Here is a 57,090-nt window from a genome sequence, read left to right as displayed (position 1 = left end):
GGGGCGCGGGACAGCAGCACCGCCGCTAGGAAACCAGCTTGATCGCCACCAGCGTCAGCGTGGTGGCCAGCGCGCCGCGCACCAGCCGCTCGGGCAGCGCGCGGGACAGTTGCGCGCCCAGCCAGATGCCGGGGATCGAGCCCACCAGCAGCGCCAGCAGCAGGTTCCAGTCGACGGTGCCGAGCCACACGTGGCCCAGCCCGGCCAGCGCGGTCAACGGCACCGCGTAGGCGATATCGGTGCCGGCCACCTCGGCCGGCTTCATGCGCGGATACAGCAGCAGGATCAGCGTCGCGCCGACCGCGCCGGCGCCGATCGACGACACCGTGACCAGCACGCCGATCACCACGCCGACGATCACCGTGGCCACCGCCTGGGCGCGGCCTTCCAGTTGAAAACGGGGATTGCGGGCCAGCCATTCGAGCAGCTGGCGGCGGAACAGCAGCGACAGCACGGTCAGGATCACCGAGATGCCGATCGACAGACGGATGGCGTGCAGCCAGCCGGCGTCGAGTTCGCCGGCGCTCTTGAGGACGAGGATGGCGGCAAGCGCGGCCGGCAGGCTGCCGATGCACAGGCGCCTGACCACCTGCCACTGGATATGGCCGTGGGCGCGGTGCGCCAGCGTGCCGAAGCCCTTGGTGATCGCCGCGAAGGCCAGGTCGGTACCGACCGCGGTGGCAGGCGAGAAGCCAAACAGCAACGTCAGCAGCGGCGTCATCAGCGAGCCCCCGCCCACGCCGGTCAGACCGACGAGGATGCCTACCAACAGACCGGAAACGGTAAAGGCCAGGGACATGGGGGCGCACCGAAGTGGGTCCCCGCCGGGCCGCGCCGGCGATGTAACGCCGGGCGCACGGGGACTAGCCGTTCATTAACAAAGTTCGCAAATCGTAATAAACTCGCCTCATATCTCAAACTAATAAGAAGTTGTTTGTTTATACGGACGACGATATATGAACCTGCACCAATTTCGCTTCGTGCGCGAGGCCGTCCGTCAGAACTTCAACCTGACCGAAGCCGCTAAAGCGCTCTACACGTCACAACCCGGGGTCTCCAAGGCGATCATCGAGCTTGAGGAAGAGCTGGGTGTCGATATCTTCACTCGCCACGGCAAGCGGATTCGCAGCCTGACCGAGCCGGGCCGCCGCATCCTGACCTCGGTCGAGAAGATCCTGCAGGAGGTCGAGAGCCTGAAGCGAGTCGGCAAGGACTACGCCGCCCAGGACCAGGGCAACTTCACGATCGCCACCACGCACACGCAGGCGCGCTATGCGCTGCCCCGCGTCATCGGCGAGTTCACCAAGCGATACCCGAAGGTGCGCCTCTCCATTCAGCAGGGCAACCCGGCGCAGATCGCGGACATGGTGCTGCACGACCATGCCGACCTGGGCATCGCCACGGAGGGCATCTCCGGCGACAAGAATCTGGTGTCGCTGCCCGGATACCAGTGGCAGCACACCATCGTGACGCCGCCGGACCACCCGCTGCTGGACAAGCCGCACCTGTCGCTGGAGGACCTGGTCAGTTATCCGATCGTCACCTACGACCCGAACTTCGCCGGCCGGACCAAGATCGACAAGGCATTCGAGCTGCGGCAATTGCAGCCGGACATCGTGCTGGAGGCGATCGACGCAGACGTGATCAAGACCTATGTGGAGATCGGCTTGGGCATCGGCATCGTCGCCGGCGTGGCCTTCGACCCCGAGCGCGACCGCAATCTGCGCGGCATCCCGGCCGGCCACCTGTTCGGCACCAATGTGACGCATCTGGCCGTCAAGCAGGGCGCCTACCTGCGCAGCTTCGTCTATACCTTCATCGAACTGTTCTCGCCGACGCTGAACCGCAAGCTGGTCGAGCAGGCGATGTCGGGCGACCACGAGGCCTACGAACTGTGAGCGCACACCAACCTGAACAGCGGCCCAGCCAGGACGGCTCGCCTGAGACCACCCTCGGCGCCACGGCCGAGCCCACCATCGAGTGGACCGAGGAAGGCGTGACGCACCGCGCCCGCTGGCGCTCCGAAGCCGGCATGCCGCCGCCGCGGCGGGTGGTGATCGCCGACGACCGCACCGACGCCGATACCGCCTACCGGCTCGCCTGCGAGGGCACCGCCCTGCTGTGGCGCGGCGACTTCCAGAACGCGCGCCAGCTGCTGCAGGCGATGGCGCGCCGGGTCGAACGCAAGCCCCGCCGGGCCCAGCGCCAGGCCAAGGCCAAGCCCGCGCCGGCCACGCCGGCCGAGGCCTTCCATCTGCATCGGCAGGCGCAGGCGCAGCGCGCCCGCACCTTGGGCATGCTGCTGCTGCCGTTCGGGGCCGATCACACCGTACCGCTGCGCCGCGCGCCCGATGTGCGCGAGGCCTGCACCGAGGCCTACGGGCCGGGCGACCAGCCCTATGTCGCCTCGATGCGCGAACTGCTGGGCCTGATCGGCGCGCACGAATGGCGCAAGAAGGGCGTGCCGGTGCCGGCGCTGGGCGACCGCATCCATCCCTGGTATGGCGTGTTCTCGCCGGTGCGCGGCGAGTATGTCGACCTGGTCGGCCAGGCGCCGCTGCCCAAGGCGCTGACCCGGGAATCGCTGGCCTTCGATATCGGCACCGGCACCGGCGTGCTGGCCGCGATGCTGGCGCGGCGGGGCGTGGCGCGCGTCGTCGCCACCGACCAGGACCCGCGCGCACTCGGCTGCGCCGCCAACAATATCGCCCGGCTCGGGCTGACCGGACAGGTGGAGATCGTTCAGGCAGACCTGTTTCCGTCGGGCCGCGCCCCGCTGGTGGTCTGCAATCCGCCGTGGGTACCGGCACGCGCCAACGCGCCGATCGAACATGCGATCTACGATCCCGACAGCCGCATGCTGCGCGGCTTCCTCGCGGGCCTGGCCGCGCATCTCACCGATGACGGCGAAGGCTGGCTGATCCTGTCGGACCTCGCCGAGCATCTCGGCCTGCGCAGCCGCGAGGCGCTGCTCGGCATGATCGAGGCCGCCGGGCTGCAGGTGCTGGGCCGCATCGACATCAAGCCGCGCCATCCCCGCGCCGCCGACGCCGAGGATCCGCTGCACGCCGCCCGAGCCGCGGAGATGACTTCGCTGTGGCGGCTCGCGCCGAAGGCCGCCGGCCAGCCAGGCTGATGCCCGACCCGACGGGATGGAAGTCCGATCGAAGCCGGATGTAAGCCCTATAGGACTGGATCGAAGCCGGATCGAAGCCATATGGAAGCCACATCGAAGCTGGATGAGCCAGACAGAAGCCAACAAGCCGAAGGAGGAGACCCCATGCCACGATCCACCCTGCCCCGCCTGCGACGCTCGCTGCGCCCGGTCACGCTGGCGCTAGCCGCCGTCGGCGCCGCCGGTGCCCTGCTCAGCGGCACCGCGCGCGCCGACATCCGCGTCGGCATCGACGTCTCGACCACGGGTCCTGCCGCGTCGATCGGCATTCCGTCGAAGAACACCATCCTGATGTGGCCGGCGACGCTGGGCGGCCAGAAGGCCGAGTACATCCTGCTCGACGACGGCTCGGACCCGTCGGCCGCGGTGCGCAACGTCCGCAAGCTGATCTCCGAGGAAAAGGTCGACGTGATCGTCGGACCGAACATCACGCCGACCGCGCTGGCGGCGCTCGACGCGGTGTCGGAGGGCGAGACCCCGATGGTCGCGCTGGCCGCCTCGGCCGCGATCGTCGAGCCGCAGACCGACCCCAAACGGCGCTGGGCCTTCAAGATGCCGCAGAACGACTCGCAGATGGCGACCGTGCTGACCGAGCACATGAGCAACCACGGCGTGCGCACGGTCGGCTTCATCGGCTTCAACGACGCCTACGGCGAGAGCTGGTGGCGCGAGTTCTCCAAGCTCGCCGAGGTCCGCAAGATCCGCGTGGTCGCCAGCGAACGCTTCTCGCGCAACGACACCTCGGTCACCGGCCAGGTGCTCAAGCTGATGGCCGCCAACCCCGACGCGATCCTGATCGCCGGCGCCGGCACGCCGTCGGTGCTGCCGCAGAAGACGCTGGGCGAGCGCGGCTACAAGGGCAAGGTCTATCAGACCCATGGCATCGCCACCGGCGAGTTCCTGCGCATGGGCGGCAAGGATGTCGAGGGCACGCTGTTCCCGACCGGCCCCGTCGTGGTCGCGCGCCAGCTGCCCGACACCCATCCGGTCAAGAAGGTCGCGCTCGACTTCGTGACCCGCTACGAGGCCAAGTACGGCGCGGACTCGATCACGCAGTTCGCCGGCGATGCCTGGGGCGCGTGGCAACTGCTCGATGACGCCGCGCGGCGCGCGCTGAAGACGGGCGCGCAGCCCGGCACGCGCGAGTTCCGCCAGGCCATGCGCACCGCGCTGGAAACCACCGCCAATCTGACCGTGCCAAACGGCGTGCTGAACCTGAGCCCGCGCGACCACCAGGGCTTCGATCAGCGCTCGCGCGTGATGGGCGTGATCCGCAACGGCAAGTTCAGTTACGCCGGACAATAAGGCCGGCATTGCCGGGCGCGGCCTTTCTTGGCCGGCGCCCGGTGCCGCGCAACAACAAGATCAGCAAGGAGTTGTCGTCATGACTACGATCGCCTTTATCGGCCTGGGCGCGATGGGCTCGCAGATGGTGCGCCATCTGCTCGCGGCCGGACACACCGTACGCGCCTCGGTGCGCCGGCCGGAAGCCGCCGACGCAGCGCGCGAACTGGGCGCCGAGCCGTTCTTCAGCCCCGCCGAGGCGGCTCGCGGCGCCGAGGTCGTATTCACCAACGTGACCTCGTCGGAGGATGTCCGCATGGTGCTGCTCGGCGAAGGCGGCGCGATCGAAGGCGCCGCGCCGGGCACGATCTGCATCGACCACAGCACGATCTCGCCGGTGGTCACGCGCGAGATCGCCCAGGCGCTCGCCGAGCGCGGCATCGAGGCGCTCGACTGCCCGGTGTCGGGCGGCACGGTCGCCGCCGAGGCCGGCACGCTGACCATCATGGTCGGCGGCAAGGCGGAAGTGCTCGAGCGCGTTCGGCCGCTGCTCGCGTGCTACGGCAAGACCATCACGCATATCGGCGACAACGGCGCGGGCCAGGTCGCCAAGCTGTGCAACCAGATCGCGCAGGTGGTCAATATCGAGGGGATCGCCGAGGCAATGCGCTTCGCCCAGTCGCAGCAGGTCGACATGCAGCGCGTGCTGCAGGCGATGTCGACCGGCATGGCCGGCAGCCGCATGCTGGACATGATGGGACCGAAGATGGTCTCCCGCGATTTCGCCGCCGGCATCCAGGCGCGCCTGCACGACAAGGACTTTGGCCTCGCCGCCGACGTCGCCCGCGAGGCAGGCCTCGCCCTGCCCGCGATGCAGGCCACCGCGGCGCAGCTGCAGACGCTGATGCGCAACGGCTGGGGCAAGGACGACACCTCGTCGCTGCTGCGGGTCCTGGAGGATCAGGGCTGATCCGGGGGTCGCCGGCTCGGTTGTCCGGCAAGGCGATTTGCGGCATAATCCGCTGCTCAGCGCAGTGCCATCCGCCGGCTCCCGGCGACCCTCCGGCACGATCGCGCACCCGCCCGGGTGGTGAAACAGGTAGACGCAGGGGACTCAAAATCCCCCGCCGCAAGGCGTGTCGGTTCGAGTCCGACCCCGGGCACCACCACAATATCTCCCGAAAATTCAGACATCTGGAAGATGTCGTAGTCCATTCGCCGCCGTGGGATTTTCTCCCGGGCACTGAAAGGCCCTGATCCGCAAAGCCGGCTGGCCTACGACAGCCAAGCCTGGACCGACGCCAAATGCCCTTTCACCTTGAGGAGTTTCGATCCAATGACCCGCGCCATGAAGCAGTCAGCCGGTTTGTGGAGGCAGGTCTAAGCGATGAGGAGGTGTTCGGGATTAGCAGCGACAAGTCTCTACAAATGCTCAAGCGCTACATCCGCCCCGCGCGGAAGACCTTGTACAGCAGCTGGCGCACATTGCTGCACTGGAAAGCCTCAGTAATGCGGCGTAGCGAACCTAACGCTCCCGCGGTAGGTATCTGTGAGAATTAGAGTTACCAAAGCCCTGTGATTCTGCGAGCGGGCCTTTGTACATTCTCATACTGAGAGTTCTTAAGCCATTGCTAATCGACGATCAACGAGCGGAAAGCGTTCAGCACATTGACGTCTGTCTCCTGAGCATCACACTGCCAAGCATCAGATAGGAAATTGAGCGTCTCCAAGCATTCCGCTGGTTTTAACGGTCTGCCGCCCACGCATGCAAAAGGACCATCCGTTTCCGTCAGAACCCGCTCGCGCGGCATCTTTCCAATCAGTCTTCGTCCTTTTTCGCCGGCTAACATCGCAGGTCCTACAGAGAACCAGCATCCCATTTCCGCAGCGCGGGCAAGTTCGCGCTGTGTACCAGAAAACCAGTGCAAAATTGGCTTCCCGCAGCCTGGATACCGTTCCAACACATCAAGGACTGCCGTGGCGGCTGATCTACTGTGGATGGTCAGGATCCGCCCTCCGAGCCGCTGGCAGGACGAGAGGATATGCTCGAACACTTCCATCTGATCCCTCCAGAACTCTTTGCAATCCGGCCTACCGTCGAGACCGATCTCCCCAACGTATTTCGCGCTGGGGAGTAGGCGATCAAACAATGGGAGTTCTGATTTGCGGGACTTTGCAAGCTGCGGGTGGAGCCCCAATGCAGTCTGTATACGTGGAGCGGCAGCCGACAGGCTTGACGTCACCCGCCACGCCTTGGGCGTGGTCGTAACCGATAACACATACGCTTTTAGCGCAGCTATCCTTGCTACTTCCCTAGCCGGATCCGGGTAGAGATCCAGATGGCAATGCATGTCAACGAGAGGCACGCTCATCAGATCAAGCGTTCACTTGCGAGATAGGCCCTCACCTCACCCATCCCCCGTCTTACCACGTCAACAAGCGCTTCCTTAACAGCGGGGTCATCAGGAAGAGGGCCGCTCTTGGCTATCCACGACGCGATGTCCAAGCCCGGCAGGCGGCGAGAAGCAATCATCGTTGCCATCAAATCGTCCAAGTCGGTATCGAAGTCGAATATCTTGGAGAGATCCTTCGCCGGATTACGGTAGTCCGTATCGTCCTTTAGATTTCTGATATTCGCAGCATGAAACGATGACCGCCTGATTATGCAAGGCACACACTTGCCACATTGCTCGTGAGTGCGTTTCCACTTCCCGCACGATACGGTTCGAGAGGCGAAGCTAGCCAAAAGCCCCCGCTGCCGACAGTCTCGGATCATCTCCCCTTTCGTCATAAATGCAAATGGATTCTCAATAAATACTGGAATTCCAACACCATCCAGAACCTGCTGCATAAGTCCAAGATAATGCGGATGCGTAGTGCGTGTGCTCAGTGCCCCTATCCGTCGGCTTGTGAGGGGCGGATTCATTGCAATCAGGCCATTCTCAGGAATGAAGAGCGGTACACGTCGCCCAGCCCTGCGCGCAATCGTTGCGGCTCCCAGCGTACCCATGGCCAAAAAGTTGAAGCTCCGCGTCCGCATCTGGACATCATTGGCCGTACCTAGGTCGCTCTTGGGGCTGGCGTGTAATGGCAGCCTAGGAATCGGATCGGGAAGGTACCGGAGGATCTCCCTCTGCCTGCTCGCATCGTTCGGGTACGCGTGACTCACCAGAACGAGCTTATGCCCCTGCGCGAGCAGGTTGAGGACACCAACCGCGCTATCAAGGCCGCCAGAAAAAAGACATGCCGCTTCTGCATCCTCCAGCCGTATCTTGTAGTGTACGCGCGGCCTGGACGCCGGAGGAGGCATGCCGCCATGAAGGACCGATAGCCTCCACGAGTCACCGCTCAGAAAACGCAGAGCCTTCTCAAGAGTAGAGATTACTGGCTGCCATCTGTCGGGCTCTTGTACAGCGACCTTGAGATCAATATCTCTAACCCATCCATCACCAGCGTTCTCCCGACTAACGAAGGTGTCCGCGGCAGTCACTGCCATGGAGATCGAAAGAAAATCAAAGGCAGTCGGGTCTAGCGGCGTCGTAACGCGGGACAGTACTGGCAGTATGGGCCCTCCAATTGCTGCCTGGCCCGGTTGAGGCTTCGCACCGTATAGATGGACGCAAATTCGTTGTCGCCTTGCCTGCCTGAGCTCTGTCACGTCCGAATGAACGAATACCTCGGTCATGGCTGATAGTCCTCCCATTCGCGCCACACGTCTTTGATCGCAGCTATCTGAGCGGCTTGCATGTCTGCATTGGACATCGTCCTGATTTCACGCTCAATCAGCGGAGTCATGTGCTTCTCAGTGACGACTGTCACTAGCTCGGATAATGCGTGTTCAGCAGTCTCCGCTTGTTCAGGCGTCTGGGCTTTTGCAAATGCACGATTGGAGTCAAGCATGATCTGCTCGAATACGCAATTGGACACGTACGTGATCATGATGTCCATCAACACGTCATCGGTCAGACTGCCGAAGTCAAACTCATCTGCTCCATCTAAGCACTCTGACAAAGAGTCATTCAATGCGGTTCGAATCCGGTCAGCATCGCCATTCTCCGGAACAAGCCAGTCGACTAGAGCATCGATGACCTCCCGGGTGCTCTTGCCCACTAGCCGTTGCAGATCCACCGGAGCATTGGCGGGATCTCGACGGAGCTGATCTAACGCTTCGTAGAGTCCTCCCCCTGCCTGAACCATGGGGCCAAAGCGCCGGGCACCGACTGCTGACCCGCCAGTTGACGTAGACGCATAGCTTCGCAGGGCGCTACGCATATAAGACTGGTTCCCCGTTCTAACGAATTTACCTAAAGCCGTCCTAAAACCTTGAAATCTATTTGGAGGAGGCGTCGGTCCGGTCCCTCGTCCGTCCACATCAGCCCATGGCGGCACCAAAGGACTCGAGTTGTTCGGCCCTCTACTAGACGTCGATGTTCCCATCACTCGCCCCCCTGGAACCAGCCCTTGCCGCTAACGGCCGCCTTGAACCAAGGCCCCATTTTGACCTGCAGTGAAGCAAGGTAACTGGCGAGTACGACTGCCGCCTCAGCGTTGTTATCCGCAAGCATTTGCGCCCCAATAAACGCCTGCGGTCGGACATTCCAATCTTGGTGGTTTTTTAGCTCGGAGACCAATTCGCGCATAACCGAAGCGTGCTCGCCTTCCGGGATTGCTTTGATAGCTTCCTGTGCAACGCGTGACGCCGGTCGTACCGCGTTGCGAAGGCGTATGACCGCGTCAGCACCGGGCTTCGAAAGATTCGAGCTCGAACTCCGTATGGGCGTTATGTCTCGGCTCAAGTAGACAAGAGGCCGAAGGTCTGTCTGCAACGATGGCTTCAGCTCAAACCACGAAAGCAAGAAAGTTACGTGCTTCTTCCATTCCTCAGGGCAAAGCTGGCCAAACCGCTCTGGGTCGTCACATGCCAACTCCAGCTCCTTGATAAGATGTGGCTGGCCTACAGGAGCTTCATTGATCAATGCATACAGCTTATTGATCGAAGCAGTATCAACGCATCGTTCGAAGAGGGCGAATTTCGCAACCAACTCCTCGTTGATAGACATTCCTCGGCGGACAGCGATTATCGTGCGCAGACGAACTACATTCAACATTCGCTTAACGATTCGCGGGTTGCCTTCAACCAAGCTCGCATTTGCCAACAAAGTCGCCATCTTATCGGCAGTATCAAAGCTGGAGCTAAGCTTTTCATCCTTCGTTCCGATCGCTTTCGTTACCTCCTCGACCGTCAAGGGCGCGTCAATCCAGCTTCTCCGCAAATTGCTTTCCAAATGCTGACGCAAGCGAGCACGGGCGGCGGCGTCGGCCACAACGGACTCAGCAAGTAGCATGAAGAGATATGCCCGAATCTCCGCAACGCCAGATCGAGGAACACGAATAGGAACCTGGATCAACTTGTCCAGATAGTCTTTGACATGCCTATCGTCGGCCCCTCGAAAGTACTGAGAGACTGAGTCTCGAACCATCTGTTCATCAGCCGCCACAACAAAAGCTGACTGCTCCATGAACAGGAACAGTCTGAGCGCCTCGAGCGTATGAATCGTCTGAGTTGGCAAGCATCTGTCGAGATTGTCGACGAATACGATCATTGTCTTGTCGAGCTTCCGCAACAGCTCACCAAACTCCGCTCGGAAAGCGTCAATTTCTTCCGGTGGGCTCTTTTGCTCTGCGGGCTTGATGAGTCCTCCGACCTCATTGCCAACCTCTTTGAGCGCTTTAGCGTCCTCTTCGTTGGCTTTGCCCCCCACGAAGTTACCCACAGCGCTGACTGCCTTCGCTCCCGCTCCAAACATTGGAATGCCGTGAGCCGCAGCCAAGATTTCGGCCCCTAACCCGAGCGCCCTCACGACCCGGACGCGTTTCATTAGGCTCAACGCAGTTTCTTTCAGCCCCGCGTCCGCCTTGGCTTGCTCATACAACGTACGCGCGATGACATCCATTAGTGCAGCGCGCGCGTCGTCAAAGCCTTGGTATAACCAGGCATCAAATCGAATGATCAGCACACCATCTTCATCTCGAGCTCTTACATCGTCTTCAATCAGGTTTAACAAACTAGATTTTCCGGTCCCCCAAGTGCCAAAGATGCCTACTGAAACGGGCCTCATGGACCGGTTCATCAGGATTTCACCGGCCACCTCTGCAATCTCTTGATAATTAAGATAGTCGACACGCGTTTCAATGTCGGCCCACATGCGCACCTCCCGCCTGTAATGATAATTCACTGAAACTTTATCACGAGTAGATGCAATTAGGGCATATGGACACCAGCTGCCAATGCACGTCTGTTAGCTAGCCAGCCCAGACGTCAGTCAGGACCACGGTTTGATCTAAGTAATATCCGCGCGGCGGCAAGGAAGAATTCAGGAGACCGTCGCAAAGAAATGTAATGACCAACTTCCCGGGGCGAAGAAGAACATTACGACCTACAGGCAAGCCCGCTCTAAAACCCCTAGCACTACTTTGAAGGAGACACCCCTTCATCACCGAATCCAACAACAACGCTGTTATCGGACGCGAGCCGCACATCGATGGATTTTTTCCACAGCAGTTTTGATGTACGAAGGCAACCCTAGCTTGACAGCAAGCCATTCCAAAGCCCTTGTCTAAGCGGTGATTTCCCAGATCAATTTGGTTCGATTCGGTCTCAAAGCCCTTGCCACGTTGCTCAGGCGATCTCCCGATGGCTTCCGAGTAGCGCTTTATACGGATACGGATTTCTCCCGCAAGCCCATGTCCGCCATGCTGTGAGTCGGCCGCTCCGTCTATTTCCGCACCGTTCACGATGATGCAGTGCCTGCTAAGGCTCAACACAAGGGCCGCGTTTGACCGACTGGCCTCGATAGGACGCGGCGTGGCGTCAATCTCTCCACGCGACTTGAGCCCAACAGCCAAGGGTTGACCCCAATGGAACCCCCTGCGCCCACATTTGTATGATGACCTTATTACCTGATAAGGCATCACACCGACCAACGGCATGTTCGACAAGGTTTCCGCCCCAGCAATGAGCGATACGGTCGCTCAGCAACTGCTCAAGCAGATCGAGATCGGCAGTTTTGCGGCCACCGGCAAGCTGCCCACCGAGGCCGTGCTGGCGCAGCAGTTCGGCGTCAGCCGCACGGTGATTCGCGAGGCGATCTCCCGGCTGAAGAACGAAGGCGTGGTCGAGCCGCGCCAGGGCAGCGGCGTGTTCGTCAAGGAGCATGGCGCGATCCGGCCGCTGCGGATCGACTACGCCGAGGCGGTCGAGGCGAGCTCGATGCCGCATTTGCTGGCGGTGCGCCGGGCCATCGAGGCGGAGGTGGCGGCGGAGGCCGCGCGGCGCTGCACGGACCGGGATATCGCCGAGATCGACGCGGCGCTGGCCAACATCGACGAGGCGGTCGCCGCCGGGCGCGATGGCGTGGCTGAGGATGTCGCCTTCCACCGCAAGATCGCCGCGGTGACCGGCAACCCGTATTTCATCAAGACACTGAATTTCCTGAACCAGTACCTCGAGGCCGGCGTGGCCGTGACCCGCCGCAACGAGGCGACACGCGACGATTTCTCGCGCCAGGTGCGCGAAGAACATGCGGCCATCGTCGACGCGATCCGTGCGCGCGACCCCATGGCGGCGCGCAATGCCGCCCTCACCCACCTGTACAACGCCGAGCGCCGGCTGTCGCAAGCCGGCATCTGCTGAGCGGCCGCGGCGGCGGCACGCGCCAACCAGAAACAGATCATGTCACGACATATTGGAGTCATCGGCCTCGGTGCCATGGGCCTCGGCGTTGCGCGCTCGCTGCTGCGCGCCGGCTTTCGTGTCCACGCCTGCGACGTGCGCGACGATGTGCTGCGCGCGTTCGCCGGCGAAGGTGGCATCGCGTGCGCCACGCCGGCCGAATTGGGCGCGCAGTGCGACGTGGTGGTGACGCTGGTGGTCAATGCCGCGCAGACCGAAGCGGTACTGCTCGGCGAGCACGGCGCCGCTGCCCGCATGAAGCCCGGCAGCGTCGTGATCGCCAGTGCCACGGTGGCCCCGGACTTCGCCGCGCAACTCGGCGCGCGCCTGGAAGCGGCGGGACTGCTGATGCTCGACGCGCCGGTGTCGGGCGGCGCGGCACGCGCGGCGTCGGGCGAGATGACGATGATGACGTCGGGACCGGCGGCCGCCTATGCCGCCTGCGAGGATGTGCTGGAGGCCATGGCAGGCAAGGTCTATCGCCTTGGCGAGCAGTACGGTGCCGGCTCCAAGGTCAAGATCATCAATCAGTTGCTGGCCGGCGTGCATATCGCGGCCGCCGCCGAGGCGATGGCCCTCGGCCTGCGCGAGGGCGTCGATCCCGACGCGTTATACGACGTGATAACCCATAGCGCCGGCAACTCGTGGATGTTCGAGAACCGCGTGCCGCATATCCTCAATGGCGACTACACGCCACTGTCGGCGGTCGACATCTTCGTCAAGGACCTGGGCCTGGTGCTCGATACCGCGCGCCGCAGCAAGTTTCCCCTGCCGCTGTCGGCCACCGCTCACCAGATGTTCATGAGCGCGTCCAGCGCCGGCCATGGTGGCGAGGACGACTCCGCGGTGATCAAGACCTTCCCCGGCATCACGCTGCCGCCCTCACGCTGACGACAGCCACGCTGAACGTCGCTCGTCCTCCGTCGCCCGCTGCCGCTGCCCGCTCTCCCCGTTTGCCCATGTCCCAGTCCAACTCGCCCCGCCCGCTTCCGGGCCCGCTTCTTGGTTGTATCGCCGACGACTTCACCGGCGCCACCGATCTGGCCAACATGCTGGTCAAGAGCGGCATGCGCACGGTGCAGACCATCGGCGTGCCGCCGTCCGCCGCGCCGCTGCAGGCGGACGCCATCGTCGTGGCGCTCAAATCGCGCACCATCACCGCGGCCGATGCCATTGCGCAATCGCTGGGCGCGCTCGCCTGGCTGCGCGAACAGGGCTGCCGCCAGTTCTTCTTCAAGTACTGCTCGACCTTCGACTCGACCGACGCCGGCAACATCGGCCCGGTGGCGGAAGCACTGCTCGATGCCCTCGGCGACCAGCCTGGGTTCTCGATCGCCTGTCCGGCCTTTCCCGAGAACGGCCGCACCGTCTTTCGCGGCCACCTGTTCGTCGGCGATGCGCTGCTCAACGAGTCGGGCATGCAGAACCACCCGCTGACGCCGATGCGCGATGCCAACCTGGTGCGCGTGCTGCAACGGCAAACCCGCGGCAAGGTCGGTCTGATCCGCTACGACACGATTGCCGCCGGCCCGGCCGCGGTGCACGACGCGATCGGGCAGCTGCGCGCCGATGGCGTACGGCTGGCGATCGCCGACGCGCTGTCCGATCGCGACCTGCATGTCCTGGGCGAGGCCTGCGCTGACCTGCCGCTGGTGACGGGGGGCTCGGGCATTGCGCTGGGCCTGCCAGGCAACTTCCGCCGCGCGGGCCTGTTGGCCGAACGCACCGATGCCGCGCAATTGCCGCGCATCGCAGGCTACGCCGCCGTGCTGGCAGGCAGCGCATCGCAGGCCACCAATGCGCAGGTGGCGGCTTGGCGCGGGGAGACAACGAACTCCGATTCCAATACGAACTCGGCAGCAGACGCCCGCCCGAGTTTCCGCATCGACCCGCTCGCGGTGGCACGCGGCGAAGCGGTGGTGGAGCAGGCGCTGGCGTTTGCCCGTTCGCATCTGCCCGAGCCGGTACTGATCTATGCCACCGCGACGCCCGACGAAGTGTGTCACGTACAGCAGGCGCTCGGCGTGGCCGAGGCCGGCCAACTGGTGGAGGCAACGCTCGCCGCCATCGCGCGGGGTCTGCGCGAGATGGGTGTGCGCAAGTTCGTCGTCGCCGGCGGCGAGACGTCGGGCGCCGTCGTGCAGGCGCTCGAGGTCAAATCGCTGCAGATCGGCGCACAGATCGACCCCGGCGTGCCGGCCACCGCCACCATCGATACCGAGCCCTTGGGGCTGGCGCTCAAGTCGGGGAATTTCGGCGCGGTGGACTTCTTTGCCAAAGCGCTGCGTCAGCTGGAAGGAGGCGCGCTATGAGCGAGGAAACCCGCCTGCGCGAGGAAATCTGCACGATCGGCGCCAGCCTGTATGCGCGCGGGCATGCGGTAGGCAGCGCCGGCAATATCAGCGCCCGGCTCGATGACGGCTGGCTGATCACGCCAACCGATGCCTGCCTGGGCCGCCTGGACCCGGCGCGCATCGCCAAGGTCGATGCGAACGGCCGGCATGTGTCCGGCGACAGGCCATCGAAGACGCTGGCGCTGCATCGTGGCATCTACGCCAACGACCCGGGCGCGCGCGGCGTGGTCCATACCCACTCCACGCATCTGGTCGCGCTGACGCTGGCCGGCGTCTGGAGCGATGACGACGTGCTGCCGCCGATCACGCCCTACTACGTGATGAAGGTCGGCCATATTCCGCTGCTGCGCTATCGGCGCCCCGGCGATCCCGAGGTGGCCGCGCAGGTCGCCGCGCTGGCCTCGCGCGTGCGCGGCGTACTGCTGGACCGGCTCGGCCCCGTGATGTGGGGTCCGTCGGTATCGCAAGCGTCCTGGGCGCTCGAAGAACTCGAGGAAACCGCGCGCCTGTGGTTGATGACCGATCCGAAGCCGGCGCCGCTCGACGCCGCGGCCCTCGAAGAACTACGCCAGACCTTCGGCGCCCGCTGGTAGCGCGCGCCAGCCCGCGGTGTGCACGGGCTTTCGTCACGCACACCGGAGCCGGCGCGACAGCCGGCCCGACACCGTCCAAAGGAGACAATCCATGACAGCCTACGACGCGGCAGCGGCCGCCTACGTCGACGCACCCGGCAAAGCCGAACTCGACCTGACCTACCGCAAGGTGTTCTGGCGAATCGTGCCCTTCCTGATGCTGTGCTACGTGGTGGCCTATCTGGACCGCGTCAACGTCGGCTTCGCCAAGCTGCAGATGTCGCAGGATCTGGCGTTCAGCGAGACGGTGTTCGGCCTGGGCGCCGGCATCTTCTTCCTCGGCTACTTCCTGTTCGAGCTGCCGAGCAACATGCTGATGCACCGGCTCGGCGCCCGCATCTGGATTGCCCGCATCATGATCACCTGGGGCATCCTGTCGGCCATGTTCGCCTTCGTCACGACGCCGACGCAGTTCTACGTGCTGCGCTTCCTGCTGGGGCTGGCGGAGGCGGGCTTCTATCCCGGCGTGATCCTGTATCTGACGTACTGGTTTCCATCGCACCGCCGCGCCAAGATCATCGCGGTATTCATGTCGGCGATTCCGGTATCGGGCATCTTCGGCAATCCGTTGTCCGGCTGGATCATGGAGAGCTTCCACGGCGGCGCCGGCTTCCACGGCTGGCAGTGGATGTTCGTGCTGGAGGCCATCCCCGCGGTGCTGATCGGCATCGCGACGATCCTATATCTGGACAACAACATCCGCAGCGCCAAATGGCTGACCGAGCGCGAGAAGCAGCTGCTGGCCGACGAGATCGCCGCGCAGCCGCAGGAGCAGCAGAAGAACGCGCATTCGCTGCGCGCGGTATTTCGCGACCCGCGCATGTGGTGGATGTCGCTGATCTACTTCGCCTTCGTGTCCGGGCAGTACGGCCTGACCTTCTGGATGCCGACCTTCGTCAAATCGACGGGCATCAAGGGCACGCTGGAAATCGGGCTGCTCAGCGCGATCCCGTTCGTGGTGGCCATCGTGGCGATGAACCTGTTCGGCCACAGCGCGGACAAGCGCCGGGAGCGGCGCTGGCATCTGATCGTACCGGCGCTGATGGGCACCATCGGCTTCACCGTCGCCGCTTCCGCGGCGGGCAACACGACGCTGTCCATCGTGGCGCTGTCCGTGGCCGCCGCCGGCGTGCTGACCTGCGCCCCGCTGTTCTGGTCGCTGCCGACCGCGTTCCTGGCCGGCAGCGCCGCCGCGGCCGGCATCGCCATCATCAATTCGATCGGCAATCTGGCCGGCTTTGCCAGCCCCTATCTGATCGGCTATCTGCGCGACGCCACCAACAGCACGGCCAGCGGCATGTATGTGCTGGCCGGCATGCTGGTGCTTGGCGCCGTCGCCGTGTGGCTGACGCCGGCCAGGCTGGTCAACCGCTAGTATGGACGCGGCGCGCTTGCGCCGCCTTCTCCCAACCCATCACGACTTGCTGCCATGCCACGCTTTGCCGCCAATCTTTCGATGATGTACAACGAGCACGCGTTCCTGGACCGCTTCGCCGCGGCCGCGAACGATGGCTTCCGCGCCGTCGAATACCTGTTCCCGTACGACTTTCCGGCGGGCGAACTGAAGTCCCGGCTCGACGCGAATGGCCTGCAGCAGGCGCTGTTCAATGCGCCGCCCGGCGACTGGGCTGCCGGCGAACGCGGCATCGCTTCGCTGCCGGGACGGGAGGACGAATTCCGGCGCAGCATCGATACGGCCCTCGACTACGCGCGCGTGCTCGGCAACGACAAGCTGCACGTGATGGCGGGCCTTGCCGCGCCAGGCGTGCCGCGCGAGCAGCAGCGCGCCGTCTATCTGCGCAACCTCGAGTACGCGGCTCGCGCGGCGCAAGGCGACGGCATCACGGTGCTGATCGAGCCGATCAACACGCGCGACATTCCCGGCTTCTTCCTGAATCGCCAGGACGACGCGCAAGCGATCTGCCGCGAGATCGGCGCGTCCAACCTGAAGGTGCAGTTCGACTGCTACCACTGCCAGATCGTCGAAGGCGATGTGGCCACCAAGCTGCGGCGCGACATGGCCGGCATCGGGCATATCCAGATCGCCGGCGTGCCGGAGCGGCACGAGCCGGATATCGGCGAACTGAATTATCCCTATCTGTTCGAGACGATCGACGCGCTCGGCTATCGGGGCTGGATCGGCTGCGAATATCGCCCCAGGGCGGGTACCACCGACGGGCTTGGCTGGCTGCGCGCGTGGCTGCAGCGGTAGCCCCTTCGGCAATCGAGGGCAACCGAGGGCAACCGAGGCCACCGAGGCAATCCAGGGCAGTGGCGCATTCGTCCGGCGCTGCCCCATTCATCGCGATTTCAACAAGGCAACCGATCATGAAAGTGCTGATCACCGGCGGCGCCGGATTCCTGGGCCAGCGTCTGGCCAAACAGCTGCTGTCGCGCGGCGAACTGAACGGCCCCGACGGCAAGCCAGCCCCCATCACGGAACTGGTGCTGGTCGATGTCGTGCAAGGCAACGATTTCGCCGACAAGCGCGTCACCACGCTGGTCGGCGATATCGCCGATGCCGCCCTGCTCGAACGCGCGATCGACCGCGAGACCGCCGTGGTGTTCCATCTGGCCGCCATTGTCAGCGGCCAGGCCGAGGCCGATTTTGATCTCGGTATGCGCATCAATCTCGACGCCTCGCGCACGCTGCTGGAAGTGTGCCGGGCGAGGGGCCATCGGCCGCGCGTCGTGTTCACCAGCTCGGTGGCCGTCTACGGCGGCACGCTGCCCGAGGTGGTGCGCGACGATACCGCGCTCAATCCGCAATCGTCCTATGGCACGCAAAAGGCGATCGCAGAATTGATGCTGGCCGATTACAGCCGGCGCGGCTTTGTCGACGGCGTCGTGCTGCGGCTGCCAACCATCAGCGTGCGTCCCGGGCGGCCCAATGCCGCCGCCTCGTCGTTTGCCAGCGGCATCATTCGTGAACCGCTGAACGGCGAGGAGGCAATCTGCCCGGTGCCGGGCGACACGCGCCTGTGGCTGCTGTCGCCGCGCCGCGCCATCGAGGCGCTGATCGCCGGCAGCGAGCTGCCCGGCGAACGCCTGGGCAACCGGCGCATCGTCAATCTGCCGGGCGTTTCCGTGACCGTGGACGAAATGATCGACGCCCTGCGGGAGGTCGCCGGCGACGAGGCCGCCAACCGCATCCGCCGCGAGCCCGACAGCCGCGTGCAGCAGATCGTCGGCAGCTGGCCGGGCCGCTGGGACACGACGCGCGCCGAGCAACTGGGGCTGCGCGGCGACGCGAGCTTCGTCGATGTCGTGCGGGCCTATATCGAGGATGAGTTGCGCTAAGACGGGTTGCGACAAGGCGAGTTGCCCTACGCCGAAGTTGCGCTAGGGCGAACGCGCCGCGTTCCGCCGCTCCCGAAACGTGATCGACCAGCGCAATTCCCGCGTCGGCTCGACGCTGTGCTGCCACCGCCAACGGGCGTCGCCTTCCAGCCGATAGATCGACCTGGGTTGCACTTCGAGCGCCAGGATCTGACGCCGCAGCGACGGGCTGTAGGGATAGGGCCGAAAGCGCAGCCGCGCGGCGCCGCCTAGCGAGACGCCAAAAACGCGCTCGAAGTCCGGCACATCGCGGTGCCAGCCCAGCGGCGTACCTGCGGCGTACTCGGCCACCAGGGCATGCACGAGCCGCTCCGGCGGCACGCCGGCCCATTGCGCCACGCGCTCGCGCAGCGGCAGCAGCCGCTCATCCAGGGCTTGTGCCGGCCGCAATTGATTGCTGTCAAAGTCGTAACTGCCGCCGAAGCTCACCACGCGGCGCAGCGCCAGGTAGCCCTTGTACCTTGCGGCTTCGAGCGGGAGCGTCCGGATGATGCCGATGAGGGACGCCTCTTCATCGAGGGACAGGAATTCGGGCTGGTAGACGAGCCCCGGAATCGAGGCCGGCGCGGCGTCGCCCTCGAACAAGCTGAACTGTTCCATCGCGTTCCTTCTGGCTTTCACGGCGCCTTCCGCGGGGCCCGGTTTGCCGGGCGGCAGGAAAGCCGACTGGCAATCCACCGTGTGGCGGGAGGACCCGAAGGTGCCGCCTGCACCTGCCCAGTCTACGCCGACGACGCCGTCGCAAAGCACCCTGCAGCAAACGCGATTGGCCTGCTCACGTATCAACGAATCGCCAGCGCTTCGGGCGGCAAGGGCTGCCAGCCGCCACCGAGCGCCTTGAATGCGGCGACCGCCGCTCGCGCCGATTCCGTCTGTGCCTGTGCCCGGGCATCCGCCGCCTGCAGAAGCGATTCGTCGGCGTGCAGCACGTCGATCAGGCTCGCGGCCCCCTGCTGGTAGGCCGCGAACGACGATCTTCTGGCACGGGAGAGCGAGGCCTCCCCTTGCGTCAGTACGGCGGCTTGCTCCTGGCGATTGACCAGTGCCGAGAAGGCGTTTTCCACATCCTCGGTGGCCCGCAGCACGGACTGGCGATAGGCGGCCAAGGCCTCGGCATCCCGCCCCTTCGCGAGATCGATCTGCGCATCGATGCGGCCGAAATCGAACAGGCGCCACCGCAGCCCGAGCACACCGGACGCCTGGCTTGCGCCACCGGTCAGCAGATTGCCGCTGGAAATCGCCGTGGCACTTCCCAGAAGACCGCTCAATGAAAACTTGGGGAAATGCTCGGCCATCGCTTCGCCGATACGGGCGTTGGCCGCGGCGAGCCGGCGTTCGGCAACGATCAGGTCCGGCCGGCGCTGAAGCAGCTCGGCGGGCGTCCCCATCTCGGCGATCTGCGGCGTCGCGGGAATCGGTGCTGCGGCTTTGAGTTCGGCGCGATGGGTGCCAGGCGGGACACCCAACATCACGTCCAGCGCGTTCATCGCCGCATCGAGGCCCGTCTGCAGGACGGGAACGGTGGCCTGGACGCGCGCCAGCGCCCCTTCGGTCTGTCGCACTTGATACTCGGCGGCCAGTCCCTTCGCGTACAGCAACCCGACTTTCGCCAGCAGGTCCTGCTGCGTGCCGACTTGCCGCCGGGCGATGTCCAGACGCGACTGCAAGCCCCGGATGGCGATGTAGATGTCCGCCGTCTGCGCGGCCACCGCCAGCCGGGCCGCCACGGCACTGGCCTGCGTCGCTTGATAGTCGGCCAGCGCGGCTTCGCGGCCGCGTCGCAGCCCACCGAACACGTCCACCTCCCAGCTCGCTCCCACGCCCACTTCGTAGGCACTTCCCCACCTGTCGTATCCGGGCGTGGCATTGAGGACCTGTCCCAGCGGCGTTTCTATCGCCTGATGCGCACGGGCGGCCGAGCCGCTCACCACGCCTGACGGCAGCAAGGCCGCGTTGGCAGCCTTGAGTCCGGCGCGCGCCTGCGTGACGCGCGCCTGCGCCTGCGCGAGGTCCAGGTTCTGTTCCAGCGCCAACGACACGAAGCGCGGCAACAGTGGATCTCCAAACGACTGCCACCAGGTCGCGAGCTCGGCGGCAGGCATGCCCCGCTCCTGTTTGACGGCCGCCTGCCCGATGTAATGGCTGGCAATGGGCGGGTCGGGCCGGCGGTAGTCGGGACCCACCGCGCAGCCAGCCATCACGCCGGCGCACAGCAGCAGAACGAGGGGACGGCGGGAAGGCATGGGCGGAACCTCGGGTGGGCGGATGCGAGTGACTATAATACAAATCGGTCACTCGTTGTCAACCCTTACCGCACGGGGTAATCTGATGGAATGACCAAGACACGTTCTCCCGCGCCCCAGCTTCGGGGGCCGTCGGACCATGATGTCCGACACCAGATCGTCGAAGCGGCGACCGAATACTTCGGCCTTTACGGCTATGAGAAGACGACCGTCTCCGACCTGGCGAAGGCCATCGGCTTTTCCAAGGCCTACATCTACAAGTTCTTCGACTCCAAGCAGGCGATCGGCGAGGTCATCTGCTCCAACCGCCTGAGCGCGATCATGGCGGCCGTCGACGAAGCCGTTGCCGACGTCTCCTCCGCGTCGGAGCGGCTGCGCCGCATGTTCGGCGCTCTGGTCGAGGCCGGCAGCCACCTCTTTTTCAACGACCGCAAGCTCTACGACATCGCCGCGACCTCGGCCAGCGAGTCCTGGCCGTCGGTTCGCGCCTACGAGGACCACCTCAGGAACCTGGTGCTGCAGATCCTGCGCGATGGCCGCGAGTCCGGCGAGTTCGAGCGCAAGACTCCGCTGGACGAGGCGGCCAACGCGATCTTCCTGGTGATGCGGCCGTACATCAATCCGCTGCTGCTGCAGCACAACCTCGACAATGCCGCCGAAGCCACACGGCACCTGTCCAGCCTGATATTGCGCAGCCTAGCACCGTGAAATGTTCGTTGTGACCATTGACTGAATTGGTCACATCTATAAAATGGGGATTCTGCTCCGTCAGGAAGGATTCCCATGCTTCGGCACCTTGCCCCCTATGCCGTCTGCCTGTTGCCGCTCGCCATTGCGGCATGCGGCGACACCTCTGCCTCCGATCCGCGCACGGAGGCCCCGCTGGTCAGGGTGGGAACGGTGCAATCCGCATCCGCCCCGTCGCGGTCGTTCACGGGGATCGTGGCCGCCCGGGTGCAGAGCGACCTTGGCTTTCGCGTCTCCGGCAAGGTGCTGGAGCGCCTCGTCGATACCGGGCAGACCGTCAGGCGCGGCCAGCCGCTGATGCGCATGGACCCGCTGGACCTGGGATTGCAGGCGCGGGCGCAGCGCGAGGCGGTCGCCGCGGCGCGGGCGCGCGCCAGGCAAACGGCGGACGACGAAGCGCGCTACCGCGATCTGGTCGCCGAAGGCGCTGTGTCGGCGTCCGCATACGATCAGATCAAGGCCGCGGCCGATTCGGCCCGCGCGCAACTCAATGCCGCCGAGGCGCAGGCGGACGTCGCGCAGAATGCGTCGAGCTACGCCGTGCTGCTTGCCGATGCGGATGGCGTCGTGGTGGAGACGCTGGTCGAGCCAGGTCAGGTCGTCAGCGCCGGCCAGCCGGTGGTGCGCCTGGCGCGGGCAGGACAACGCGAAGCCGTCGTGCATCTGCCCGAGACGCTGCGGCCGGCCGTGGGGTCAGTCGCGCAGGCCAGGCTGTACGGAAACGGAGAGGCCGCCGTGCCGGCGAAGTTGCGGCAGATATCCAGTGCGGCCGATCGGGTCAGCCGTACCTTCGAGGCCCGCTACGTGCTCGAAGGCGCGCTGGCCCAGGCGCCGCTCGGTGCCACCGTCACCGTCGAGATTCCGGACGGCACGAATGCCACCCCGTCGTTGCTGGTACCGGTCGGCGCATTGTTCGATCCCGGCAAGGGGCCGGGCGTCTGGGTCATCGAAGGAAGCCCGGCGAAGGCGGTCTGGCGCTCCGTCAAGGTGCTCGCCTTGACCGACGACATGGCCCAGGTGTCGGGCAATCTCAAGCTCGGGGACCGGATCGTATCGCTGGGGGCCCATCTGCTGCGTGAGGGCGAGACCGTCAGGCCTGTCGGCGATGGCGAAGCGACGACCGCCGGAGAACGTCGATGACCGAGGGGCGTTTCAATCTTTCGGCGCTGGCAGTGCGCGAGCGCTCCATCACGCTGTTCCTGATCGTCCTGATCTCCGCCGCGGGCATTCTCGCGTTCTTCCAGCTCGGCCGCGCGGAAGACCCGCCGTTCACGGTCAAGCAGATGACGATCGTCACCGCATGGCCGGGCGCGACAGCGCAGGAAATGCAGGACCAGGTCGTCGAGCCGCTGGAGAAGCGCATGCAGGAGCTGCGGTGGTATGACCGCACCGAGACCTACACGCGCCCCGGACTGGCCTTCACCATGGTGTCGCTGCTCGACAGGACGCCGCCTTCGGAGGTCCAGGAGGAGTTCTATCAGGCCCGCAAGAAACTCGGCGACGAGGCGAAGAGGTTGCCCGCCGGTGTCATCGGACCCACGATCAACGACGAGTATGCGGACGTCACCTTTGCACTGCTGGCGCTCAAGGCCAAAGGCGAGCCGCAGCGGCTGCTGGCGCGCGAGGCGGAAGCGCTGCGTCAGCAACTGCTGCACGTGCCGGGGGTGAAGAAGGTCAACATCATCGGCGAGCAGCCCGAACGCATCTTCGTCTCCTTCTCCCACGACCGCCTCGCCACGCTGGGCGTCACGCCGCAGGGCATCTTCGCGGCGCTCAGCGCGCAGAACGTGCTGACCCCTGCCGGTTCCATCGAAACCCGGGGGCCGCAGGTCTTCATCCGCGTCGATGGCGCGTTCGACAAGCTGGAGACAATCCGCCAGACCCCGATCACCGCGCAGGGCCGAACGCTGAAGCTGTCGGATGTGGCGACCGTCGAGCGCGGCTACGAAGACCCCGCCACCTTCCTGGTCCGCAACAACGGCGAACCGGCATTGCTGCTGGGCATCGTCATGCGCGATGGCTGGAACGGGCTCGACCTGGGCAAGGCGCTCGAGGCGGAAACCACCAAAATCAACGCGGCGCTGCCGCTGGGAATGACCCTGACCAAGGTCACGGATCAGTCGGTCAATATCAGCTCGGCGGTCAACGAGTTCATGGCCAAGTTTTTCGCCGCCCTGCTCGTCGTGATGGTGGTCTGCTTCCTCAGCATGGGCTGGCGCGTCGGTCTCGTCGTCGCGGCCGCGGTGCCGCTGACGTTGGCGGCCGTGTTCGTCATCATGGTCGCCACCGGCAAGAACTTCGACCGCATCACGCTCGGCTCGCTGATCCTCGCACTTGGGCTGCTGGTCGACGACGCCATCATTGCCATCGAAATGATGGTGGTGAAGATGGAGGAAGGCTATAGCCGTCTCGCCGCCTCGGCCTACGCCTGGAGCCACACGGCGGCGCCGATGCTGTCCGGCACGCTGGTCACCGCCATCGGCTTCATGCCCAACGGCTTCGCGCGTTCCACGGCGGGCGAATACACCAGCAACATGTTCTGGATCGTCGGCATTGCGCTGATCGCATCGTGGGTCGTCGCGGTGGCATTCACGCCCTATCTGGGGGTCAGGATGCTGCCGGACATCCGGAAGATCGAAGGGGGGCACGATGCCATCTACAACACTCGCCACTACCAACGCCTGCGCGCGGTGCTGCGGCACGTCATCGCCCGCAAATGGCTGGTGGCCGGCACCGTCGTCGCGGCATTCGTGGTGGCGATCCTCGGCATGGGGCTGGTCAAGAAGCAGTTCTTTCCGACCTCCGACCGGCCAGAGGTGCTTGTCGAAGTGCAGATGCCGTATGGCACCGCGATCGAGCAAACCGGCGCCGCGACGGCGAAGGTCGAAGCCTGGCTGGCGAAGCAGAGCGAGGCGAAGGTCGTGACGTCCTACATCGGCCAGGGCGCTCCCCGCTTCTACCTGGCCATGGCGCCGGAAGTGCCCGATCCGTCATTCGCCAAGATCGTGGTGCTGACCGGCAACCAGCAGGAACGGGAAGCCCTCAAAGCCAGGCTGCGCCGGGCGGTCGCCGATGGGCTGGCCGCCGAGGCACGCGTGCGCGTGACCCAGCTCGTATTCGGTCCCTATTCGCCGTTTCCCGTGGCGTTCCGTGTCATGGGCCCGGACCCGGACAAGCTGCGCGCCATCGCCGCGCGCGTCGAGTCGGTCATGCATGCCAATCCGATGATGCGTACGGTCAATACGGATTGGGGTCCGCGTGTTCCCACCTTGCGCTTCACGCTGGACCAGGATCGTCTGCAGGCCATCGGGCTGACGTCGAGCTCGGTGGCCCTGCAGCTGCAGTTCCTGCTGAGCGGGGTGCCGCTTACCGAGGTCCGCGAGGACATTCGATCGGTACAGGTGGTGGGCCGCGCGGCCGGCGATATCCGCTTCGATCCGTCGAAGATCGCCGGCTTCACGCTGGAAGGAGCGGCCGGCCAGCGCATTCCGCTGTCGCAGGCAGGAACCGTTTCCGTCCGCATGGAGGACCCCATCCTGCGGCGCCGCGATCGCACGCCGACCATCACCGTGCGAGGCGACATCGCCGAAGACTTGCAACCTCCGGACGTATCGAGCGCCGTCATGAAGGAGCTGCAGCCGATCGTCGATGCGCTTCCCGCCGGCTATCGGATCGAACAGGCGGGCTCGATCGAGGAATCCGGCAAGGCGACGGTGGCGATGCTGCCGCTGTTCCCGATCATGATCGCGCTGACGCTGCTCGTCATCATCCTGCAGGTGCGCTCGATTGCAGCGATGGTGATGGTGTGCGCGACCAGTCCGCTCGGCCTGATCGGCGTCGTGCCGACCCTGCTGATTTTCCGGGAGCCGTTCGGCATCAATGCGCTGGTCGGCCTGATCGCGCTGTCCGGCATCCTGATGCGCAATACGCTGATCCTGATCGGCCAGATCCACCATAACGAGCAACAGGGACTCAGTCCGTACCACGCCGTCGTCGAGGCCACCGTGCAGCGTGCGCGGCCGGTGATATTGACGGCCCTGGCGGCGATCCTGGCGTTCATTCCGCTGACGCATTCGGTGTTCTGGGGAACGCTCGCCTACACGCTGATCGGCGGCACGTTCGCGGGGACGGTGCTGACCCTGGTGTTCCTGCCGGCCATGTACTCCATCTGGTTCAGGATCCGTCCCGCCACGGATCGCCCTCCCCTCGATCGCGACGCCGGCGACGCGAATCGGCCGACGCGGGAGCACTGGCAGGAGCGGGAGCCGGTCACAGGGGGCTAGCCGCGTCCGGCCGAAAGCCGGGTGTGGCAGACCTCAGGCCATCTCGCTCTCGAGCCGGCGCATCCGCGCCTGTATCGTCGCGGACAGCGCCATCAATGGCCCGGCCAGGTCGGCCTCGACGGTCTCCATATCCTGTTGCGTCGATACGCTGACGTTCAGGACATGGACTCCGTAGCCACTGATCTGCAGCGGCGTCGCCATGGCAACCACCTGCGGCTGCCATGACGCCACGCAGTAGCCCTTCTCGCGCACCGAAACGACGGCCGCCTCGATTTCGCGGCACAGGCGGCTCCAGCCGCGGCCCCGGTGTTTTTCTGCCATCGCCCGCAACATCGCCTGGAACGCGTCGGGGGCGAGCGTCGCGAGGTAGGCCCGTCCCAGCGAGGTCAATGCCATCGGGATGCGCTGCCCGCTGACCACCGTTCGCAGCGACTGCCGCCGGTTGTAGCGGAACGATTCGAGATAGACCATCTCGTCGCCGTCGGCGGCGGCCAGGCCGACATTGATCTTGTGCCGCACCGCGGCCTCCACCATCACCGGCGTCGCGACCTTGAGGATCTGCGAGCCGTCGCGCATGGCGTGGGCCATGCTGAGCACCGACACGCCGAGCCGATAGGCGCGCAAGCGCGGGACGTATTCGAGCATGCCGGTCTCGATCAGCGATTGCGTCAGGCGGCTGACGGTCGATCGGGACAGGCCGGTTCGCTCGGCGATCTCGCCGTTGCCCAGCATCGAGGAGCCGGCGCGGAACGCGCGCAGCACGGCGATTCCGCGTTCGAGCGAGCGATTGGGTGTTGCCTTGCCCTGGCCTGGCTTGATCCGTTCCATGCCGACAGTGTATTCGGCAGGAGCGTGCTCCATGGCGGATCGGCTCGTTCGCATGCAGGAGGGGACCGCGCCATCGATGGCTGCAAAGGGGCGGCCCCCCCCTTGCCTCATTCCCCCTTGCCCCCGCCGGCCAATATCGCCACCCCATCGACCGCCACGACGCCCTGACCCTGCGGCAGGACGAACACCGGGTTGATCTCGGCCTCCACCAGCCTGTCGCCGAGCGTGACTACCATCCGCGAGAAGGCGACGATGGCGTCCGCCAGCGCTTCCACGTCGGCGACCGGACGACCGCGGTAGCCTTGCAGCAGCGGCGCGGTCTTCAGCCGCTGGATCATCTCCAATGCGGCCTGCCGCGTCAGCCCCTGGCCGGGTGGCAACAGGCGCAGCGTCGTATCGCTGAACAGCTCCGCGGCAACGCCGCCCATGCCCAGCAGGATGGCGGTACCCAGCTCGTCGCGGTGCATGCCGAGGATAACCTCGACGCCGCCCCTGACCATTTCCTGCACCAGGTAACGCTCGGGCGCGATGCCCGTCGCGGACTGGACCGCCGCCGCCATCGTTGCCAGCCGTCCCGCCACCTCGTCAGCCGGAACATTGACCGCCACGCCGCCGATATCGCTCTTGTGCGCGATCTCGGCCGACAGCACCTTCAGCACGACATTGCCGCCGAAGTCCCGCGCGGCGGCGCTCGCCTCCTCGCCGTTGCCGACGATGACCTCCTTCGCCACCGGGATGCCAAAGCGCGCGAACAACGCCTTGGCCGCGGCCTCGTCCAGCGAACCCGTAGCGACCGTACCGAGGTCAGGCAACGGCAGCGCCGGCGTGCCCTCGTCGGCGTCCGTCGCGGCCCTGCCGGCCCGCCACATGGCGTCGAGCGCCACGGTGCATGCCTCCGGCGCGGTGAAGGCCGGCACGCCGCGGCGGTTGAGCAGCGATCCCACTTCCGGCGCATGCGGGCTGACGAAGGCGATCACCGGCTTGTCGCTGTCCGGAAGACAGTCGCGGATGGCATTGGCCATCAGGTCCGGCATTGCCAGACCGGACGAACCAACGATCACCGATACCGCGTCATAGCTCGGACTATCGAGCAGGATGCGGATCGCGGCGCGCAGCAGGTCCGGCTGCAAGCCCGCCAGCGTCACGTCGATCGGATTGCGGTCGAGCGCCGCATGGTCGCCCTTCTGCAGCGCGCGCAGCTTTGCCGCGGTGTCCTCGTCCGGTGCGGGCGTCTCGAAGCCGGCCAGCCCCAGGCTGTCCGAGACCAGGGTGCCGGCGCCACCGGTCGAAGTCAGGATGGCGATGCGCTTGCCGCGCAGCTTGCGCCCGGCCGCCAGCGCCGCCGGCATGTCGAGCAGGTCCGAGAAGTTCTGCGCGCGGATCACGCCAACCTGCTCGAACAGCGCGTCGTACATCCGGTCCGCGCCGGCCAGCGCGCCGGTGTGCGACACGGCGGCCCGTGCCCCGCTCTCCGAGCGGCCGATCTTGAACGCGACGACCGGCTTGCCGGCGCGCCTCGCCTTCAGCGCGGCACGGCGGAAGGTTTCCGGATTGCGCACGCTCTCCACGTACAGCGCGATCACGCGGGTGGCCTCGTCGTCGGCCAGGTAGTCGATGAAGTCGGCGAGGTCCAGGTCCACCTCGTTGCTGGTGGAGATCAGCTTGCTCAGCCCGATGCCGCGTGCCGCGGCGCGCGACAGCAAGGCACCGAGGATGCCGCCGCTTTGCGACACCACCCCGATGCTGCCCGCCGGAAACCGGTCCATCTCGAGCGCGCCGCTGGCTGACAGCGGAATATTGTCGGTCAGGTTGACCAGCCCGATGGTGTTCGGCCCGAGCAGGCGCATGCTGCCGGCCGCCTCGATCAGCTCGGCCTGGCGTCGTGCGCCTTCCGCGCCGGTCTCGGTATAGCCGCTCGCCAGCACGATCGCAGCGCCGGCACCGCGGGCGGCCAACTCCCGCACCGCCACGTGAGCACGCTCGGCGCCGAGCAGCACGATGCCGACGTCCGGCACCTCCGGCAGCGAGGCGATATCGGGATAGCAGCGCAGCCCGTCGATCGAATCGACCTTGGGGTTGACCGGGTAGATCGCCCCGCTGAAGCCATGCTTGCGCAGGTAGGACACGGGACGGCCGGCGGTCTTGGCGGGGTCCGCCGAAGCGCCGATCACGGCGACGCTGCGCGGCTTGACCAGTCGTTGAATGGCGTTCATGGTGTCAGGCCTGGCTGGTCTTGTTGAGGAAGGCCAGCACGGACTCGCGATGCGCGGTGCTGGTGTAGCAGATGCCTTGCGCCTGGCTGCCTTGCGCGAACACCTGGTCGGCCGGCAGCTCGAACGACTGGTTCATGATGCTCTTGCCCAGCGCGATGGCGGTGGCCGAGCCCTGGCTCAGTTCCGCGGCCCAGCGCAGTGCATCGTCGAGCAGCGCTTCGGGCGTGCTGAGGCGGTCGGCGATGCCGAGCGCCTTGGCTTCCTGCGCCGGCACCTTGCGGCCGGTGAACACGAGTTCCTTTGCCATCGACAGGCCGACGCGGCGCGGCAGGAAATACATGCCGCCGCCATCGGGGATCAGGCCGCGGTGAATGTACGACCAGGAGAACGATGCCGCTTCCGACGCGAGCACGAAGTCGCAGCACAGCGCGGTGTCGGCGCCGAGGCCGGCCGCGGCGCCGTTGACCGCCGCAATGGTGGGCTTGGGCATCGTATGCAGCAGCTTGACGGTATGGTGCACGCGCTGCTGGCGGCTCCACCCGTTGAACGCCACCTCGCCCTGCGGCGCTTCCATGCGGCGCTGCATGCCGGCCACGTCGCCGCCGGCGCAGAAGCCCTTGCCGTTGCCGGTCAGCACCAGCGCGCGGATCGCCTTGTCCGACGCCACACGTTCGAGCGCATCGATCAATTCGGTGCGCATGTCGTCGCTGATGGCGTTGCGCTTGTCGGGACGGTTGAAGGCGAGCAGCGCGATGCCCGCTTCGATCTTCAGTTCGATCAGGGAGTAGTGGTCCATGTCTTGATCCGGTGCGGTGTATGGAATGGGTTCTGTGGTCGGCGCCGCGCTCAGTCGACGGTGATGTTGGCTTCCTTGATGACCTTGCTCCACCGCTCGCTCTCGCCCTTCACGTAGCGGCCGAACTCTTCCGGCGTGCCGCCACCAACGGCCAGGCCTTCCTGCTCGGCGCGCTTGCGGAACGCTTCGGTCTGCACGGCCTTCTTCGCCGCCGCGTTCAGTCGCGCGATCACGGCCGGCGGCGTACCGGCCGGCGCAAACAGGCCATACCAGCTGTCGGCCACGTAATTGGGCACGCCGCCCTCGGCGATGGTCGGCACCTTGCTCAGCGCCGGCGCCTGGGAACGCTGCGCGGTCGTGACCGCCACCGCGCGCAACTTGCCGCTCTCCAGGTGCGGCGCGACGGCAGCCGCGGTGGCGAACATCGCGTCGACCTGCCCGCCCAGCAGGTCGGTAATGGCAGGGCCGGCGCCGCGATACGGCACATGGGTGATGTCGACCTTGGCGAGCTTCTTGAAGAGTTCGCCCGCCAGATGGGCCGAGGTGCCCGGGCCTTGCGACGCGTAGTTGAGCTTGCCCGGCCGCGCCTTGGCCGCTGCGATCAGGTCCTGCACGGTCTTGATGGGGCTGTCCGGCTTGACGACCAGGACATTGGGCGAGCGCCCCACCAGCATGACCGGCGAGAACGCCTTGTCGGTATCGAACGGCAGCTTCTTGTGCAGGCTCGGATTGACGGCGTGGGCCATGGTGGCCATCACCAGCGTGTAGCCGTCGGGAGCGCTCTTGGCGACCAGGTCGGTCCCGATGATCGTGCCGCCGCCCGGCTTGTTGTCGACCAGCACGGGTTGGCCGAGATCCTCGCCCATGGTGACGCCCATCGCGCGCGCGATCAGGTCCGTTCCGCCGCCCGGGGCAAACGGCACGACCAGGCGGATCGGCTTGTCGGGGAAGGCTGCCAGCGCGGGCAGCGGCGCGGCAACGGCCATCAGCAACGGCATGGCGGCGCTGGCGAGCCGGCGGGCGAATGGAGTGAAAATGGGGCCGAAAATCGGGGTTCGGATCGATGGCATCAAGCGTCTCCTGAAAATCCTTGAAGCGCCGCCGCCTGTTCACCTGCCGGCGAGGCGCGCCTTGTTTGTGGGAGACAGCTTAGGCCTTGTCCGCTCGGCATACAGCCCCCTATTTCCATTGCATGGAAATGCCGGAAAATGCCGCCGATGCTGGATCACACGGACGAAAAAAAGCCCGGCAGCGCGAAGCACGCTGCCGGGCACGATGCGCTGTGCGGCCGGTCCGGGGATGCCGCCCGCCGGCGGCCCTCAGAACTGATATTTGACGCCCGCGACGAACTGCCGGCCCAGGCCCGGGATCACCGCGAGATTGCCCCACGATGCGGGGTAGTACTCCTTGTCGAACACGTTGTGGACGTCGAAGAAGACGCGCGTCTTGCGGTCGATCTGCCAGTACGACACCAGCTTGACCGTGGCATAGGCGGGCAGCGAATACGTGTCGGTGGCATTCCCCGAGCGCGAGCCCACGTAGACGATGCCGGTGCCGACGCCATAGCGGCCGCCGAATCGCGGCATCGCATCTTCGCGGATCGCCAGCAGACTGGCGCTGACCTTCGGGATATTGGTCACGCGGGTACCGGGCGCGATGGCATTGTCTTCGGTGACCTTGGCGTTCGTCAGCGTGAAGCTGGCGCTGACACGCCAATGCTGGTCGAGCTGGCCGAAGGCGTCCGCCTCGAAGCCGCGGCTGGTGACCTCGCCGGCCGCGACGCTGAAGTTCGGATTGGTCGGGCTGCGGGTCAGCACATTGCTCTTGCGGATGTCGAAGACCGCCAGCGTCGCGCCCAGCTTCGCATCGGCCGATTGCCATTTGACGCCCGCCTCCAGCGCGCGTCCGCTCTGCGGATCGAAGGGATTGCCGGCCTCGTCCACGCCGCTGTTGGGCCGGAACGACTTGCCCCACGAGGCATAGAGCGAGGTCTGTGCATTGGGCAGCCACGTCACGCCCAGGCGCGGCGACACGGCATGTTGGTCCTGGCTGGTGGACCGGCCGGTGATCAGGTTGTCCAGGCGCTGGTGATAGCTGTCGAAGCGCACGCCCGCCAGCACCTTCCATTGCTCGCTCAGCGAAATCTCGTCCTGGACGAAGGCGCCCACGTTGCGCTGGTTCTCTCGCGTCGAGGTCGTCATCACCAGCGGCGGCTTGGGCTGGCCGTAGACCGGCTGGTAGATGTCGATCGCATAGGGGTTGGTCGCAAGCGTCGAGTACGCGATGTCCATGCCCATGTGCAGGCGCGACGCGTCGACGCCGAACAGCATGCGATGTCCCAGGCCGCCCGTGTCGAAGTTGCCTTCGACTTCGGCCTGCATCGAAGTGTCGCGCGACGGCAGCGTGCGCCAGCTGTGGCGGCGGGTCAGCGTGCGGCCGTCGGGCAGCACACTGCCGAGATCGGCGGCATAGCCTTCGAAGCCCGACTCCTTGTAGCTCGCCCCGATGCGGGTACGCCAGCCCGGCGCCAGCTCGCGCTCCAGCGTCAGCTGATGCGTATCGCTCGACAGATGCAGGTTCGGATCGTTGGGCTCGCCCAGATAGCGGTTGCGCGGCAGGTCGATCCTGCCGTTGACGTTGACCAGGCCGCGGTCCAGCGGCGTGCGCACGCGCATGAACTCGCCTTCGTACTGCAGCAGCGTCTTGTCGTCGAGCGCCCATGCCAGCGCCGGCGCGACGAGGTACTTGTTGTTGTCGATCAGCGAACTGCGGCTCGCGCCGTCCTCGCCCATGACGTTCAGGCGGTAGGCCAGCTTGTCGGTGATCGGACCGGTGCTGTCGACCGCGGCACGCCGAAAGCCGAGCGTGCCGACGCTGAGCTCGGCGCTCGTCGCCGGGGTGAACCTCGGCTTCTTGGTCACGATATTGATCGTGCCGCCCGGCTCGCTGCTGCCGTAGACGGCGGCCGCCGGGCCCTTGAGGAATTCGAAGCGCTCGACCGTGGCGGTGTCGCGCATCGGGTTATAGCCGCGAGAGCCGGGGAAGCCATTGACCAGGTATCCCATGTCCGTGCTGCTGAAGCCGCGGATTGCATAGTTGTCCCAGGTGCCGCCGAAATCGTTCAGGCGCGAAACGCCGCTGACGTAGTCGACCGTGTCGGCGAGGCGCGTGGCGCCGAGGTCGTCGATCAGTTCGGTGGTGACCACGCGAACGGATTGCGGTATTTCGCGCAACGGCGTGTCGGTGCGCGTCGCGCCGCGGCTTTCGGTAGGCACGTAGCCGCCGCCGGCATTCGCGCTGACGCGGACTTCGGGTAGATCGGCGGGGGCATCGTTGCTGGGCGTGTCGGCGTGGGCCATACCGAGCCCGAACCCGGACAGGACAGCCAGCGTGACCGGCCAGGCGAAGCGGCGGGTCGACAGGGTGATGGACATCGAAGGAGCGAAAAGTCGGCGGAAAACCGGCAATGATAACCGGAATCGCGAACGATTCGCATTTCGATTAGCCCTCGCCCAGGGTCGGGATGATGCCGGATCGCGGAACGGGTTCAGCGTAAGCGTCCTTGACATTTAAACCATCGTCCATCAAACCTTCCATCAGGGACCACAACGGAACGGCCTGACTCGGTCGGGCACCTTCCGGCAAATCGACAAACGGTCTCTACAGTGGCGGGGAGGACCAATGCGTGCGCTGCTGATTGTGGAAAATCCCACGCGACAAACGGCGCTCGCCGATTGGCTGCGGCGTCACCGCGATGTCGAACTGGTTTCCTGCATCGGTTTTTCCGAACTCGAAACGCTGTGCAGCCAGTTGGCCGAGCATGGGGCGCAACTTCTGATCATGGCGAAAGCCTCTTCGTACGAGCTTGCCATGGCGCAATTGGAAAAGGCGTGGCATTGCGCGCGCGAATTGCCGATCGTGCTGTTGCCGTGCCTGGAGCAAATCGATGGGAACGCCGCCGACCACAGGCAGGCTGCGTTCGAGCATGCCGTGCGCGTGATATCCGCGGGCATTCGTCCCATGCCACAGCCATCGGCGTTGGGCGACGCGTTCGCCGACGCAGAGGAGGAAGCGCGCAAGCTCGACCTGACACTGCGTCAATACCAGATACTGGTGCTGCTTTCGATGGGGCACCAGCAAAAGGTCATCAGCCGCATGCTGGACATCTCGCTTGCGACAGTCAAAAGTCATTCGGGGCAGCTGTACCAACGCCTGGGCGCGCGCAACAAGGCGGAAGCCATCTATGCCGCGCGCCAGCGCGGCGCGCAACTGGCGTGGCCCGATGCGCAAGCACCGGACAGGCCGGCCTGACACGTTGCATGGCCGCGCGTCGATGCGTCAATCAAGACGGCGGCACATGCAGTATGTCCTTGCGCTGAAACGCCGGTGGAAGTCCCTGGCGATCCGGATCTCTTCCGGCAATTGCTCCGGGGAACTGAGCGAAAAGCCGTATCGCGCAAAGAAGCTTGGATGCCTGTTGGTAAACAAGGCAGCGGATTTGCAGCCATTGGCGCGGGCGCGCATCAGCACGGCGCCGACGAGATGTGTCGCGATCCGTTGGTCGCGATATTCGGGAAGAACGGCGACTGCGCGGATGACGACCGTTTCGCCATGAATCTCGCCGCATACGCAGCCGATCGGCTGTTTGCCAAGCATGGCGAGGTGATACAGATGGGTCGATGCTTCGGCTACCTTGTACTTCAGACTGCAGATATCGAGCACCTCCAGGACTGCTGCCAAATCGACCGCCTTGGCGGCTCGAATTCTCACGCCCCTGATCATTCCTTGCACTCCGCTACGGGGACGCGTCTCGATGCTGCATCGATGATGCCGAGACGATGCAGCCCTGCATCCCGTCGGGCAAGGATGGCGCAATTGGCCGCGCCTAACCACTATCCATAGGAATACTTGATTTTCTCGGCGAGCCGCTTAGAGTCGGAATGTGCGAGATGAAAATCGCAGGGCCATCAACGCCATCAAGGCCATCAACAGAGGAAGGACGCCGCGCGATATCCGGTTGTATCGACGCGGCAATTCCAATTCCATGTGGACCGCCGCCGCTATTTCTTGCCGTTCCCCGCAAACGCCGCCGTAATGCCCAGCCCGATCAGCAACGAGCCACCGACGTAGCGCTCGAACGTCAGATACCCGCGGCTATGCCGTAGCCAGCGGCCCGCCGCGCTCGCGGCAAACGCATAGCACGCATCGCTGACCAGGCCCAGCAGCGTGAACAGCAATCCCAGGAACACGATCTGCATCGCCACGTGGCCGCGGCCGACGTCGACGAACTGCGGCAGGAAGGCCAGGAAGAACAACGCCGTCTTGGGATTGAGCAGATTGACAATGAAGCCGTCGCGGAACAGCCGCGCATAGCGGCGCTGCTGCGGTACGGCATCGACGGCAACGGGCCCCGGCCGGCCGAAGATCTTCTTCAGCCCGAGCCAGATCAGATAGGCGGCACCGGCATACTTCAGGATGCTGAACGCCACGGCCGACGAGGCCAGCAATGCGGACAGGCCCAGCGCGGCGGCCAGCACGTGCACCAGCGTGGCCGTATGGATGCCCAGATCCGATACCAGCCCGGCCTTGCGGCCCTGCTCCACCGATTGCGCGATGATGTACAGCACCGCGGGGCCCGGAATCACCAACAACACGAGCGCCGCGCTGACGAACAGAATCAGATTGCCTGTACTGGGGATAACGAATTCCATGGCTCGGTCTCCTGGTGGCGAGCATCGCTGGGAAGAAGAACCGTTACTCTACAGCAGGACCGACATCGGGGCCGGTCATGCGCTGCAGCATGCTTTACCTTGCGCCCAGGCGTTCCAATGGCGCGGTACGCGGCGAATTGCCTATCGGCAAAGGCATTCTTTCCATCATCGATATTTAATCTTGTTTGCCGGTCGAGGATAATCCTCAAAGAATCGCCGCTGTCCTCCCGTCCCGGGATTTCCACCGACCCTGCGTCACCGTTCAGAAGTGGGAACCCAATTTTCTGCCGAGGTATGTCTTGTCAAACGTCGCCCCAGCCGCATTGAGCGATTCCGTCGCCGAACTCTCCGAACGCGAGCAGCGCGGCAACATCATGCGGCTGACCGTCGCGCAGGCGCTGGCAGGCGCGAATTCGGTCGTGGTCTACGCGACCGGCGCGATCGTCGGCGACATGCTCGCCCCGGACAAGACGCTGGCCACGCTGCCCATTTCGATCTTCGTCGTCGGCATGGCGGCGTGCATCCTGCCGACGGGCGCCATCGCGCGCCGTTACGGCAGGCGTGCCTCCTTCCTGGCCGGCACCGCCTGCGGCGTGCTGGTCGGCCTGCTGGCCGCGGCCGCGGTCGTGTGGAGCTCGTTCTGGCTGTTCTGCCTGGCGACCTTCTTCGGCGGCGCCTATGCGGCCGTGGTGCTGTCGTTCCGCTTCGCCGCGGCCGACGGCGTCTCGCCGGCGCTGCGTCCGCGCGCGCTCTCGTTCGTGATGGGAGGCGGCGTCGTCGCCGGGGTCGTCGGCCCGCAACTGGTCACGCACACCATGCATCTGTGGCCGCCGCACATGTTCGCGGCGACCTTCGTCATGCAGGCCGTCGTCGCGCTGGTGTCGGCGCTGGTGCTGTGGGGCGTGCGGCTGCCGATGCCGACGGCGGCGGAAGTCGCCAGGGGGCGGCCGTTGTCGACGATCGCGCGCCAGCCGCTGTTCGTCACCGCGGTCATGTGCGGGGCCGTGACCTACATGCTGATGAATTTCCTGATGACGGCGGCGCCGCTGGCGATGCATCTGTGCGGCCATTCGCAGGAGAACGCCAACCTCGGCCTGCAGTGGCACGTCATCGCGATGTACGCGCCCAGCTTCTTCACGGGACGGCTGATTACCCGCTTCGGCGCGCAGCGCGTCGTCTCGGCCGGCCTGCTGCTGACCGGGATCTCCGCGGCGATCGGCCTGACCGGCATCGACGTGGCCCACTTCTGGCTGACCTTGATCCTGCTGGGGCTGGGCTGGAACTTCGGCTTCGTCGGCGCCTCGGCGCTGGTGCTGGAGTGCCACCGGCCCGAGGAAAAGACCAAGGTGCAGTCGCTGAACGACTTCATCGTCTTCGGCACGATGGCGATCGGCTCGTTTGCCTCCGGCGGTCTATTGGCCGCGTACGACTGGGATACCGTGCTGTGGGTATCGTTCGTGCCGCTGGCCCTCGCGGTCGCGGCGCTGATCGTGATGGCCGCCCAGGTCAGGCGCACCGCCTAGCGTGGCGGCCTGGGCGATCAGTCATGCCTTGACGCTGTCGTGGAGCGTTCGCGCGATGGCCTGGCTGACCTCGCTCACCCATTCGCTGACGTCGGCCCGACATTCGTGCCAGGCTTCGTCGGCGACATGACCGCGATACGCGTCGCGCGCCGTCGCCAATAACGCGCGCCGCTCCGGCGGCAGACGCGGCAGCAGCCAATCGGCCGCCGCGTCCTTCGGCACGATGTCGCCCGTGGCAACCGTGACCCACATGCGGGCCAGCGTCAGCATGACGTTGCGTTCGTCGCCGCGGACGTTGGCCACCAGCCCCGGCAAGCTGTCCGCCATCGCGCGCCGGATATCGGCGTAAGGAATCGCGGGGAGAAACTCGGCAAGCGCCGGCCCCATCAATGCGCGGTGGCTCTGCAAGGCCGTGGCGAGCACCAGCGTCAGATCGGGATCAATCGTCGGCACCGGCACCACGCCCGCGTCGAAATCGCCGCGCAGCCATTCGCCGTAGACGAAGTCGCTCCGTGCCGGGTGGCGCCACGGGGCGATGTCGCCGAGCACGACGACCGTGACCTCGGCATTGCGGGCCGGCCCCCGCCCCGCGCGCGCGCCGGAGACTTCCATCAACGCGGCCACCAGATCCTCGCGGCTCTGCCGGGACATCGTTCGATGCGTCAGCACCAGCAGGTCGACATCGCTGTCCGGCCGCAGCCCGCCGGCAATGGCGGAGCCGAACAGGTACGCGCCGGCGATGTCGTCACCCAGCGCGCGGACCACGACATCGAGAATGGGCTGGACTTCGATCGGGACGGGGTCGTTCGCAGGCGGTGGCATGGTGCGGTGGCGTCGTGGGGCGTCGTGGCGTCGTTGGCGGTTTCCAATCGAACCGCAATACTAGCGCGCTGTCGGCCCCAACACGTCCACGAGCGCGCTCCCCTGGCTCACCGCTCCAGCGCGTCATGAAATCGAGGCATTCCCGCGTCCCACTCGATCACCCTGCCCGCTGCCAGCAACCGCTGTTCGCGGAAACTTCCGGCCACCAGTTGCACGCCGGTCGGCAGTCCGCTGTCGATACCGGTTGGCACGTGCAAACCCGGCTGGCTCATCGCCGCGACGCCGATCAGCGGGGACTGATCCCTCAGCAGCATCTGCATCCGTTCGAGATCGTGCAGGTCCTCGCCCCACGGCATCGGCGGACGGCAGGATGTCGGCATCAGCACCAGCGGATAGCGCTCGAGAAACGCGTTCCACTCGCGGCGGAGCGCGTCGCGCCGCGCGAAGGCCGCGGCATAGGTGCGCAGGTCCGGCGGCGGCGCGCAGGCGGCCATGTTCCTTACCGACGCGATGATCGATGGGTCGCGCGTCGCCTCCACGGCGGCCATCATGCCCATCGGGACTTCCGTCATCACGATGGTCAACCAGATATCCAGCGCTTCGTCGAGCCGTGGCGGCGCGGCGCGTTCGACGCGGTAGCCGGCGGCTTGCAGCGCGCTGGCTGCCTGCCCAATGGCGCGTACCACTTCCGGGGCGAGCCGCGTGCCGGGAATCTCGTCCACGCAGGCCACGGGCACCGGCGCCGCGTCGTCCGGGAAATCCAGCGGCATCCCGACCCAGGTCGGATCGCGCGATCCGCTCGATGCCATGGCGCGGAACCCGAGCTCGACATCGTCGACGCATCGCGCCAGGGGCCCCTGCGCCGAGAACAGCTGCAGGCCGGCGAGACGCGGATCGGCCGTCGGCTGCCAGGCCGGCACGCGTCCGGGCGTGGGCCGCAGGCCGACCACGCCGTTGACATAGGCGGGATAGCGGATCGACCCGGCGATGTCGGTGCCGTGCGCGAGCCCGCCCATGCCGGCGGCGACCGCCACCGCCGCGCCGCCGCTGGAACCGCCCGACGTGATATCGGCGCTCCAGGGATTCAGCGTCCTGCCGTGCAGCGGGTTCTCGGTGAACCAGCGAAACGAGAACGGCGGCACATTGGTCCGCCCGACCACGATCGCGCCGGCGCGCCGCAGGTTCGCGACGACAGGACCGTCCTCCCGCGGCACGCGGCTACGGTAGGCCGGCACGCCGTTGCTCGTCGCCTCGCCTTCGACGTCGGCGTTGAGCTTGATCGTCACCGGCACGCCATGCAGGGGTCCGAGCGGGCCCGGCAAAGTCGAACGCAAGGCGTCGGCCCGCCGGGCCGCTTCGAACGCCCGCTCGCGATCCGCATGGACGATCGCATTGAGCCGCGGATTGATGGCGTCGATGCGCTCGTACACGCTGTGGACCGCCTCCACGCTCGACACCGTGCCGGCGCGAATCTGCGCCGCCAAGTCGGCGGCATCCCATTGCCACAATGCCGCCGGCAGCGAGGCTGCGCGAGCCGCGGCGCCGATGTCGTTGGGGTTCTTTCGCATGCTCGTCCCTTCCTCAATCGAGCTTGATGCCGTTCTGGCGGACGACCTGCTCATAGGTCGCGCTGCGCGCCTCGATCGCGCGGCGCATCTGCGCGCCGGTCCAGGGCGTGGCCTCGAAATTGAAGGTCTTGTAGCGCGCCTGCACGTCCGGGCTGGCGACGGCGGCGAGCAGGTCCTTGTTGATCCTGTCGAGGATCGCCGCGGGTGTGCCCTTCGGCGCCATCAGCGCGACGAAACCGCTGGGCACCGCATTGGCCGGACCGCCGGACTCGGCCAGCGTCGGCACATCCGGCATGGCAGGCAGGCGCTGGGCGCTGGTCACCGCGAGATAGCGGACACGACCGGACTGATAGACGAACTCGGTCGAGGCCATCGCCCCCAGCGCCCAATCGGTTTCGCCCGTGCTGACGCCGGTATAGAGCTGTCCCATCTCCTTGTATGGCACGTGCAGCATCCTGACGCCGGCCTGGCTCTCCAGCAGCGCGGACTGCAGGTGCGCCGTGCTGCCGACGCCCCAGGTGCCATAGCTGACCTTGCCCGGCCTTGCCTTCGCGGCGGCGAGCAGATCGCCGACCTTCTTCCAGGGAGACGACGACGACACCACCACGAAGAACGGCGTGCAGTAGAGCACGCCGACCGGCTCGAAGGCATCGAACACGCGGAAATTGCGGCTCTTGAACAGATGCGGCAGCGCGCTCAGCGCATCGCCATCGTGCAGCAGCAGCGTGTGGCCGTCGGGTGCCGCCGCGCGCGCGGCGTTGATGGCAATAAAGCCCGCGCCGCCCGGCCGGTTTTCGATGACGACGGGCGTCTTCCATTGGATCGCCAGCTTCTCGGCGACGGCGCGCATCATCGCATCCGGTCCGCTGCCGGCAGAGAACGTGCTGACGATGGTCACCGGCTTGGTCGGGAAGGCGCCGTTGCCGGCGGCGAATGCCGGCCTCGGCAAGGCCTGCGTCAGCGACGCGGCCGCCAGCAGCGTCGCGGCGACGCCTTGAAGGACAAGGACGATGGACGCGCGCCGCATGGTCGCCGTGGTGCTGGTCGAGCTCACTGCGGCGCCGCTGGTGCTGGGACCTCTGGCGCTGGGAACGCTGGTGTTGGGAATCATCGCGGTCTCCTTCCCGGTTCGATGCAACCCATTCTTGTGCCGGCCGGCCCGCCGAGCAACAGCGCCGCGGGATACCATATATCGAATTCTTCGATATCCCTGTGCGGAGACATCCGATGGCATCGCTGGACCTGGAATGGATTGCAATATTCGACGAGGTCTACAAGGCCTGCAGCGTGTCGCGGGCGGCGGACAAGCTCGGCATGACGCAAGGCGCGGCGAGCACGGCGCTGAATCGCTTGCGCGCCTACTATGGCGATCCGCTGTTCACGCGCACCGCGCGCGGGGTATTGCCGACGCCTCGGGCCGACGCGCTGCACAAGGTGCTGCGCGAGGTCCGCGCGATGCTGGAACAGGCCCGCACCGGCTCGGCCTTCGATCCCGCCCGGGCGAAGCGCTCGTTCCGCATCTGCATGACCGACCTGGGTGAAATCGCCCTGCTGCCGCGGCTGCTGAACTACCTGCAGCGCCATGCGCCCGGCATCGACATCGATGCGGAACGCATCACCGTCGACAGCGCGCGGCGGCTCGAAGAGGGAGCGGTCGATGTGGCGGTCGGCTACATGCCGCAGCTGGAGGCGGGCTTTTATCAGCGCACCCTGTTCGAGCAGGACTTCGTCTGCATCGCCAGCCGTTCGCATCCACGCATCGGCAAGACACTGTCGAAGGCGGCCTATCGGCGCGAGCGGCATGCCACGGTGGCCACCACGGGCACTGGCCACACCGTCATCCTGGACAAGGCCCTCGCCGGCCATGGCGCGTCACCACGCGTCGCGCTGCACGTGCCGAGCTTCCTGGCCCTGGCGCAGATCGTCGGCGAGACCGAGCTGCTCGCCACGGTGCCCCGGCACTACGCCGCCGTGATGCAGTCGCGCGAGCCGATCCGGCTGCTCGCGCTGCCGTACGAGATCCCGCGCTACGAGGTCAAGCAGCACTGGCACGTGCGCTACCACCGCGATCCGGCCAATGCCTGGCTGCGGCAGGTCATCGCCGACCTGATGCCGTCGGCGGTGATGAGTCCGCCGGCGGCGCCACGACGGAGTCAATCGCCGCAAAAGTCGCGGTGAATAGGCCGGCCAATCTCCGCAAAAGGTGCGGCGAATCGGTCCGCCAATCGCCGCAACGCTCGTGGTGAACCGGTCTGCCCGTCGCCGTCGTGGATTCGCGCGGCCGGCTCAAGCCACGACGGCCGCATACTGCGCCGTCAACCCCGCGCACCGCTCCTTCAACAACGCCTGCAATTGCCGCACGGCCGGGGAGAACTGCTTGCGGTGCGGGCAGACCAGTTGCAGCGGCGTGCTTTCGCCCGGCTCGTGCGGCAGCAGCACCGTCAGGCGGCCGGCCTGCACGTCGCCGCAGACGTCGAGCCACGACTTGTAGGCGATGCCCTCGCCCTGCACCGCCCAGCGGCGGACCACGTCGGCGTCGTCGGTGTACAGGCTTCCCTTGACGGGGATCAGCCGCGGGCCGCCCGCTGTCTCGAACGGCCATTTGTCGTAGACGCGGCCGCTCAGGTGGTACAGCAGGCAGCGATGCGAGGCGAGTTCGTCCAGCGATTGCGGACGGCCGTGCCGGGCCAGATAAGCGGGCGAGGCGATCAGCACGCGCCGGTTCTCCGGCGCCAGCGGCAGGGCGACATAGCTGGCCTCCTCGATGCGCCCATAGCGGATGGCGACATCGATCGGATCGCGGAACACGTCGGTGACGTGGTCGGACAGATAGAGCCGCAGGGTCAGGTCGGGATGGGCGCGGCGGAATTCGGTGATCCAGGGCAGCAGCACATTGCGGCCGAGGTCCGACGGCGCCGTGACGCGCAGCAGCCCGCTGAGCGCAGCGCCATCGCCGCGCAGCCTGTCGCGGCCCTCGTTCAGCGTGGCCAGGACCTCCTGCGCGTAGGGCAGATAGCGCTCGCCCTCCGCGGTCAGGCGCAGGCTGCGGGTCGAGCGGGCGAACAGGCGGATATCGAGATCGCGCTCGAGCCGCTTGACCGCGGCGCTGACCTGCCCCGGCAGCAGATCGGCCTCGCGCGCCGCGCTGGAAAAGCTGCCGAGGGCGGCGCTGCGCACGAACAGGGTCAGGTCTTCGAGACGGATCATCTTCACTCGCGGAGAGAAAGTGCTGGCGGATTTTACCGCTTACCGGATAGGCGGGATCGGGGGCAAGATGACGGCACCATCCACGCAATACCGCCCTTTCCAATTACGGAGCCTCCCCATATGAAAGCCATCGCCTACCTGCAGCACGGCCTGCCGATCGACGATCCTGCCGCGCTGATCGACGTCGATCTGCCGATGCCCGAGCCCGGTCCACGCGACCTGCTGGTGCAGGTGCGGGCCATCGCCGTCAATCCTGTCGATACCAAGGTCCGCGCCTCGTCCGCCGTCGCCGCGCTGCGCGTGCTGGGCTGGGACGCTGTCGGCAAGGTCGTCCGCGCGGGCAGCGCGGTCACGCTGTTCGCGCCAGGCGACGAGGTTTACTTTGCCGGCTCGATCACGCGCTCGGGCAGCAATGCCGAGTACTGCCTCGTCGACGAACGCATCGCCGCGCGCAAGCCCGCTTCGCTGTCGGACGCCGAGGCCGCGGCGCTGCCGCTGACGACGATTACCGCTTGGGAACTGCTGTTCGACCGGCTGCGCGTTCCCGAGCACGGCGGCGCGGGCCAGCATCTGCTGATCGTCGGCGCGGGCGGCGGGGTCGGCTCGATCCTGACGCAGCTGGCCCGCCAGCTGACCGGCCTGACCGTGATCGGCACGGCCTCGCGTCCGGAGACGCGCGACTGGGTGAAGTCGCTGGGCGCCCATCATGTGATCGACCACACGAAGCCGCTGCGCGAGGAACTGGAGCGCATCGGCGTGCCGCACGTCGAGCATGTCGCCAGCCTGACCCATACCGGACAGCACTACCCGCAGCTGATCGACGTGCTGGCGCCGCAGGGCCAGCTCGCCGTGATCGACGATCCGGCCACGCTCGACGTCATGCCGATGAAGCGCAAGTCGCTGTCGCTGCATTGGGAATTCATGTTCGCGCGGCCGATGTACGAGACGCCCGACATGATCCGCCAGCACGAACTGCTGACCCGCGTCGCGCAACTGATCGACGCCGGCACGATCCGCACCACGCTCGGCGAACACTTCGGCACGATCAACGCGGCCAACCTGCGCCGCGCCCATGCGCTGATCGAAAGCGGGCGCGCGCGGGGCAAGGTGGTGCTGGAAGGGTTTTGAGCGCGGACGGGAGGCTTTCGCGCAAGCGCCGTCCGCGCTGCGTGGAGCTGCATCGCCCGCCGCGATATGGGTGAGTCCAAGAGCCTCATGTCGCCGAAACGGGAAAATGGCGACAGGTCCGACGCTCATGTCGCCGCCAGCGACATATCGACGGGACGTGTCGCCAAAACGCGATTTTTGCGACATGACGGGGGATCTTGTGCCGAATAATTCACCCTACGTCGGACATCGTCCGCTACCGCCGTGCGGTTTCGCTGCGTATGCTGCTGGATTTCCCAGCACCGAGAGGAACCGTCATGACTCCAGCCTCGCCCCGCCGCACCGCCTTCCGCGTCAAAGCCACCCTGCTCGCGACCTTCACCGCCGCCCTGCTGGCCGGCTGCGCCGGCGCCAACATGCAGGGCCTGACGCAGGCGGGCGGCAGCCTGTTCACCGCCGCGACGCTCAGCGACGCCAATATCAAGACGCTGTCGGACCAGTCCTGCGCCGAGATGGACAAGAAGAACAAGATCGCCGCGCCGACGAGCACCTACGGGCAGCGGCTGACCAAGATCATGGCGGGCCTGCAGAACACCGGCCTGCCCCTCGACGCCAAGGTCTACGAGACCAAGGAGATCAATGCCTGGGCGATGGCCAACGGCTGCGTGCGGATCTACAGCGGGCTGATGGACATGATGACCGACGACGAAGTGCGCGGCGTCGTGGGGCACGAGATCGGCCACGTGGCGCTCGGCCATACCAAGGCGGCGATGCAGGTCGCCTACGCAACCGCGGCGGCGCGCGGTCTGCTCGGCTCGGCGGGCAGCGCCACGCTGACCGCGCTGTCGTCGTCGCAAGTGGGCGAGCTGGCCGAGACGCTGGTCAATTCGCAGTTCTCGCAGCGGCAGGAAACCGCGGCGGACGACTATTCCTTCGATCTGCTGACGAAGAACAAGTCCAATCGCGAGGCGCTGGTGACGGCCTTCCGCAAGATGGCGGCGCTCGACGGCGGGCAATCGAGCATGCTGAGCACGCACCCCGGTTCGCTGCAGCGCGCCCAGCATATCGAGGAGCGGCTGCGCAGCGGGAAGTAACGGCGCCTGCTGTACATTGGGCTGATACGTCGGCCCGCTATGCGGCGGCCTGCGATACGGCGGCGTGCGCTACGTAGGCGTGCGATACGAAGGCCTCCGATGAGAGACGAACACGCCGTCTCTCATCGGCCGAGGTCATCGCGACATCAGCGCGACATCAGCGACCTCACCAGGGCATCAGCGCGCCTCGACGAAGGCCAGCACGGCCTCCAGCATCCGCCGCAGCGTCGGCTGCAGCTTGCCGGCCAGCGCCTCGTCGTAGTCGAACGGATATTGCTCGCGCATATAGGTGCATTGCGACAGCTCGAGCTGGATCGCATGCACGCCCTGCGCGGGCTGCCCGTATTGGCGCGTGATATAGCCGCCCTTGAAGCGGCCGTTCAGCACCGAGGTATAGCCCTGGGCTTCGGCGGCGATCTTCGCCACCTGCTCGGCCAGCCCCGCATCGCAGCTCGCGCCGTTGGCGGTGCCGAGATTGAAGTCGGGCAGCTTGCCGTCGAAGAAGCGCGGCAGCACCGAGCGGATCGAATGCGCGTCCCACAGCGCGATCGTGCCGTGCTCGGCGCGCAGCCGCGCCAGTTCGCCGGCCAGCGCATCGTGATAGGGACGCCAGACCGCGTCGCGGCGCGCGAAGATCTCGGTCTCGTCGGGACCCACGCCGTTGGCATACACCGGCGTCTTGTCGAAGGTATCGACCGGACAGAGCCCGGTGGTGTCCTGGCCCGGATACAGGTTGGCGTTGTCGGGCGGGCGGTTCAGGTCGACCACATAGCGCGAGTGCGTCGCCATCAGGACCGACGCGCCGAGCTCGCGGGCGAAGCCGTAGAGCCGGTCCATGTGCCAGTCGGTGTCCGGCACGGTACGCGCCTCGTCGGTCAGCCGGTCGGCGACCGACGGCGGTAGATACGTGCCCACATGGGGCATCGAGATCAGCAGTGGGCGTGTGCCACGCTGCAGCGTGAAGGCCGGGGTATCGGTGGAGAAGGAAGTCATATTGCTGCTACGAGTGGCATCGCGACCGGCCAGTTTCGCTTTGCTTGTCGCTTGTCGCGTGTTGCGCGGGGCCGGTGGCGATATCAGGTTTCGTGGGGAATGCGGTCCGCGGCGCGTAGGTGTCGGCGTGGGCGAGCCCATCGTCATGGCGCCAGCAGGCTGGCGCGCGCGCTGGCGAAGGCCGCGCCCGCCTCGGCCTGCAAGGCATGGACGCCGCGCTGCACGCGGCAGCGTCCCGCGCTGCGGACTTCCGCTAGTGTCTCATGTCCGTGATTGGCGAACACGTGCACGGCCAGCGCCTGCTCGCCGCGCAGGCCCGCCAGCGTCGGATGGCTGCCGTCCAGCACGACGAAATCCGCCTGCTGTCCGATGGCCAGGCCGCCGACCGCGCGTCCCGCAGCACGCGCCCCGCCGGCGACCGCATCGAGATAGAGCCGATCGGCCACCTGCGGATGCCGGCTCGACGCGAGCACGTTGCGCTTCTGCAGCGCGAGCCGCTGCCCGTATTCGAACAGCCGCAGTTCCTCGCTGACGCTGACGCTGGCATGGCTGTCCGAGCCGATGCCCCACGCCCCGCCCTGTTCCAGATACGGCGCGGCATCGAACACGCCGTCGCCCAGGTTCGCTTCGGTGGTTGGACAGATGCCGGCCACCGCGCCGCTGTGCGCAAGCCGCCGGCGCTCGTCCCAGTCCAGATGCGTGGCATGCACCAGGCACCAGCGCTGGTCGACCGGCGCATGGTCCAGCAGCCAGTCGACGGGACGGGTGCCGCACCACGCCAGGCATTCGTCGACCTCGCGCTGCTGTTCGGCGATATGGATATGCACCGGCGCGGCCGGGTCCATCGCATGCAGGCCCGCCACCGCCGCACGCAGGCTGTCGGGCGGCACCGCGCGCAGCGAGTGCGGCGCGAGGCCGAGCCGTGCCGTGCCCGTGCACGCCGGCGCGAGCCGCTGCAGCAGCGCCAGCATCGCGTCGGTCTCGTGCAGGAAGCGGCGTTGCTCTGCCAGCGGCGGCTTGGGGCCGAAGCCCGCGCTCTGGTACAGCACCGGCATCAGCGTGATGCCGATGCCGGCGCGCTGCGCAGCGCGCAGCAGCCGCAGCGACATCTCGGCCGGATCGGCATAGGGCGTGCCGTCGGCCTGGTGATGGACGTAGTGGAATTCGCAGACGCTGGTATAGCCCGCGCGCAGCATCTCGACATAGAGCTGCGTCGCGATCGCCTCCAGCGTCTCGGGCGCGAGCCGCAGCGCAAAGCGGTACATCAGCTCGCGCCAGCTCCAGAACGAATCGTCGGCCACAGAGCGGAATTCGGTCAGGCCGGCGAAGCCCCGCTGGAAGGCGTGCGAATGCAGATTGGTCATGCCCGGCAGCACCGGGCCGACGGCGCGCGGCGTGCCGGCCGACGGCGTGGCGTTTGGCGTCACCGCGGTCAGCCTGCCATCGGCGTCCCAGCTCAGCAGCACATTGCCGGCCCAACCGTCAGGCAGCAGCGCCTCGGCGGCGAACAGCGTGGAATCGAGGTCAGGCTTCATCGCGAAACTCCTGCGCGGCCGAAGAGGCGGGTCCGAAGAACACGCGCCCCTGGCGTACCACCGCGGCGAGCGGGTTGCGGCCGAACCAGTAGGCCAGCTCGGCCGGCGAATCGATGCGCCACAGCGCAAGATCCGCGCCGCGGCCCGCCGCCAGCAGCCCATGCCGATCGCTGGCGCCCAGCGCGCGCGCCGCGTGCGTGGTGACGCCGGCGAGCGCCTCGGGCACCGTCATGCGGAACAGCGTGCAAGCCATGTTGAGCATCAGCAGCAGCGAGGTCACCGGCGACGTGCCGGGATTGTGGTCGGTCGACAGCGCGATCGGCAAGCCGTACCGCCGCAGCAGCGCGATCGGCGGCAGATGCGTGTCGCGCAGGAAGTAGTAGGCACCGGGCAGCAACACCGCGACGGTCCCCGCCTCGGCCATCGCCGCGACGCCGGCCTCGTCCAGATGCTCCAGATGATCGGCCGACAGGGCGCGATAGCGGGCCGCCAGCGCGGCGCCGCCTAGATTGCTCAGCTGTTCGGCATGCAGCTTGACCGGCAGGCCATGCCGGTGCGCGGCCTGGAACACGCGCTCGGTCTGCGCCGGCGAGAAGCCGATGCCCTCGCAGAAGGCGTCGACCGCATCGACCAGGCCTTCCTGCGCCAGGGCCGGCAGCATCGTGTCGCAGACCAGCGCGATGTAGTCGTCGGCGCGGTCCGCGTATTCGGGCGGCAACGCATGCGCGCCGAGGAAGGTGGTATGCACCGCAACGCCGTAGGCCTTGCCGAGCCGCCGCGCGACGCGCAACTGCTTGCGCTCCGTATCGAGATCGAGGCCGTAGCCCGACTTGATCTCGATCGCGGTGACGCCTTCGGCCAGCAACGGCTTCAGCCGCGTCGCGGCCTGCGCGAACAGCGTGTCTTCGTCGGCCGCGCGCGTGGCCCGCACCGTCGACACGATGCCGCCGCCGGCGCGAGCGATTTCCTCGTAGCTCGCGCCGGCGAGCCGCATCGCGAACTCGTCGGCGCGCTGGCCACCGTAGACCAGATGCGTGTGGCAGTCGATCAGGCCCGGCGTGATCCACGCCCCGCCAGCATCGTGATGCGGCAGGCCGCGGTAGGCCTCGGGCAACACGGCCTGCTGGCCAAGCCATGCAATACGCCCCTGCTCGACGACCAGCGCGGCATCGCGAATGGCGTTGGCCGGATCGGCATCCGGCAGCAGATGGCAGCGATGCCAGACGCCGTCGGCCGACGGCGCGCCGGCCACGCTGGCATCGACAGCGAAGTCTTCAACGGACTGCGTCATGACGTGGTTTCCCTATCGGAGGATGACTGCGTCGATTGCAGCCTGACGACGAGGCAGCGGGCGCCCTCGCCCTCGTCCTGGGGCAGCCAGCGGAAGGCGCCGCCCGGCGGCAGCAGCATGCCGCTGCCGGCCGTCAGCACGCCGGCCTCGGCGTCCTGCGCATCATCGCAGTGCCAGCTGCCGGCCAGCACGTAGAGCACGACCGTCGTATCCGACTCGACCCCGGCGCTATCGATGGCCGCGCCGGTGGACGCCACGCTCGCTCGGCAGCGGCCGCGGCGCGTCATCACATTGAAGTCGCGCGTCGGCCCGCCCAGCAGCGTGGCGTCGACCGTCGCTTCGCCGGCAAAGGCGAACGGCTCGCCGACCGCCACCAAGCGATGATCGAAGCTGCCATCGCGCGCGTGCAGCCGCACGCCGTCGCCATCGAGCAGCACGATCTGGCGGTCGATGCCGGGGAACGCCGAGAACGGGCCGTCGGCCGCGATGTCGGCGATGCTCAGGCGCCAGTCGAATGCATCCAGCCCGGCGGCGGGCGGCCACGCGGCGATCTCGCGCGTGGTGCCGCCGCCGTTCTTCCACGGCATCGGCGTCAGCTCGTCCAGCGCAAAGCGCCGTGCTTGCGGGGATAGCGATGGCGCCGCGCTCATGCGCGATTGACCATCGGCAGGTTCAGCCCCTTCTCGCGCGCGCAGTCGATCGCGATGTCGTAGCCCGCGTCGGCGTGGCGCATCACGCCGGTGGCCGGGTCGTTCCACAGCACGCGCTCGATGCGGCGGGCAGCGGCATCGGTGCCGTCGCAGACGATCACCACGCCGCTATGCTGCGAGAAACCCATGCCGACGCCGCCGCCGTGGTGCAGGCTGACCCAGGTCGCGCCGCCCGCGGTATTGAGCAGCGCATTGAGCAGCGGCCAGTCGGACACGGCGTCCGAACCGTCCTTCATCGCCTCGGTCTCGCGGTTGGGCGACGCCACCGAGCCGCAGTCCAGATGGTCCCGGCCGATCACCACCGGCGCCTTCAGCTCGCCCGACTTGACCATCTCGTTGAAGGCCAGGCCCGCGCGATGGCGCTCGTCCAGTCCGACCCAGCAGATGCGCGCCGGCAGGCCCTGGAAGGCGATGCGCTCGCGCGCCATGTCGAGCCAGCGGTGCAGGTGCTTGTCCTCCGGGAACAGCTCCTTCATCTTGGCGTCGGTCTTGTAGATGTCCTCGGGATCGCCGGACAGCGCGACCCAGCGGAACGGTCCCTTGCCGCGGCAGAACAGCGGGCGGATATAGGCCGGCACGAAGCCCGGGAAGTCGAAGGCGTTCTTGACCCCCTCGTCGAAGGCGACCTGGCGGATGTTGTTGCCGTAGTCCAGCGTCGGCACGCCCATCTGCTGGAAGGCCAGCATCGCCTTGACGTGTTCGACGATCGACGGGCGCGCGGCCGCCTCGACCGATTTCGGATCGGCCTTGCGCGCGGCTTCCCACTGCTCGACGGTCCAGCCGGCCGGCAGATAGCCGTTGACCAGGTCGTGCGCCGAGGTCTGGTCGGTGACGATATCCGGGCGCATGCCGCCGGCCTGCGCGCGCTTGACCAGCTCGGGCACGATCTCGGCGGCATTGCCGAGCAGGCCGACCGAGATCGCCTGCTTGCTGGCGGTGGCCTCGGCGATCATCGCCAGCGCCTCGTCCAGCGTGGTGGCCTTCTTGTCCAGATAGCGCGTGCGCAGGCGGAAGTCGATGCGCGATTCCTGGCATTCGATCGCCAGCACGCACGCCCCGGCCAGCACGCCGGCCAGCGGCTGCGCGCCGCCCATGCCGCCCAGGCCCGCGGTCAGGATCCACTTGCCGGACAGGTCGCCGCCGTAGTGCTGGCGGCCCGCCTCGACGAAGGTCTCATAGGTGCCCTGCACGATGCCCTGCGTGCCGATGTAGATCCACGAGCCGGCGGTCATCTGGCCGTACATCATCAGGCCGGCGCGATCGAGCTCGTTGAACTTGTCCCAGTTGGCCCAGTGCGGCACCAGGTTGGAGTTGGCGATCAGCACGCGCGGCGCGTCGGCATGCGTGCGGAACACGCCGACCGGCTTGCCGGACTGCACCAGCAGCGATTCGTCTTCGCCGAGGCGGCGCAGGCTGTCGAGGATCGCGTCGAAGCATTCCCAGTTGCGCGCGGCCTTGCCGATGCCGCCGTAGACCACCAGGTCCTGCGGGCGCTCGGCGACGTCCGGGTCCAGGTTGTTCTGGATCATGCGATAGGCGGCTTCGATCAGCCAGTTCTTGCAGTGCAGCTGGGTGCCGCGCGGCGCGCGGACTTCGCGCTGGCCGCGGGCGAGGAATTGCTGTTCGTTGGCATTCATGGTGGTCTCCTGCGAGCGGTATTCGGTTGCGTGTTCGGTTGCGTGTTCGGCTACGTATTCGGTTGCGTATGCGGTTTGCGGTGCTTCGATAGGCGAGCGTCAATGGCCGCGCTTATTGCGCTTCGCCCTGCGCCGGCAGCACGGCACGCACGGCCTGGGGCCAGCCCGCGCCGGCGCCCTGCAGCACCCACTGCTTCATCGCCTCGATATCGGGCGCCAGGTAGCGGTCGACCTCGACGAAATCGACGCGGGCGCGGATGCGGGCCAGTTCGGTCTCGACCAGCGGCGAGGACTTCAGCGGCCGATGGAATTCGATGCCCTGCGCGGCGGCCATCGCCTCGATGCCGACCACGACCGCGGTGTTCTCGGCCATGTCGCCGAGCCGGCGCGCGCCGTAGGTGGCCATCGACACGTGGTCCTCCTGGTTGGCCGAGGTCGGCAGGCTGTCGACGCTCGACGGATGCGCCAGCGACTTGTTCTCCGACGCCAGCGCGGCGGCGGTGACCTGCGCGATCATGAAGCCCGAATGCAGGCCGCCGTCGCGCACCAGGAAGGGCGGCAGGCCCGACAGGCCGGTGTCGAGCAGCAGCGCCAGGCGCCGCTCGGAAATCGCGCCGATCTCGGCCAGCGCCAGCGCGATGATGTCGGCGGCGAAGGCCACCGGCTCGGCGTGGAAGTTGCCGCCGGACACCACGTCGCCCTGTTCGGAGAACACCAGCGGGTTGTCCGACGCGGCATTGGCCTCGATCTGCAGCACGCGCGCGGCGTGGCGCAGATTGTCCAGGCACGCGCCCATCACCTGCGGCTGGCAACGGATCGAATACGGGTCCTGCACGCGGCCGCACTCGCGATGCGAGTCGACGATCTCGCTGCCGGCCAGCAGCTCGCGCACCGCGCCGGCGACGGCGATCTGGCCGGCCTGGCCGCGGGCGGCGTGGATGCGGGCGTCGAACGGCTTGACCGAGCCCTTGATGGCCTCGAGCGACAGCGCGCCCGCAACCAGCCCGGCGGCGAACACGTCCTCGGCGGCGAACAGGCCGGCCAGCGCCAGCGCGGTCGACACCTGCGTGCCGTTCAGCAGCGCCAGGCCTTCCTTCGGTCCGAGCTCGAACGGCTTCAGACCGGCATGCGCCAGCGCCTCGACGGCCGGCAGACGGCGGCCGTCGACGATCGCCTCGCCGACGCCGATCAGCGTGCACGACAGATGCGCCAGCGGCGCGAGATCGCCGGACGCGCCGACCGAGCCCTTGGCCGGAATGCACGGCGTGACGCCGTGGTTGGCCAGCGCCAGCAGCGCCTCGATCAGTTCGGGCCGCACGCCCGAATGGCCGCGCGCCAGGCTGACGGCCTTGGTCGCCAGGATCAGGCGCACCGTATCGGCGGGCAGGTCGCGGCCGGTGCCGACGCTGTGCGACAGCACCAGGTTGCGCTGCAGCTCGGCCAGCTTGTCGTGCGGGATGCGCGTGTTGGCCAGCTTGCCGAAGCCGGTGTTGATGCCGTAGACCACCGCGTCGGTGTCGACGATCTGCTGCACGGTGGCCTGCGCGGCGCGCACATCGGCCCAGGCCGAATCCGCCATCGCCAGCTGGACCTCGCCGCGGTAGATGCGGCGCAGTTCGGCGAGCGAGACCTCGCCGGGATGCAGGGTCAGCGTGGGACGGGATTGGGAAGCGGCGTGTTGCACGGAGGATTGGGTTGTCATTGTATGGTCCTGTCTATACAGCTTGGTACGGCTTAAATCAGCTTAGGTCGAATCGTGGTCGAAGTCAGGTGCGGAAGCGCTCGGTTCGTTCGGTGGCGACGGCAGCGCGGCTGCGGGCCGTGCCGCGGGCCGCCACGCTAGCCGAACGCCGGATTGCCATCGGCACGGAAGCGGCTGCCGAGGCGATAGCGGTTGCCGGGATGCAGGCAGCGCACGAAGGTCACCGGCGTGCCGGCGGTCCAGGTGCGCCGCGTCAGCAGCAGGCAGGGCTGGGTCACCGGCATCTCCAGCTGGCTGGCCTGCTCGGGCGTGGCCGCGACCGCGTCGACCACGTGCTCGACCTGGTCGTAGGGCACGTGCCGCAGCAGATATTCGCCCGGCTTGACGCCGCTGAAGTCCTGGTTGATGAAGTCGGGCGCCACGCGCGGATTCACGTAGCGGTCCTCCAGCTGCACCGGCACGCCGTCCTCGCGATGCACGCATACCGAATGGAAGACCGACTCGCCGGTGCGCAGGTCGAGCGCCGCCGCCACCTCGATCGAGGCCGAGGCGCGCTCGACCAGGATCACGTCGCAGGCGTAGTCGTGCCCGCGCATGCGGATCTCGTCCTGCAGATTGACCACCGACAGCAGCGTCGACTGCGGCTTGTGCTCGGCAACGAAGGTGCCGACGCCCGCCACCCGCACCACCCTGCCCTGCTCGGCCAGCTCGCGCAGCGCGCGGTTGACCGTCATGCGCGACACGGCGAAGCGGTTGACCAGCTCCTGCTCGGACGGCACGCGATCGCCCGGCTGCCAGGCGCCGCTCTGGATCTGGCGCGCGATGTACTCCTTGACCTGCTGGTACAGCGCGGTCGGCGTGGCATCGGGCGACGGGCGGTGGCCGTTGGCGTCGGGACGGGTGGCGGGGCGGCGGGTGCCGGCTTCTACGGTCATGGTCGGTGGTTGCGTGGGTCGATGCGTCGGTCGATGCGTCGGCCGATGCGCAAGTCGGTGGACTTCATTGGCCGCCTCAATGCTCGGCCGAGGCCATCGCCTCGGCACGGATCTCTTCGGTCAGCCGCGCCTTCAACGCCGAGAATTCCGGCGAGGTCTTGATCGTGTAGTGGCGCGGATGGGCGAAGTCGACCGCGATCTCGGTCTTGATCCGTCCGGGCCGCGCAGAGAATACCGCAACCCGGTTGGCCATGAAGATCGCCTCGTCGATATCGTGCGTGACGAACAGCACCGTCTTGCGCGCGCTCTCCCAGATGCCGAGCAGCAGTTCCTGCATCAGCACGCGGGTCTGGTTGTCCAGCGCGCCGAACGGCTCGTCGAGCAGCAGGATCTTCGGATCGTTGGCCAGCGCCCGCGCGATCGCGGTGCGCTGCTGCATGCCGCCCGACAGCTGCTTCGGATAGTGATGCTCGAAGCCGCGCAGGCCCACGCGGGCGATGAAGAAATCGCTGCGCTCGCGCTGCTCCGCCACGCTCATGCCGCGCTCGCGCAGGCCGAAGCGGACGTTCTGCTCGATCGTCAGCCACGGGAACAGCGTATAGGACTGGAACACCATGCCGCGGTCCGCGCCCGGTCCGGTGACCGGCTCGCCGTCGAGCAGCACGCGACCGGAGGTCGGCGCGTCGAGGCCGGCGACGATGCGCAGCAACGTCGATTTGCCGCAGCCGGACGGCCCGAGGATGGTGACGAAGTCGTTCTCGCGGACCTCGAAGTCCACCGGCAGCAAGGCCTGGGTCTGGCCACCGCGCGGATTGACGAAGGTGCACGACACCTGCTGGATCGACAGCGCGCTCATTGGATGGTGCTCCACGGAAACAGCCGCTGGTTGGCGAGCTTGAACAGCAGGTCCGAGACCAGGCCGATGCAGCCGATCACGATGATGCCGAAGATGATCTGCCCGGTATTGAGCAGCGCCTGGCTGTCGGTGATCATGTGGCCGATGCCGGACGATGAGCCGATCAGCTCGGCGACGATCACATAGGTCCAGGCCCAGCCCAGCACGAGCCGCAGGATTTCGGCGATGCCGGGCGCGGCGCCGGGGATCAGCACGCGCTTGACGATGCCGGCGCTGTTGGCGCCCAGCGTGTAGGCGGCCTCGACCAGGTCACGGCGCGCGCCCCCTACCGTCACGGCGACCATCAGCACGATCTGGAAGAACGAGCCGATGAAGATCACCAGCAGCTTCTGCGTCTCGCCGATGCCGGCCCACAGGATCAGCAGCGGAATGAAGGCCGACGCCGGCAGGTAGCGGCAGAACGAGACGAAGGGCTCGAAGAAGGCTTCGGCGGCCTTGTAGGCGCCCATCAGGATGCCCAGCGGCACCGCCAGCACCGCGGCCAGCACGAAGCCGCCCAGCACGCGCCAGACCGTCATGCCGATGTCGCCGAGAAAGCCGTACTCGGTAAACAGCAGCCACGCCTCGCGCGCCATCGTCATCGGGTCGGCGAGGAAGGTCGGCGGCACCAGGCCGCCCAGCGTCACCGCGCCCCAGACGGCGAAGAACAGCACGAAAAAGCCCAGGCCCAGCACCCAGCGGGTGCGCGGCGCGACCGGGGTCAGCGGCGTCAGCCACGGATGGGTCCGGCGCGCACGCGGCGCGGCCGGCATCGTTCGGGCGGGCGCCGGGCTGTCGGGCGCGACGGCCCGCAGCGAATCGGCGTGCAACGGTTGTGTCATCGCTACTCCTGCCGCTTAGCGGATGAACCGCGGGTCGTACAGCGTCGTCACGTCCGGCACCTGGCGGATCACGCCGACATCGAGCAGCACCGCGGCGGCCTCCTTGCTGAACTGCGCCAGCTCGCCGGCGAAGAACTTGCGGTTGGCCTCGCGATCCTGCCAGCGCAGATACGAGGACGACTTGGCGAACTGCTCGGCGGTCTGCTTGACGGCCGCGCCCATGATCTCGTTGGACTTGGCCGGCTCCTTGCGGATCATCTCGAGCGCCTCGAAGTAGCCGTCGACCAGCGCCTGCGCGGCCTTCGGGTTCTCCTTCAACCATTTCGGCGCGCAGCCGAGCGTGTCCATCACCATCGGATAGTCCAGCGTGGTGGCGAGGATCTTGCCCTTGTCGGGGTTCTGCCGCACGGTCGACAAGTACGGCTCGTAGGTCATCGCGGCGTCGTTCTGGCCCGAGACGAAGGCCTGCGCGGCCGCCTGCGGCGACAGCGTGGTGGTCTTGACGTCCTTGATGGTCATGCCGTTCTTCTTCAGCATCCACGCCAGTCCGAAATACGGCGCGGTGCCCGGCGCGTCGACGCCGATGGTCTTGCCCTTCAGGTCGGCGAAGGTCTTGACGTCGTTGCGCACCGCCAGCCCGTCGGCGCCGTAGGACTTGTCGAGCTGCACGATCTGCGTGATCGGCACGCCGTTGGCATTCCACGCCACGTGGGTTTCCACCGTGGTCGCGGCGCACTGGATCGCGCCCGAGGCCAGCGCCAGATGGCGGTCCTTCTGCGGAATCATCTTGATGTCGACGTCGACGCCGTGTTTTTCGAAGATGCCGGCCTTGGCGGCCAGCGTCAGCGGCGCGAAGCCGGTCCAGCCGCTCATGCCCAGCGCCACCTTGGTGGTCTGGGCCTGCGCCGCGCCGGCACCGGCGGCGAGCGCCACCGTGGCCAGCCAACCGAGCGCACGGCCGGCGCCCCCTTTACTCCCCAACTTCCGCTTCTGCATCTGCACTGTTTGGCTCCTTTGGTGTCGCGAACGGTGCCGCCGGCTGGCGGCCCGCCCGGGTCGTGCCGGCGTCCTCGGTCGGGGCGCCGGTCGGTTTCCGGGCAATGTAGCAATCCTGTATATACAAGTCAAGGCGACGAAACGTCACTACGGCACGCCGCCGAAGGGACGTCTCCAATGGCAGCCCCGGATCCCGGGCGTTGCTCGCAAACCCTGATAGGGAAAGCGATAACGGGCGATGCAAGGGATTGGCGGGGCCCGCGGCGGTCAGCCGGATCGGTATCCCGCACCAGGCTGGTGACCGGGCCGCACGGCCTGCGGGCATCGTGCCCCAATATGCTGTATAGACAGGGTGGCGGGCGTAAGCACGCAATCGCCATGCCATCGGGGGGCGGCGCTTGCCGCGGGGGTACGACGATTGCCGCGGAGGTGCCGCGCTTGCCGCGGAGGTGCGGCGCCTGCCGCGGCGGTGCGGCACTTGCTGGGGTGTGTGCGCCGCTGGCCGCGGGGGTCAGGTCTCGAAGAAGTGGTGAACCGTCGGATAACGCAGCCGCAGCCGCAGCTCGCGCTTGAGCCTCGCGTTCTCGAGCCGGCGCGATTCGCTCATGAAGCTCAGCAGCGCCGGCTCGACGGCCTGGCGGATCTGCTCGCGCGACAGCCGGGGCGGCCGCGGCAGCCCGCGCCGGTCGGCCACCAGGTCGAAATAGTCGGCCATGCGCAGTTCGCTGTCGTCGCTGGCATGGACGACGCGCTGCGGCCGGCCGCGCAGCAGCGCGGCGATCATGGCGCGGGCCAGGTCGTCGGCGTGGATGTGGTTGGTGTAGACATCATCGTCGCGCACCAGCGCCGGCGTGCCCTTGAGCAGGCGCGCCACCGGCAGCCGGTCGGCGGCGTAG

At 66.8% G+C, this 57,090-nt stretch carries 47 protein-coding genes, 1 tRNA gene and 2 pseudogenes; 21 read left to right on the top strand and 29 right to left on the bottom strand.

Features of this window, described 5'->3' with window-relative positions:
- Nucleotides 1-25: 25 nt before the first annotated feature.
- Nucleotides 26-799 (bottom strand): sulfite exporter TauE/SafE family protein, encoded by a 774-nt coding sequence (locus tag AC6EI8_RS02660; protein WP_150083332.1) that lies wholly within the window; start codon nt 797-799, stop codon nt 26-28.
- Nucleotides 800-956: 157 nt separating this feature from the next.
- Between AC6EI8_RS02660 and AC6EI8_RS02655 the strand changes: the two genes are divergently transcribed.
- The 6 genes and pseudogenes from AC6EI8_RS02655 to AC6EI8_RS02630 all read left to right on the top strand — a co-directional run.
- Nucleotides 957-1,898, top strand: coding sequence for a CysB family HTH-type transcriptional regulator (locus AC6EI8_RS02655; protein ID WP_150083333.1), 942 nt, complete (start codon nt 957-959; stop codon nt 1,896-1,898).
- Between the two features lie 77 nt (nt 1,899-1,975).
- Nucleotides 1,976-3,136 carry a methyltransferase gene (locus AC6EI8_RS02650; RefSeq protein ID WP_498381220.1) on the top strand — a complete coding sequence of 387 codons (1,161 nt, stop codon included), beginning with the start codon at nt 1,976-1,978 and terminating at the stop codon, nt 3,134-3,136.
- Between the two features lie 144 nt (nt 3,137-3,280).
- The gene (locus tag AC6EI8_RS02645) at nt 3,281-4,480 is read left to right on the top strand and encodes an ABC transporter substrate-binding protein (protein WP_149316762.1); all 1,200 of its coding nucleotides are present in this window, start codon (nt 3,281-3,283) and stop codon (nt 4,478-4,480) included.
- A gap of 79 nt (nt 4,481-4,559) precedes the next feature.
- Complete coding sequence (locus tag AC6EI8_RS02640) at nt 4,560-5,429, top strand: NAD(P)-dependent oxidoreductase (protein WP_498381214.1); 870 nt, start codon at nt 4,560-4,562, stop codon at nt 5,427-5,429.
- 111 nt (nt 5,430-5,540) lie between these two features.
- Nucleotides 5,541-5,625, top strand: a tRNA-Leu gene (locus tag AC6EI8_RS02635).
- A 151-nt stretch (nt 5,626-5,776) separates the two neighbouring features.
- Nucleotides 5,777-5,979, top strand: a pseudogene (locus AC6EI8_RS02630) (site-specific integrase); the annotation flags it as partial.
- Nucleotides 5,980-6,090: 111 nt separating this feature from the next.
- Here AC6EI8_RS02630 and qatD read toward each other — a convergent pair.
- The 4 genes from qatD to AC6EI8_RS02610 form a co-directional block, all read right to left on the bottom strand.
- Entirely contained in the window at nt 6,091-6,810 is a 720-nt protein-coding gene (gene qatD, locus AC6EI8_RS02625) for a Qat anti-phage system TatD family nuclease QatD (RefSeq protein WP_498381219.1), read from the bottom strand.
- A gap of 20 nt (nt 6,811-6,830) precedes the next feature.
- Nucleotides 6,831-8,144 carry a Qat anti-phage system QueC-like protein QatC gene (qatC, locus tag AC6EI8_RS02620; RefSeq protein ID WP_498381213.1) on the bottom strand — a complete coding sequence of 438 codons (1,314 nt, stop codon included), beginning with the start codon at nt 8,142-8,144 and terminating at the stop codon, nt 6,831-6,833.
- Nucleotides 8,141-8,731: a Qat anti-phage system associated protein QatB gene (locus AC6EI8_RS02615; protein WP_498381212.1), complete on the bottom strand. Its 591-nt coding sequence runs from the start codon at nt 8,729-8,731 to the stop codon at nt 8,141-8,143. The genes qatC and AC6EI8_RS02615 overlap by 4 nt, the downstream gene beginning before the upstream one ends.
- 164 nt (nt 8,732-8,895) lie before the next feature.
- Nucleotides 8,896-10,665, bottom strand: coding sequence for a KAP family P-loop NTPase fold protein (locus tag AC6EI8_RS02610; protein WP_498381211.1), 1,770 nt, complete (start codon nt 10,663-10,665; stop codon nt 8,896-8,898).
- A gap of 782 nt (nt 10,666-11,447) precedes the next feature.
- Here AC6EI8_RS02610 and AC6EI8_RS02605 point away from each other — a divergent pair.
- The 7 genes and pseudogenes from AC6EI8_RS02605 (at nt 11,448) to denD (ending at nt 18,477) form a co-directional block, all read left to right on the top strand.
- Nucleotides 11,448-12,152, top strand: a complete 705-nt coding sequence (locus AC6EI8_RS02605) for a FadR/GntR family transcriptional regulator (protein ID WP_149316760.1) — start codon at nt 11,448-11,450, stop codon at nt 12,150-12,152.
- 33 nt (nt 12,153-12,185) lie between these two features.
- A pseudogene (gene ltnD, locus AC6EI8_RS02600) lies at nt 12,186-13,082 on the top strand (L-threonate dehydrogenase); the annotation flags it as partial.
- A 68-nt stretch (nt 13,083-13,150) separates the two neighbouring features.
- A complete protein-coding gene (gene otnK / locus AC6EI8_RS02595; RefSeq protein ID WP_498381210.1) occupies nt 13,151-14,503 on the top strand; it encodes a 3-oxo-tetronate kinase in 1,353 nt (450 codons plus the stop codon).
- Entirely contained in the window at nt 14,500-15,138 is a 639-nt protein-coding gene (gene otnC / locus AC6EI8_RS02590; protein WP_498381208.1) for a 3-oxo-tetronate 4-phosphate decarboxylase, read from the top strand. Before otnK ends, otnC begins: the two co-directional genes overlap by 4 nt.
- A gap of 91 nt (nt 15,139-15,229) precedes the next feature.
- Nucleotides 15,230-16,552, top strand: a complete 1,323-nt coding sequence (locus AC6EI8_RS02585) for an MFS transporter (protein ID WP_149316756.1) — start codon at nt 15,230-15,232, stop codon at nt 16,550-16,552.
- Between the two features lie 54 nt (nt 16,553-16,606).
- Nucleotides 16,607-17,389 (top strand): 2-oxo-tetronate isomerase, encoded by a 783-nt coding sequence (gene otnI, locus AC6EI8_RS02580; RefSeq protein WP_498381207.1) that lies wholly within the window; start codon nt 16,607-16,609, stop codon nt 17,387-17,389.
- A 116-nt stretch (nt 17,390-17,505) separates the two neighbouring features.
- Complete coding sequence (denD, locus tag AC6EI8_RS02575; RefSeq protein WP_149316754.1) at nt 17,506-18,477, top strand: D-erythronate dehydrogenase; 972 nt, start codon at nt 17,506-17,508, stop codon at nt 18,475-18,477.
- A gap of 42 nt (nt 18,478-18,519) precedes the next feature.
- Here the strand turns inward: denD and AC6EI8_RS02570 are convergent, their stop codons facing one another.
- The gene (locus AC6EI8_RS02570; RefSeq protein ID WP_265632788.1) at nt 18,520-19,116 is read right to left on the bottom strand and encodes an alpha-ketoglutarate-dependent dioxygenase AlkB; all 597 of its coding nucleotides are present in this window, start codon (nt 19,114-19,116) and stop codon (nt 18,520-18,522) included.
- Between the two features lie 182 nt (nt 19,117-19,298).
- Nucleotides 19,299-20,759, bottom strand: a complete 1,461-nt coding sequence (locus AC6EI8_RS02565; RefSeq protein WP_498381206.1) for an efflux transporter outer membrane subunit — start codon at nt 20,757-20,759, stop codon at nt 19,299-19,301.
- Between the two features lie 90 nt (nt 20,760-20,849).
- On the opposite strand from AC6EI8_RS02565, the gene AC6EI8_RS02560 reads away from it, so the two are divergent.
- The 3 genes from AC6EI8_RS02560 (at nt 20,850) to AC6EI8_RS02550 (ending at nt 25,789) form a co-directional block, all read left to right on the top strand.
- Nucleotides 20,850-21,467, top strand: coding sequence for a TetR/AcrR family transcriptional regulator (locus tag AC6EI8_RS02560; RefSeq protein WP_149316752.1), 618 nt, complete (start codon nt 20,850-20,852; stop codon nt 21,465-21,467).
- 75 nt (nt 21,468-21,542) lie between these two features.
- The gene (locus tag AC6EI8_RS02555; protein WP_498381204.1) at nt 21,543-22,646 is read left to right on the top strand and encodes an efflux RND transporter periplasmic adaptor subunit; all 1,104 of its coding nucleotides are present in this window, start codon (nt 21,543-21,545) and stop codon (nt 22,644-22,646) included.
- Complete coding sequence (locus tag AC6EI8_RS02550) at nt 22,643-25,789, top strand: efflux RND transporter permease subunit (protein WP_498381203.1); 3,147 nt, start codon at nt 22,643-22,645, stop codon at nt 25,787-25,789. The genes AC6EI8_RS02555 and AC6EI8_RS02550 overlap by 4 nt, the downstream gene beginning before the upstream one ends.
- 33 nt (nt 25,790-25,822) lie before the next feature.
- On the opposite strand, the gene AC6EI8_RS02545 is transcribed toward AC6EI8_RS02550, so the two are convergent.
- The 5 genes from AC6EI8_RS02545 to AC6EI8_RS02525 form a co-directional block, all read right to left on the bottom strand.
- A complete protein-coding gene (locus AC6EI8_RS02545) occupies nt 25,823-26,650 on the bottom strand; it encodes an IclR family transcriptional regulator (protein ID WP_498381202.1) in 828 nt (275 codons plus the stop codon).
- Nucleotides 26,651-26,724: 74 nt separating this feature from the next.
- A complete protein-coding gene (locus AC6EI8_RS02540) occupies nt 26,725-28,830 on the bottom strand; it encodes an acetate--CoA ligase family protein (RefSeq protein ID WP_498381201.1) in 2,106 nt (701 codons plus the stop codon).
- A gap of 4 nt (nt 28,831-28,834) precedes the next feature.
- Nucleotides 28,835-29,626: an enoyl-CoA hydratase/isomerase family protein gene (locus tag AC6EI8_RS02535; protein ID WP_149316747.1), complete on the bottom strand. Its 792-nt coding sequence runs from the start codon at nt 29,624-29,626 to the stop codon at nt 28,835-28,837.
- A 50-nt stretch (nt 29,627-29,676) separates the two neighbouring features.
- On the bottom strand, nt 29,677-30,624 hold the full coding sequence (locus tag AC6EI8_RS02530; RefSeq protein ID WP_226107661.1) for a tripartite tricarboxylate transporter substrate binding protein: 948 nt from the start codon (nt 30,622-30,624) through the stop codon (nt 29,677-29,679).
- Between the two features lie 321 nt (nt 30,625-30,945).
- On the bottom strand, nt 30,946-33,060 hold the full coding sequence (locus tag AC6EI8_RS02525) for a TonB-dependent siderophore receptor (protein ID WP_498381200.1): 2,115 nt from the start codon (nt 33,058-33,060) through the stop codon (nt 30,946-30,948).
- 247 nt (nt 33,061-33,307) lie between these two features.
- On the opposite strand from AC6EI8_RS02525, the gene AC6EI8_RS02520 reads away from it, so the two are divergent.
- Entirely contained in the window at nt 33,308-33,937 is a 630-nt protein-coding gene (locus AC6EI8_RS02520) for a response regulator transcription factor (protein WP_498381199.1), read from the top strand.
- Between the two features lie 27 nt (nt 33,938-33,964).
- Here the strand turns inward: AC6EI8_RS02520 and AC6EI8_RS02515 are convergent, their stop codons facing one another.
- Together AC6EI8_RS02515 and AC6EI8_RS02510 are read right to left on the bottom strand one after the other, a co-directional pair.
- Nucleotides 33,965-34,408, bottom strand: a complete 444-nt coding sequence (locus AC6EI8_RS02515; RefSeq protein WP_149316743.1) for a GNAT family N-acetyltransferase — start codon at nt 34,406-34,408, stop codon at nt 33,965-33,967.
- Between the two features lie 278 nt (nt 34,409-34,686).
- Nucleotides 34,687-35,337 carry a LysE family translocator gene (locus AC6EI8_RS02510; protein WP_149316742.1) on the bottom strand — a complete coding sequence of 217 codons (651 nt, stop codon included), beginning with the start codon at nt 35,335-35,337 and terminating at the stop codon, nt 34,687-34,689.
- A gap of 374 nt (nt 35,338-35,711) precedes the next feature.
- Between AC6EI8_RS02510 and AC6EI8_RS02505 the strand changes: the two genes are divergently transcribed.
- Nucleotides 35,712-36,860 (top strand): MFS transporter, encoded by a 1,149-nt coding sequence (locus tag AC6EI8_RS02505; protein ID WP_265633499.1) that lies wholly within the window; start codon nt 35,712-35,714, stop codon nt 36,858-36,860.
- Between the two features lie 21 nt (nt 36,861-36,881).
- On the opposite strand, the gene ant(3'')-Ib is transcribed toward AC6EI8_RS02505, so the two are convergent.
- From ant(3'')-Ib to AC6EI8_RS02490, 3 genes are all read right to left on the bottom strand, one after another.
- Nucleotides 36,882-37,682 (bottom strand): aminoglycoside nucleotidyltransferase ANT(3'')-Ib, encoded by an 801-nt coding sequence (gene ant(3'')-Ib, locus AC6EI8_RS02500; RefSeq protein ID WP_498381198.1) that lies wholly within the window; start codon nt 37,680-37,682, stop codon nt 36,882-36,884.
- A 107-nt stretch (nt 37,683-37,789) separates the two neighbouring features.
- Nucleotides 37,790-39,250 carry an amidase gene (locus tag AC6EI8_RS02495; protein ID WP_498381197.1) on the bottom strand — a complete coding sequence of 487 codons (1,461 nt, stop codon included), beginning with the start codon at nt 39,248-39,250 and terminating at the stop codon, nt 37,790-37,792.
- A 13-nt stretch (nt 39,251-39,263) separates the two neighbouring features.
- Nucleotides 39,264-40,361, bottom strand: coding sequence for a Bug family tripartite tricarboxylate transporter substrate binding protein (locus AC6EI8_RS02490; RefSeq protein WP_498381196.1), 1,098 nt, complete (start codon nt 40,359-40,361; stop codon nt 39,264-39,266).
- 116 nt (nt 40,362-40,477) lie between these two features.
- Here AC6EI8_RS02490 and AC6EI8_RS02485 point away from each other — a divergent pair, with 116 nt between their 5' ends.
- Nucleotides 40,478-41,428: a LysR family transcriptional regulator gene (locus AC6EI8_RS02485; RefSeq protein ID WP_149316738.1), complete on the top strand. Its 951-nt coding sequence runs from the start codon at nt 40,478-40,480 to the stop codon at nt 41,426-41,428.
- A gap of 108 nt (nt 41,429-41,536) precedes the next feature.
- Here the strand turns inward: AC6EI8_RS02485 and AC6EI8_RS02480 are convergent, their stop codons facing one another.
- A complete protein-coding gene (locus tag AC6EI8_RS02480; RefSeq protein ID WP_498381194.1) occupies nt 41,537-42,457 on the bottom strand; it encodes a LysR family transcriptional regulator in 921 nt (306 codons plus the stop codon).
- A gap of 120 nt (nt 42,458-42,577) precedes the next feature.
- On the opposite strand from AC6EI8_RS02480, the gene AC6EI8_RS02475 reads away from it, so the two are divergent.
- Together AC6EI8_RS02475 and loiP are read left to right on the top strand one after the other, a co-directional pair.
- A complete protein-coding gene (locus tag AC6EI8_RS02475; RefSeq protein WP_265632796.1) occupies nt 42,578-43,585 on the top strand; it encodes a zinc-binding alcohol dehydrogenase family protein in 1,008 nt (335 codons plus the stop codon).
- A 296-nt stretch (nt 43,586-43,881) separates the two neighbouring features.
- The gene (gene loiP / locus AC6EI8_RS02470; RefSeq protein WP_265632798.1) at nt 43,882-44,658 is read left to right on the top strand and encodes a metalloprotease LoiP; all 777 of its coding nucleotides are present in this window, start codon (nt 43,882-43,884) and stop codon (nt 44,656-44,658) included.
- A 177-nt stretch (nt 44,659-44,835) separates the two neighbouring features.
- On the opposite strand, the gene hutG is transcribed toward loiP, so the two are convergent.
- From hutG to AC6EI8_RS02415, 11 genes are all read right to left on the bottom strand, one after another.
- Nucleotides 44,836-45,651 carry an N-formylglutamate deformylase gene (hutG, locus tag AC6EI8_RS02465; protein WP_149316735.1) on the bottom strand — a complete coding sequence of 272 codons (816 nt, stop codon included), beginning with the start codon at nt 45,649-45,651 and terminating at the stop codon, nt 44,836-44,838.
- Nucleotides 45,652-45,794: 143 nt separating this feature from the next.
- Nucleotides 45,795-47,186, bottom strand: a complete 1,392-nt coding sequence (locus tag AC6EI8_RS02460; RefSeq protein ID WP_498381193.1) for a formimidoylglutamate deiminase — start codon at nt 47,184-47,186, stop codon at nt 45,795-45,797.
- Nucleotides 47,176-48,477, bottom strand: coding sequence for an imidazolonepropionase (gene hutI / locus AC6EI8_RS02455; protein WP_498381192.1), 1,302 nt, complete (start codon nt 48,475-48,477; stop codon nt 47,176-47,178). Before hutI ends, AC6EI8_RS02460 begins: the two co-directional genes overlap by 11 nt.
- Nucleotides 48,474-49,127, bottom strand: a complete 654-nt coding sequence (locus AC6EI8_RS02450) for a HutD/Ves family protein (RefSeq protein WP_149316732.1) — start codon at nt 49,125-49,127, stop codon at nt 48,474-48,476. Before AC6EI8_RS02450 ends, hutI begins: the two co-directional genes overlap by 4 nt.
- Nucleotides 49,124-50,824 (bottom strand): urocanate hydratase, encoded by a 1,701-nt coding sequence (gene hutU / locus AC6EI8_RS02445; protein ID WP_150083356.1) that lies wholly within the window; start codon nt 50,822-50,824, stop codon nt 49,124-49,126. The genes AC6EI8_RS02450 and hutU overlap by 4 nt, the downstream gene beginning before the upstream one ends.
- A 112-nt stretch (nt 50,825-50,936) precedes the next feature.
- Nucleotides 50,937-52,526 carry a histidine ammonia-lyase gene (gene hutH / locus AC6EI8_RS02440; protein ID WP_498381191.1) on the bottom strand — a complete coding sequence of 530 codons (1,590 nt, stop codon included), beginning with the start codon at nt 52,524-52,526 and terminating at the stop codon, nt 50,937-50,939.
- 137 nt (nt 52,527-52,663) lie between these two features.
- A complete protein-coding gene (gene hutC / locus AC6EI8_RS02435) occupies nt 52,664-53,461 on the bottom strand; it encodes a histidine utilization transcriptional repressor HutC (protein ID WP_006579256.1) in 798 nt (265 codons plus the stop codon).
- A gap of 76 nt (nt 53,462-53,537) precedes the next feature.
- The gene (locus AC6EI8_RS02430) at nt 53,538-54,317 is read right to left on the bottom strand and encodes an ABC transporter ATP-binding protein (RefSeq protein WP_498381190.1); all 780 of its coding nucleotides are present in this window, start codon (nt 54,315-54,317) and stop codon (nt 53,538-53,540) included.
- Entirely contained in the window at nt 54,314-55,198 is an 885-nt protein-coding gene (locus AC6EI8_RS02425) for an ABC transporter permease (protein ID WP_149316728.1), read from the bottom strand. Before AC6EI8_RS02425 ends, AC6EI8_RS02430 begins: the two co-directional genes overlap by 4 nt.
- A 15-nt stretch (nt 55,199-55,213) precedes the next feature.
- On the bottom strand, nt 55,214-56,194 hold the full coding sequence (locus AC6EI8_RS02420; protein ID WP_149316727.1) for an ABC transporter substrate-binding protein: 981 nt from the start codon (nt 56,192-56,194) through the stop codon (nt 55,214-55,216).
- A gap of 511 nt (nt 56,195-56,705) precedes the next feature.
- The coding region (locus tag AC6EI8_RS02415) for a Rossmann-fold NAD(P)-binding domain-containing protein (protein ID WP_498381189.1) at nt 56,706-57,090 on the bottom strand (385 nt) is incomplete at its 5' end.

Source organism: Cupriavidus sp. R6-3 (genome assembly GCF_059772245.1).
The sequence above is the reverse complement of the archived record's forward strand: the minus strand, read 5'-3'. Positions and strand labels throughout refer to the sequence as shown.

Excerpts from the sequence above, each read along its gene's own strand:
- AC6EI8_RS02660 (WP_150083332.1), bottom strand. The coding sequence starts at position 799 with ATGTCCCTGGCCTTTACCGTTTCCGGTCTGTTGGTAGGCATCCTCGTC.
- AC6EI8_RS02655 (WP_150083333.1), top strand. The coding sequence starts at position 957 with ATGAACCTGCACCAATTTCGCTTCGTGCGCGAGGCCGTCCGTCAGAAC.
- AC6EI8_RS02645 (WP_149316762.1), top strand. The coding sequence starts at position 3,281 with ATGCCACGATCCACCCTGCCCCGCCTGCGACGCTCGCTGCGCCCGGTC.
- AC6EI8_RS02640 (WP_498381214.1), top strand. The coding sequence starts at position 4,560 with ATGACTACGATCGCCTTTATCGGCCTGGGCGCGATGGGCTCGCAGATG.
- qatD (WP_498381219.1), bottom strand. The coding sequence starts at position 6,810 with ATGCATTGCCATCTGGATCTCTACCCGGATCCGGCTAGGGAAGTAGCA.
- qatC (WP_498381213.1), bottom strand. The coding sequence starts at position 8,144 with ATGACCGAGGTATTCGTTCATTCGGACGTGACAGAGCTCAGGCAGGCA.
- AC6EI8_RS02615 (WP_498381212.1), bottom strand. The coding sequence starts at position 8,731 with ATGCGTAGCGCCCTGCGAAGCTATGCGTCTACGTCAACTGGCGGGTCA.
- AC6EI8_RS02610 (WP_498381211.1), bottom strand. The coding sequence starts at position 10,665 with ATGTGGGCCGACATTGAAACGCGTGTCGACTATCTTAATTATCAAGAG.
- AC6EI8_RS02605 (WP_149316760.1), top strand. The coding sequence starts at position 11,448 with ATGTTCGACAAGGTTTCCGCCCCAGCAATGAGCGATACGGTCGCTCAG.
- otnK (WP_498381210.1), top strand. The coding sequence starts at position 13,151 with ATGTCCCAGTCCAACTCGCCCCGCCCGCTTCCGGGCCCGCTTCTTGGT.
- otnC (WP_498381208.1), top strand. The coding sequence starts at position 14,500 with ATGAGCGAGGAAACCCGCCTGCGCGAGGAAATCTGCACGATCGGCGCC.
- AC6EI8_RS02585 (WP_149316756.1), top strand. The coding sequence starts at position 15,230 with ATGACAGCCTACGACGCGGCAGCGGCCGCCTACGTCGACGCACCCGGC.
- otnI (WP_498381207.1), top strand. The coding sequence starts at position 16,607 with ATGCCACGCTTTGCCGCCAATCTTTCGATGATGTACAACGAGCACGCG.
- denD (WP_149316754.1), top strand. The coding sequence starts at position 17,506 with ATGAAAGTGCTGATCACCGGCGGCGCCGGATTCCTGGGCCAGCGTCTG.
- AC6EI8_RS02570 (WP_265632788.1), bottom strand. The coding sequence starts at position 19,116 with ATGGAACAGTTCAGCTTGTTCGAGGGCGACGCCGCGCCGGCCTCGATT.
- AC6EI8_RS02565 (WP_498381206.1), bottom strand. The coding sequence starts at position 20,759 with ATGCCTTCCCGCCGTCCCCTCGTTCTGCTGCTGTGCGCCGGCGTGATG.
- AC6EI8_RS02560 (WP_149316752.1), top strand. The coding sequence starts at position 20,850 with ATGACCAAGACACGTTCTCCCGCGCCCCAGCTTCGGGGGCCGTCGGAC.
- AC6EI8_RS02555 (WP_498381204.1), top strand. The coding sequence starts at position 21,543 with ATGCTTCGGCACCTTGCCCCCTATGCCGTCTGCCTGTTGCCGCTCGCC.
- AC6EI8_RS02550 (WP_498381203.1), top strand. The coding sequence starts at position 22,643 with ATGACCGAGGGGCGTTTCAATCTTTCGGCGCTGGCAGTGCGCGAGCGC.
- AC6EI8_RS02545 (WP_498381202.1), bottom strand. The coding sequence starts at position 26,650 with ATGGAGCACGCTCCTGCCGAATACACTGTCGGCATGGAACGGATCAAG.
- AC6EI8_RS02540 (WP_498381201.1), bottom strand. The coding sequence starts at position 28,830 with ATGAACGCCATTCAACGACTGGTCAAGCCGCGCAGCGTCGCCGTGATC.
- AC6EI8_RS02535 (WP_149316747.1), bottom strand. The coding sequence starts at position 29,626 with ATGGACCACTACTCCCTGATCGAACTGAAGATCGAAGCGGGCATCGCG.
- AC6EI8_RS02530 (WP_226107661.1), bottom strand. The coding sequence starts at position 30,624 with ATGCCGTTGCTGATGGCCGTTGCCGCGCCGCTGCCCGCGCTGGCAGCC.
- AC6EI8_RS02525 (WP_498381200.1), bottom strand. The coding sequence starts at position 33,060 with ATGTCCATCACCCTGTCGACCCGCCGCTTCGCCTGGCCGGTCACGCTG.
- AC6EI8_RS02520 (WP_498381199.1), top strand. The coding sequence starts at position 33,308 with ATGCGTGCGCTGCTGATTGTGGAAAATCCCACGCGACAAACGGCGCTC.
- AC6EI8_RS02515 (WP_149316743.1), bottom strand. The coding sequence starts at position 34,408 with ATGATCAGGGGCGTGAGAATTCGAGCCGCCAAGGCGGTCGATTTGGCA.
- AC6EI8_RS02510 (WP_149316742.1), bottom strand. The coding sequence starts at position 35,337 with ATGGAATTCGTTATCCCCAGTACAGGCAATCTGATTCTGTTCGTCAGC.
- AC6EI8_RS02505 (WP_265633499.1), top strand. The coding sequence starts at position 35,712 with ATGCGGCTGACCGTCGCGCAGGCGCTGGCAGGCGCGAATTCGGTCGTG.
- AC6EI8_RS02495 (WP_498381197.1), bottom strand. The coding sequence starts at position 39,250 with ATGCGAAAGAACCCCAACGACATCGGCGCCGCGGCTCGCGCAGCCTCG.
- AC6EI8_RS02490 (WP_498381196.1), bottom strand. The coding sequence starts at position 40,361 with ATGATTCCCAACACCAGCGTTCCCAGCGCCAGAGGTCCCAGCACCAGC.
- AC6EI8_RS02485 (WP_149316738.1), top strand. The coding sequence starts at position 40,478 with ATGGCATCGCTGGACCTGGAATGGATTGCAATATTCGACGAGGTCTAC.
- AC6EI8_RS02480 (WP_498381194.1), bottom strand. The coding sequence starts at position 42,457 with ATGATCCGTCTCGAAGACCTGACCCTGTTCGTGCGCAGCGCCGCCCTC.
- AC6EI8_RS02475 (WP_265632796.1), top strand. The coding sequence starts at position 42,578 with ATGAAAGCCATCGCCTACCTGCAGCACGGCCTGCCGATCGACGATCCT.
- loiP (WP_265632798.1), top strand. The coding sequence starts at position 43,882 with ATGACTCCAGCCTCGCCCCGCCGCACCGCCTTCCGCGTCAAAGCCACC.
- hutG (WP_149316735.1), bottom strand. The coding sequence starts at position 45,651 with ATGACTTCCTTCTCCACCGATACCCCGGCCTTCACGCTGCAGCGTGGC.
- AC6EI8_RS02460 (WP_498381193.1), bottom strand. The coding sequence starts at position 47,186 with ATGAAGCCTGACCTCGATTCCACGCTGTTCGCCGCCGAGGCGCTGCTG.
- hutI (WP_498381192.1), bottom strand. The coding sequence starts at position 48,477 with ATGACGCAGTCCGTTGAAGACTTCGCTGTCGATGCCAGCGTGGCCGGC.
- AC6EI8_RS02450 (WP_149316732.1), bottom strand. The coding sequence starts at position 49,127 with ATGAGCGCGGCGCCATCGCTATCCCCGCAAGCACGGCGCTTTGCGCTG.
- hutU (WP_150083356.1), bottom strand. The coding sequence starts at position 50,824 with ATGAATGCCAACGAACAGCAATTCCTCGCCCGCGGCCAGCGCGAAGTC.
- hutH (WP_498381191.1), bottom strand. The coding sequence starts at position 52,526 with ATGACAACCCAATCCTCCGTGCAACACGCCGCTTCCCAATCCCGTCCC.
- hutC (WP_006579256.1), bottom strand. The coding sequence starts at position 53,461 with ATGACCGTAGAAGCCGGCACCCGCCGCCCCGCCACCCGTCCCGACGCC.
- AC6EI8_RS02430 (WP_498381190.1), bottom strand. The coding sequence starts at position 54,317 with ATGAGCGCGCTGTCGATCCAGCAGGTGTCGTGCACCTTCGTCAATCCG.
- AC6EI8_RS02425 (WP_149316728.1), bottom strand. The coding sequence starts at position 55,198 with ATGACACAACCGTTGCACGCCGATTCGCTGCGGGCCGTCGCGCCCGAC.
- AC6EI8_RS02420 (WP_149316727.1), bottom strand. The coding sequence starts at position 56,194 with ATGCAGAAGCGGAAGTTGGGGAGTAAAGGGGGCGCCGGCCGTGCGCTC.